At 68.2% G+C, this 57,405-nt stretch carries 51 protein-coding genes and 1 tRNA gene (1 of these 52 cut by a window edge); 23 read left to right on the top strand and 29 right to left on the bottom strand.

The features are described 5' to 3' along the window. A protein-coding gene (gene pabB / locus ACWGE0_RS28930) for an aminodeoxychorismate synthase component I (RefSeq protein ID WP_452264044.1) crosses the window boundary here: on the top strand, positions 1–538 show its final stretch. It extends 1,460 nt beyond the left edge of the window; only the last 538 of its 1,998 coding nucleotides appear in the window; its start codon lies beyond the left edge, outside the window; it ends in the stop codon at positions 536–538. Between the two features lie 123 nt (positions 539–661). On the opposite strand, the gene ACWGE0_RS28925 is transcribed toward pabB, so the two are convergent. Continuing rightward, positions 662–1,003 (bottom strand): histone-like nucleoid-structuring protein Lsr2, encoded by a 342-nt coding sequence (locus tag ACWGE0_RS28925; RefSeq protein WP_452264043.1) that lies wholly within the window; start codon positions 1,001–1,003, stop codon positions 662–664. 324 nt (positions 1,004–1,327) lie between these two features. On the opposite strand from ACWGE0_RS28925, the gene ACWGE0_RS28920 reads away from it, so the two are divergent. From ACWGE0_RS28920 to ACWGE0_RS28885, 8 genes are all read left to right on the top strand, one after another. Further along, on the top strand, positions 1,328–1,609 hold the full coding sequence (locus ACWGE0_RS28920) for a metal-sensitive transcriptional regulator (protein WP_045314461.1): 282 nt from the start codon (positions 1,328–1,330) through the stop codon (positions 1,607–1,609). 51 nt (positions 1,610–1,660) lie between these two features. Next, positions 1,661–1,734 (top strand) — tRNA-Leu (locus tag ACWGE0_RS28915). 541 nt (positions 1,735–2,275) lie between these two features. Continuing rightward, positions 2,276–3,082, top strand: a complete 807-nt coding sequence (locus ACWGE0_RS28910) for a cellulose-binding domain-containing protein (RefSeq protein WP_452264042.1) — start codon at positions 2,276–2,278, stop codon at positions 3,080–3,082. Between the two features lie 75 nt (positions 3,083–3,157). Then, positions 3,158–3,925, top strand: coding sequence for a hypothetical protein (locus tag ACWGE0_RS28905; RefSeq protein ID WP_452264041.1), 768 nt, complete (start codon positions 3,158–3,160; stop codon positions 3,923–3,925). Then, the gene (locus ACWGE0_RS28900) at positions 3,922–4,827 is read left to right on the top strand and encodes a sugar kinase (protein ID WP_452264040.1); all 906 of its coding nucleotides are present in this window, start codon (positions 3,922–3,924) and stop codon (positions 4,825–4,827) included. The genes ACWGE0_RS28905 and ACWGE0_RS28900 overlap by 4 nt, the downstream gene beginning before the upstream one ends. Then, positions 4,824–5,654 carry an SMP-30/gluconolactonase/LRE family protein gene (locus ACWGE0_RS28895; RefSeq protein ID WP_452264039.1) on the top strand — a complete coding sequence of 277 codons (831 nt, stop codon included), beginning with the start codon at positions 4,824–4,826 and terminating at the stop codon, positions 5,652–5,654. Before ACWGE0_RS28900 ends, ACWGE0_RS28895 begins: the two co-directional genes overlap by 4 nt. A 57-nt stretch (positions 5,655–5,711) precedes the next feature. Next, positions 5,712–6,326: a ClpP family protease gene (locus ACWGE0_RS28890; RefSeq protein ID WP_452264038.1), complete on the top strand. Its 615-nt coding sequence runs from the start codon at positions 5,712–5,714 to the stop codon at positions 6,324–6,326. After that, positions 6,323–6,913, top strand: a complete 591-nt coding sequence (locus tag ACWGE0_RS28885) for a ClpP family protease (protein WP_452264037.1) — start codon at positions 6,323–6,325, stop codon at positions 6,911–6,913. The genes ACWGE0_RS28890 and ACWGE0_RS28885 overlap by 4 nt, the downstream gene beginning before the upstream one ends. Here the strand turns inward: ACWGE0_RS28885 and ACWGE0_RS28880 are convergent. Beyond that, entirely contained in the window at positions 6,910–7,269 is a 360-nt protein-coding gene (locus ACWGE0_RS28880) for a helix-turn-helix domain-containing protein (RefSeq protein ID WP_452264036.1), read from the bottom strand. The genes ACWGE0_RS28885 and ACWGE0_RS28880 overlap by 4 nt on opposite strands. Positions 7,270–7,416: 147 nt before the next feature. Here ACWGE0_RS28880 and ACWGE0_RS28875 point away from each other — a divergent pair, with 147 nt between their 5' ends. Beyond that, positions 7,417–8,220 (top strand): calcium-binding protein, encoded by an 804-nt coding sequence (locus ACWGE0_RS28875; protein WP_452264035.1) that lies wholly within the window; start codon positions 7,417–7,419, stop codon positions 8,218–8,220. Between the two features lie 107 nt (positions 8,221–8,327). Next, the gene (locus ACWGE0_RS28870; RefSeq protein WP_452264034.1) at positions 8,328–9,065 is read left to right on the top strand and encodes a hypothetical protein; all 738 of its coding nucleotides are present in this window, start codon (positions 8,328–8,330) and stop codon (positions 9,063–9,065) included. Here ACWGE0_RS28870 and ACWGE0_RS28865 read toward each other — a convergent pair. From ACWGE0_RS28865 to ACWGE0_RS28850, 4 genes are all read right to left on the bottom strand, one after another. After that, on the bottom strand, positions 9,037–11,916 hold the full coding sequence (locus ACWGE0_RS28865) for a BTAD domain-containing putative transcriptional regulator (RefSeq protein WP_452264033.1): 2,880 nt from the start codon (positions 11,914–11,916) through the stop codon (positions 9,037–9,039). The two genes, ACWGE0_RS28870 and ACWGE0_RS28865, sit on opposite strands and share 29 nt — an antisense overlap. 136 nt (positions 11,917–12,052) lie before the next feature. Beyond that, entirely contained in the window at positions 12,053–13,549 is a 1,497-nt protein-coding gene (locus tag ACWGE0_RS28860) for a tripartite tricarboxylate transporter permease (RefSeq protein WP_452264032.1), read from the bottom strand. Continuing rightward, positions 13,542–14,045 (bottom strand): tripartite tricarboxylate transporter TctB family protein, encoded by a 504-nt coding sequence (locus ACWGE0_RS28855; protein WP_452264031.1) that lies wholly within the window; start codon positions 14,043–14,045, stop codon positions 13,542–13,544. Before ACWGE0_RS28855 ends, ACWGE0_RS28860 begins: the two co-directional genes overlap by 8 nt. Next, positions 14,042–15,022 carry a Bug family tripartite tricarboxylate transporter substrate binding protein gene (locus ACWGE0_RS28850; protein WP_452264030.1) on the bottom strand — a complete coding sequence of 327 codons (981 nt, stop codon included), beginning with the start codon at positions 15,020–15,022 and terminating at the stop codon, positions 14,042–14,044. Before ACWGE0_RS28850 ends, ACWGE0_RS28855 begins: the two co-directional genes overlap by 4 nt. 145 nt (positions 15,023–15,167) lie before the next feature. Here ACWGE0_RS28850 and ACWGE0_RS28845 point away from each other — a divergent pair, with 145 nt between their 5' ends. Continuing rightward, positions 15,168–16,739: an ATP-binding protein gene (locus ACWGE0_RS28845; RefSeq protein ID WP_452264029.1), complete on the top strand. Its 1,572-nt coding sequence runs from the start codon at positions 15,168–15,170 to the stop codon at positions 16,737–16,739. Continuing rightward, positions 16,736–17,407 carry a response regulator gene (locus ACWGE0_RS28840; RefSeq protein WP_452264028.1) on the top strand — a complete coding sequence of 224 codons (672 nt, stop codon included), beginning with the start codon at positions 16,736–16,738 and terminating at the stop codon, positions 17,405–17,407. The genes ACWGE0_RS28845 and ACWGE0_RS28840 overlap by 4 nt, the downstream gene beginning before the upstream one ends. Here ACWGE0_RS28840 and ACWGE0_RS28835 read toward each other — a convergent pair. Together ACWGE0_RS28835 and ACWGE0_RS28830 are read right to left on the bottom strand one after the other, a co-directional pair. Beyond that, complete coding sequence (locus ACWGE0_RS28835) at positions 17,392–18,534, bottom strand: FAD-dependent oxidoreductase (RefSeq protein ID WP_452264027.1); 1,143 nt, start codon at positions 18,532–18,534, stop codon at positions 17,392–17,394. The genes ACWGE0_RS28840 and ACWGE0_RS28835 overlap by 16 nt on opposite strands. Next, the gene (locus tag ACWGE0_RS28830; protein ID WP_452264026.1) at positions 18,531–19,121 is read right to left on the bottom strand and encodes a PadR family transcriptional regulator; all 591 of its coding nucleotides are present in this window, start codon (positions 19,119–19,121) and stop codon (positions 18,531–18,533) included. Before ACWGE0_RS28830 ends, ACWGE0_RS28835 begins: the two co-directional genes overlap by 4 nt. A gap of 147 nt (positions 19,122–19,268) precedes the next feature. On the opposite strand from ACWGE0_RS28830, the gene ACWGE0_RS28825 reads away from it, so the two are divergent. Beyond that, the gene (locus ACWGE0_RS28825) at positions 19,269–21,617 is read left to right on the top strand and encodes a chitinase C-terminal domain-containing protein (RefSeq protein WP_452264025.1); all 2,349 of its coding nucleotides are present in this window, start codon (positions 19,269–19,271) and stop codon (positions 21,615–21,617) included. Positions 21,618–21,691: 74 nt separating this feature from the next. Here ACWGE0_RS28825 and ACWGE0_RS28820 read toward each other — a convergent pair whose 3' ends face one another. Beyond that, the gene (locus tag ACWGE0_RS28820; protein ID WP_452264024.1) at positions 21,692–22,225 is read right to left on the bottom strand and encodes a M23 family metallopeptidase; all 534 of its coding nucleotides are present in this window, start codon (positions 22,223–22,225) and stop codon (positions 21,692–21,694) included. Positions 22,226–22,439: 214 nt separating this feature from the next. Here ACWGE0_RS28820 and ACWGE0_RS28815 point away from each other — a divergent pair, with 214 nt between their 5' ends. Together ACWGE0_RS28815 and ACWGE0_RS28810 are read left to right on the top strand one after the other, a co-directional pair. Then, positions 22,440–22,919 carry an N-acetyltransferase family protein gene (locus ACWGE0_RS28815; protein WP_452264023.1) on the top strand — a complete coding sequence of 160 codons (480 nt, stop codon included), beginning with the start codon at positions 22,440–22,442 and terminating at the stop codon, positions 22,917–22,919. Between the two features lie 40 nt (positions 22,920–22,959). Beyond that, a complete protein-coding gene (locus tag ACWGE0_RS28810) occupies positions 22,960–23,571 on the top strand; it encodes a LysE family translocator (protein WP_452264022.1) in 612 nt (203 codons plus the stop codon). 232 nt (positions 23,572–23,803) lie between these two features. On the opposite strand, the gene ACWGE0_RS28805 is transcribed toward ACWGE0_RS28810, so the two are convergent. The 4 genes from ACWGE0_RS28805 to ACWGE0_RS28790 all read right to left on the bottom strand — a co-directional run bounded on the left by ACWGE0_RS28805 (position 23,804) and on the right by ACWGE0_RS28790 (position 30,932). Then, entirely contained in the window at positions 23,804–26,041 is a 2,238-nt protein-coding gene (locus ACWGE0_RS28805; RefSeq protein ID WP_452264021.1) for an ATP-binding protein, read from the bottom strand. 114 nt (positions 26,042–26,155) lie between these two features. Next, a complete protein-coding gene (locus ACWGE0_RS28800) occupies positions 26,156–28,606 on the bottom strand; it encodes a bifunctional lysylphosphatidylglycerol flippase/synthetase MprF (protein WP_452264020.1) in 2,451 nt (816 codons plus the stop codon). Further along, positions 28,603–29,901, bottom strand: a complete 1,299-nt coding sequence (locus tag ACWGE0_RS28795; protein ID WP_452264019.1) for an alpha/beta hydrolase — start codon at positions 29,899–29,901, stop codon at positions 28,603–28,605. The genes ACWGE0_RS28800 and ACWGE0_RS28795 overlap by 4 nt, the downstream gene beginning before the upstream one ends. Before the next feature lie 92 nt (positions 29,902–29,993). After that, a complete protein-coding gene (locus ACWGE0_RS28790; RefSeq protein WP_452264018.1) occupies positions 29,994–30,932 on the bottom strand; it encodes a maleylacetate reductase in 939 nt (312 codons plus the stop codon). A 101-nt stretch (positions 30,933–31,033) separates the two neighbouring features. On the opposite strand from ACWGE0_RS28790, the gene ACWGE0_RS28785 reads away from it, so the two are divergent. Beyond that, the gene (locus ACWGE0_RS28785; protein WP_452264017.1) at positions 31,034–32,884 is read left to right on the top strand and encodes a Xaa-Pro dipeptidyl-peptidase; all 1,851 of its coding nucleotides are present in this window, start codon (positions 31,034–31,036) and stop codon (positions 32,882–32,884) included. Between the two features lie 39 nt (positions 32,885–32,923). Next, a complete protein-coding gene (recQ, locus tag ACWGE0_RS28780) occupies positions 32,924–34,897 on the top strand; it encodes a DNA helicase RecQ (protein WP_452264016.1) in 1,974 nt (657 codons plus the stop codon). A gap of 4 nt (positions 34,898–34,901) precedes the next feature. On the opposite strand, the gene ACWGE0_RS28775 is transcribed toward recQ, so the two are convergent. The 7 genes from ACWGE0_RS28775 to ACWGE0_RS28745 all read right to left on the bottom strand — a co-directional run bounded on the left by ACWGE0_RS28775 (position 34,902) and on the right by ACWGE0_RS28745 (position 42,845). Beyond that, a complete protein-coding gene (locus ACWGE0_RS28775; RefSeq protein WP_452264015.1) occupies positions 34,902–35,588 on the bottom strand; it encodes a hypothetical protein in 687 nt (228 codons plus the stop codon). A gap of 37 nt (positions 35,589–35,625) precedes the next feature. Continuing rightward, positions 35,626–36,327, bottom strand: coding sequence for a hypothetical protein (locus ACWGE0_RS28770; RefSeq protein WP_452264014.1), 702 nt, complete (start codon positions 36,325–36,327; stop codon positions 35,626–35,628). Positions 36,328–36,379: 52 nt separating this feature from the next. After that, positions 36,380–38,395: a hypothetical protein gene (locus ACWGE0_RS28765; RefSeq protein WP_452264013.1), complete on the bottom strand. Its 2,016-nt coding sequence runs from the start codon at positions 38,393–38,395 to the stop codon at positions 36,380–36,382. Between the two features lie 75 nt (positions 38,396–38,470). Beyond that, positions 38,471–39,973 (bottom strand): galactose-binding domain-containing protein, encoded by a 1,503-nt coding sequence (locus ACWGE0_RS28760; RefSeq protein ID WP_452264012.1) that lies wholly within the window; start codon positions 39,971–39,973, stop codon positions 38,471–38,473. Positions 39,974–40,137: 164 nt separating this feature from the next. Next, positions 40,138–40,326: an antitoxin gene (locus ACWGE0_RS28755; RefSeq protein ID WP_452264011.1), complete on the bottom strand. Its 189-nt coding sequence runs from the start codon at positions 40,324–40,326 to the stop codon at positions 40,138–40,140. Between the two features lie 54 nt (positions 40,327–40,380). Further along, complete coding sequence (locus tag ACWGE0_RS28750; protein ID WP_452264010.1) at positions 40,381–42,165, bottom strand: FtsX-like permease family protein; 1,785 nt, start codon at positions 42,163–42,165, stop codon at positions 40,381–40,383. Next, positions 42,162–42,845 carry an ABC transporter ATP-binding protein gene (locus tag ACWGE0_RS28745; RefSeq protein ID WP_452264009.1) on the bottom strand — a complete coding sequence of 228 codons (684 nt, stop codon included), beginning with the start codon at positions 42,843–42,845 and terminating at the stop codon, positions 42,162–42,164. The genes ACWGE0_RS28750 and ACWGE0_RS28745 overlap by 4 nt, the downstream gene beginning before the upstream one ends. A gap of 108 nt (positions 42,846–42,953) precedes the next feature. Here ACWGE0_RS28745 and ACWGE0_RS28740 point away from each other — a divergent pair, with 108 nt between their 5' ends. The 4 genes from ACWGE0_RS28740 to ACWGE0_RS28725 are packed head-to-tail and all read left to right on the top strand — an operon-like array spanning position 42,954 to position 45,810. Then, positions 42,954–44,027: a sensor histidine kinase gene (locus ACWGE0_RS28740; RefSeq protein WP_452264008.1), complete on the top strand. Its 1,074-nt coding sequence runs from the start codon at positions 42,954–42,956 to the stop codon at positions 44,025–44,027. After that, positions 44,024–44,650, top strand: a complete 627-nt coding sequence (locus ACWGE0_RS28735; RefSeq protein WP_452264007.1) for a response regulator — start codon at positions 44,024–44,026, stop codon at positions 44,648–44,650. The genes ACWGE0_RS28740 and ACWGE0_RS28735 overlap by 4 nt, the downstream gene beginning before the upstream one ends. Positions 44,651–44,710: 60 nt before the next feature. After that, positions 44,711–45,043 (top strand): hypothetical protein, encoded by a 333-nt coding sequence (locus ACWGE0_RS28730; protein ID WP_452264006.1) that lies wholly within the window; start codon positions 44,711–44,713, stop codon positions 45,041–45,043. Between the two features lie 50 nt (positions 45,044–45,093). Beyond that, positions 45,094–45,810 (top strand): peptidylprolyl isomerase, encoded by a 717-nt coding sequence (locus tag ACWGE0_RS28725; protein WP_452264005.1) that lies wholly within the window; start codon positions 45,094–45,096, stop codon positions 45,808–45,810. Here the strand turns inward: ACWGE0_RS28725 and ACWGE0_RS28720 are convergent. The 6 genes from ACWGE0_RS28720 to ACWGE0_RS28695 form a co-directional block, all read right to left on the bottom strand. Next, positions 45,807–46,352 (bottom strand): TetR/AcrR family transcriptional regulator, encoded by a 546-nt coding sequence (locus tag ACWGE0_RS28720; protein WP_452264004.1) that lies wholly within the window; start codon positions 46,350–46,352, stop codon positions 45,807–45,809. The two genes, ACWGE0_RS28725 and ACWGE0_RS28720, sit on opposite strands and share 4 nt — an antisense overlap. A gap of 102 nt (positions 46,353–46,454) precedes the next feature. Continuing rightward, the gene (locus ACWGE0_RS28715) at positions 46,455–47,627 is read right to left on the bottom strand and encodes an acyl-CoA dehydrogenase family protein (RefSeq protein WP_452264003.1); all 1,173 of its coding nucleotides are present in this window, start codon (positions 47,625–47,627) and stop codon (positions 46,455–46,457) included. A gap of 1 nt (position 47,628) precedes the next feature. Then, positions 47,629–48,714, bottom strand: a complete 1,086-nt coding sequence (locus ACWGE0_RS28710; protein ID WP_452264002.1) for a CaiB/BaiF CoA transferase family protein — start codon at positions 48,712–48,714, stop codon at positions 47,629–47,631. Next, on the bottom strand, positions 48,711–49,829 hold the full coding sequence (locus ACWGE0_RS28705; RefSeq protein WP_452264001.1) for a Glu/Leu/Phe/Val family dehydrogenase: 1,119 nt from the start codon (positions 49,827–49,829) through the stop codon (positions 48,711–48,713). Before ACWGE0_RS28705 ends, ACWGE0_RS28710 begins: the two co-directional genes overlap by 4 nt. Before the next feature lie 10 nt (positions 49,830–49,839). Next, a complete protein-coding gene (locus ACWGE0_RS28700; protein WP_452264000.1) occupies positions 49,840–51,000 on the bottom strand; it encodes an NAD(P)/FAD-dependent oxidoreductase in 1,161 nt (386 codons plus the stop codon). Further along, a complete protein-coding gene (locus ACWGE0_RS28695) occupies positions 50,981–52,465 on the bottom strand; it encodes an aldehyde dehydrogenase family protein (protein WP_452263999.1) in 1,485 nt (494 codons plus the stop codon). The genes ACWGE0_RS28700 and ACWGE0_RS28695 overlap by 20 nt, the downstream gene beginning before the upstream one ends. Before the next feature lie 81 nt (positions 52,466–52,546). On the opposite strand from ACWGE0_RS28695, the gene ACWGE0_RS28690 reads away from it, so the two are divergent. After that, a complete protein-coding gene (locus ACWGE0_RS28690) occupies positions 52,547–53,464 on the top strand; it encodes a LysR family transcriptional regulator (RefSeq protein ID WP_452263998.1) in 918 nt (305 codons plus the stop codon). Positions 53,465–53,470: 6 nt separating this feature from the next. Here ACWGE0_RS28690 and ACWGE0_RS28685 read toward each other — a convergent pair whose 3' ends face one another. From ACWGE0_RS28685 to ACWGE0_RS28675, 3 genes are read right to left on the bottom strand one after another with little or no spacing between them, the layout of a single operon-like run. After that, positions 53,471–53,956 carry a DinB family protein gene (locus tag ACWGE0_RS28685; protein WP_452263997.1) on the bottom strand — a complete coding sequence of 162 codons (486 nt, stop codon included), beginning with the start codon at positions 53,954–53,956 and terminating at the stop codon, positions 53,471–53,473. A gap of 19 nt (positions 53,957–53,975) precedes the next feature. Continuing rightward, positions 53,976–55,355: a glycosyltransferase family 39 protein gene (locus ACWGE0_RS28680; RefSeq protein ID WP_452263996.1), complete on the bottom strand. Its 1,380-nt coding sequence runs from the start codon at positions 55,353–55,355 to the stop codon at positions 53,976–53,978. Between the two features lie 28 nt (positions 55,356–55,383). Beyond that, positions 55,384–56,970, bottom strand: coding sequence for a thiamine pyrophosphate-binding protein (locus ACWGE0_RS28675; protein ID WP_452263995.1), 1,587 nt, complete (start codon positions 56,968–56,970; stop codon positions 55,384–55,386). Between the last annotated feature and the right edge of the window lie 435 nt (positions 56,971–57,405).

The raw sequence follows: 57,405 nt of genomic DNA, 5'->3' as shown, positions 1-57,405 counted from the left end.
TGTTGATGAGGCCGACGACGAGATGTTGCGCACAACGTTGGCCCGTTCGGTCAAGGACCGAGCGGAGAACCTGATGATCGTGGACCTCGTCCGCAACGATCTCGGCACGTGCGCGGAAGTGGGTTCGGTCGAGGTGACGCGGTTGTTCGACGTCGAGAGCTACGCGACCGTACACCAATTGGTGAGCACTGTGCGGGCGAGACTTCGGGCGGACAGTTCTGCTGTCCGATGTGTTCGAGCCGCGTTTCCCGGTGGTTCGATGACCGGTGCCCCGAAGATCCGGACCATGCAGATCCTTGATGGGTTGGAAGCCGGTCCACGTGGGGTGTACTCGGGAGCGCTCGGTTACTTCTCGCTCAACGGAGCCGCCGACTTCAGCATCGTCATCCGAACGCTCGTCGCGAACGGTGACCAGGTCAGTTTCGGCGTCGGCGGAGCTGTGATCTCGCTGTCTGCGCCTGACGAGGAATTCGAGGAGACCGCGGTGAAGGCGACAGCGGTGTTACGCCTGTTCGGAGCGGACTTTCCGGGTCGTTGATCCCACGTTCCGGGGATAGGTGTGAACGAACCGGTCTGTGTTCCATCCGGATGAGTCGGTACTTGGTTAACACGTCGGCCGGCGGCCCGGCCGACGTGTGGAAACCTCGCGTGTCCGCGCAGGTCAGGAGGCGTGCGCTTCCTGGAACTGCACGACCAGGTTCTGCGGAATGCGACCACGGTCCGAGATCTGGTGCCCCTGCGCGCGGGCCCAGTCACGAATGCGCTGCGCTTCGGCCTTGTCGGTGGCCTTCACCGTCGACTTGCCGGTGCCCTTGCGCTGCTTGCGGCCACCCGCACGACGGGCCTTGACGACGAAGTCCGCCAGCGACTCACGAAGCCGCTCCGCATTTCCCTTCGACAGGTCGATGGCGTACTCGACACCGTCAAGTGCGAAGGTCACGGTCTCGTCGGCTTCTCCGCCGTCGAGGTCGTCGATGAGTTGGACGACGGTCTGCTGTGCCACTGTTCCTCCGTTGGGTACTCACATAGCACGCGGATCCTCGACGTAACCACGTGCTTCGACAACACCATAGTCCAGATGACGAAAAACGGCGAACCTTTCGCCGCTAAAATGTGACCCAACCGCCCGGTCGGGTCATTTACCCGGTGAAACGACGGGGGTGTTATGGGTCCAAAATGTGCTGCTAGTCGTCTCACTTCGACCCGTTGCTGGGCTTGCTGGCCGCTTCACCATTCCCGCTGACGGAGCAGCGCCGGACATAACGCACCCCCATCCGGTGCAGGTATCCTCGACATACCCGCCAGGGGTAGGGAAGGTCAGGAGCCGATGCACGGGTACACCGCGGACAAGGACGCATACCTCAAGCGACTGCGCCGCATCGAGGGACAGATCCGCGGTCTCCAGCGCATGGTCGAGAACGACGAATACTGCATCGACGTCCTCACCCAGATCTCCGCGGCCACGAAGGCGTTGCAGGCGGTGTCGCTCGGCTTGCTCGACGAGCACCTCAAGCATTGTGTGGCGCAGGCAGCGGCGGAGGGCGGGCCGGTGGCCGAAGCGAAGCTGGCAGAGGCGTCGGCGGCCATCGGACGGCTGGTCAAGTCCTAGAGGGCCGGTGCTTAACCTCTTGGCCTGATCCGCTAGAGTTCACGTCGCTACGCCCCCGTAGCCCAATCGGCAGAGGCAGCGGACTCAAAATCCGTCCAGTGTGCGTTCGAGTCGCACCGGGGGCACGACCTTCGGGCGAGGTATGTCTGCGGAAAGCGCAGACCGTACCTCGCCCGTGGTGTTTTCTGGGGGCCGAGCCCCCAGACCCCAGCCGGGGCGCTGCGCCCCCGGACCCCCGCTTCGGGTCGTCGCTTCGCTCGACCCTCGCTTTGGGTCGTCGCTTCGCTCGACCCCTAGTTCGGGACTGGGCGTGATTCCACATTGGAATCGGGGGATTGCGGGTAAAGGTTCTTGAGATGCGTATTTGGTGCGCGCGGGTTCGGCCTGCCCGGAGATTGCGTGGATCGTCTGGAGTGGACGCACCTCGTGGTCCAGTGCGGCGCTGGCACGCCCAGGGTAGTTGATCAAGGCCGAACGGCGGAGTGAGCTGAGGGCTGTGGGGCGATACGGTCGTCAAAGTTTCAACGACCGCGTCGGGAGCCTTTGGTGGTCCGGAAGTCCTTGTCAGTTCTCATGGTTCTGCTCACGTGTGCGTGCACGGCGGAAAGTCCGGCGCCGCCTGCGCTCACGCGTGGGCCGGCGCGGCCGCCTACGTTGATCACCGATGTGCAGGAGAACGTGCCGCGGTTCGTGCGTGAGGTGGTCGACGGGCGCACGGTGCTGCTGGACAGCGGCGAGCGTGTCCGGATCTCGTTGCTCGCGCCGCCGGCGGAGTGCTGGGCGGCCGCGGCGATCGCGTTCGCGACGAAGACCTTGGTGGAGCGGCCGGTTCGGATGACGTCCGTCATTCCCGGCGAGGTCAATCTGTGGCTCGAGGACGGCACCGACTACGCGATGCTCGCCGTGCGCGAGGGTGTGTTGCGGGCGCAGGGTGCGGCGGGGGTGCTGGCCGAGGCGGAAGCTGCTGCGGCGCGCGAGAACCGTGGTCTGTGGGGACTTCCCTGCAACGGGCTGGACGTGGTGGCGACGACGGGCGCCACGTCTCCCAAACGCGTTCAGCCGCCGAAGCCGGTTGCGACGACGACCACCACCGCCGTTGTGGCGCCGCCGGTTGTGGTGACGACGGTGCCGCCACCTCCTCCACCTGCAGCGCCGCCGTGCACTGTCGCGTATCGGGTCAGCGGGCAGTGGCCGGGCGGGTTCCAGGGTGGCGTCACGATCAGGAACACCGGCAGCGCGGCGATCAACGGGTGGACGTTGCAGTGGTCCTTCGGCGACGGTCAGACCGTGAACCAGATGTGGAACGCGTCGTCGTCGCAGCGTGGTGCGAGGGTCAGTGCGACCAACGTGTTCTACACGGCGACGATCGCGCCGGGGCGTGAAGTGTCGATCGGGTTCCTCGGGTCGTACCGCGACAAGAACACCTCTCCCGCGTCGTTCACGCTCAACGGGACGACCTGCGCGAAGAGTTGACTGTTGGTCCTGGCGGTCGACCATGGCAAGATAAATTAGTAATTAACTATTGATTGATCATGTCAGGGACGAACCGTGCAGGTCACAAGGGTTGTGCCGCTGGACGTCGAGGTCGATCACGCCCTCGGCGGACGGTGGACATCGCTGCGCACAGCCCAACGCGAGTGGCTGTGGCGTCGTACTGATCCCGCGCGGTCGGACGTCGGGCCGGGCGATCCGTTCGTGGACGCGGGTGGGCTGGAGGAGTGCGTCCCGACCGTCCGCGGTACTCCTGATCACGGCGATGCCTGGAGCAGGCCGTGGCACGAATCCGGTGTGGACTGCCCGGATTTCAAGCTCCGCCGAAGCGTCGGCTCGCAGGACGGTGCTGTTGTCGCGGACTACGAACTGACGGCAGAGCCCGGCTACCGGTTCGTGTGGGCCGCGCACGCGCTGCTCGACGTCAGCGAAGCCGGTCGGTTGGTCGCACCAGCTGGCACACCGGTGTTGATCACGGATCCGGTGCCGGTGTCGCGCGAGTGGCCAGCGGGTCTGGACCTGCTCGGGCCCGACGACGGGTCGGCGGTCGGGGCGGTGGTGGAACACGGCGAGATCCGTGTGGTCGATGGAGATCATCAGCTCGATCTGCGCGTCGAGTGCGCCGACCAACCCGCCTCCATCGCGTTGTGGCGCAACCTGCGCGGGTGGCCGGAAGACGATCCGTATCGCAGCATCGGCGTGGAACCCATGCTCGGCCGCACTTTCGACCGCGATGACACCACTCGTCCGGTCGCGGTCGTTCCTGCTTCGGGAACTGTGCGGTGGCGCCTGACTCTCACCGCACACGAGGAAGGAACGGTATGACGGACGTGCTTACCCTGGGCGAGACCATGGGTGCGTTCCGCGCCGCCGGACCGTTCCGGCTCGGTGGTACCGCGGAACTGACCATCGCCGGCGCCGAGTCCAACGTGGCCATCGGCGTCGCTCGACTGGGCCACGCCGCGCGCTGGTGCGGTGTGACGGGCGAGGACGAGATCGGCGCGCTCGTCCGGCGCACGCTGCTGGCGGAACAGGTCGACGTCAGCGCCGCGAGGGTCGCGTCGACGAGGACCGGGCTGATCCTCTTCGAACCGCGGACCGCCGACATCACTCGAGTTCTGTACTACCGCAGTGGATCCGCGGGCTCGCTGTTGTCCACGGAGGACGTTCGACGGGCGTTCGACACCGGTGTGCCGCGAGTCGTGCACGTCACCGGCATCACCTGCGCGTTGAGCGACACGGCGCTGGCGGCCGTCACCGAGGCGATCCGGCTCGGCCACGAAGCGGGTAGCACGGTCAGCTTCGACGTCAACTTCCGCGCGAAGCTCTGGTCGCCGGACGAAGCGGCCAGGGCGATCCGGCCGTTGCTGAAGCAGGTGGACGTGCTGATCGCCTCCGATGACGAGCTGCCGATCACCGGTGATGATCACGACATCCCCGAGGTCGTCGTCAAACACGGCGCGAACGGTGCCACCGCCCGTACTTCGGAAGGTGAGTGGAAAGCGCGGGCCCACGAGGTCACGGCCGTCGACACCACGGGCGCGGGTGACGCGTTCGTGGCCGGATACCTCTCGGGCCTGCTGGACGGACTGGCCCCGGCCGAACGTCTGCGGCGCGGCAACGCCGTGGCCGCGTTCGCCGTGGCGACCCCCGGCGACTGGCAGGGACTGCCCACCCGCACCGACCTGGAACTGCTGGACCTGCAATCAGGGAGCACCGTCCGATGACGTTGACGCAGTGGAACTTCGAACAGCTCGAACTCGGCGAAGGCGCCCGCTGGATCAACGGCGAACTCGTCGTGGTCGACCTCCTGGCCGGCCGCGTGCTGGAAACCTCCGGCGATGTTCCCGCCCCGTTCAAGGAGATCGCGAAGCTCCCGGTCCCCGTCGGCGCCGTCGCGCCCGTGCGGGGCAGCGACAGGTTGATGGCCGCGTTCGGCACCGGCGCCGGACTGCTCGGTGGCCCCGCGCAGGAGAACTTCGCCGGCGACGGCATGCGGGTGAACGACGCCGTGGCCGATCCAGAAGGCCGGTTCTGGGTGACGACGATGGCCTACGACACCGAACCCGGCACCGGCGCTCTGCACCTGTTCGGCTCGCCCTCTCCCGTCCTCAAAGGACTGACGATCCCGAACGGGCCGGCGTTCTCCCACGACGGCAGGCTCATGTACCTCGCTGACAGCGCACGCGGCGTGGTCCACCGGTTCGACGTGGGCCTCGACGGCGAACTGGGTGCGCGCCGCGTCTTCCTGCACACCCCGAACCAGACCCCGGACGGCATGACCACCGACGTGGCGGGCAACGTGTGGATCGCCTTCTGGGGCTCGTCGGTCGTTCGCCGCTATGGTCCGGACGGCAGGCTGGACCGGGAGGTTCGTCTTCCCGCCCGGCAGCCCACGAGCGTCTGCCTCGGCGGGCCGGACATGGGCCGGCTGTTCATCACCACCGCCAAACACGGCCTGCGCCGCCCATCGCTGCACGACGGCGCGTTGTTCGCCGTCGACGTCAACATCCCCGGCCGCCCGGCGGACGAGTACCTGCCTGCTGTGGGCTGATCTGCCGACAGCAGAGAAAGAGGCGGGCGGCCCCGTCGAGTCGGCATCGTCAGGGGCATGGCAGACAACGAGAAGCTGTTCAGCGCTGGGCTGAGGGAACGGTTCTTGAGTCAGCGAGTGCTGATTCTCGACGGCGCCCTCGACGACGACAACGGAACGGTGCTGGCGACCCAGATGCTGTCGCTGGCGGGGGAGGATCCGCAGCGGGACATCGCGCTGTGGATCAATTCTCCCGGCGGCTCGGTGCCTTCGATGCTGGCGATCCGGGACGTCATGCGGCTGGTGCCGTGCGACGTGGCGACGCTGGCGCTGGGACTGGCGTGCAGTGCGGGACAGTTCCTGCTGTCCGCGGGAACCCCGGGCAAGCGGTTCGCGTTGCCGCACGCGCGGATCCTCATGCACCAGGGGAGTTCGGGGATCGGTGGCTCGGCCGTCGAGGTCGAGGTGCAGGCGGACGACCTGCGGCACACCAGGGACACCGTGCTCGGGCTGATCGCGGAGGACACCGGGCAGCCGTTCGACCGGATCTTCACCGACTCGCTGCACGACCGTTGGTTCACCACGGATCAGGCGCGTGAGTACGGGTTCATCGACCACGTCGTCAGCAATCTCGGGCAGGTCGTGCCCGTGCGCAACCACAGGCTTGGACTGCACTCGGGAGCTGCCGCATGAGCACTTACACGATTCCCAACGTCATCACGCGGGACGCACGTGGCGAGCGCGTCATGGACGTGTACTCGCACCTGCTGTCCGAGCGGATCGTCTACCTCGGCACCGGGATCGACTCCGGCGTCGCCAACGCGTTGATCGCCCAGCTGCTGCACCTCGAGGCGGACAACCCGGATCTGGAGATCAGCCTCTACATCAACTGCGAGGGTGGCGACCCTGCGGCGATGCTCGCGCTGTACGACACCATGCGCTACATCGAGGCGCCGGTGGCGACGACGTGCGTCGGGCAGGCCGTGGCGGCCGGGGCCGTGCTGCTGGCCGCGGGTGCGGAAGGGCGCAGGGCCGTGCTGCCCCACTCCAGGGTCGTGCTGCACCAGCCCGCGGCGCAGGGGCGCGGCACGATCCCGGACCTGATCCTCGCGGCCGACGAGGTGGTCCGGGTGCGCACGCAGCTGGAGGAGATCCTGGCCCGGCACACCGGCCGGAGCGTGCCGGAACTGCGGCACGACACCGACCGCGACCGGGTGTTCGACGCGCTGGGCGCCGTCGAGTACGGCTTGGCCGACCGAGTGCTCGAACGCCGCGGCTAGGCCACCAGCGAGAAAGCCATGGCGACCGGGCCGGACGGACGGCCGACGGGGCGCGAGGTGTGGAACTGGGTGCGGGCGCGCTGGAAGTGGCGAACCTGGCCGGCGATGCTGATCAACAGGTCGGCCAGGTCCACGCCCAGTGCCCCGGTGACAGCGGCGATCATCTCGCTCGACGGTTCCTTGCGGCCGCGTTCGATCTCGGACAGGTACTGCACCGAGATGCCTGCCCTCTCGGCGACGTCGACCAGGCGGTCGCCGCGCGCCTCTCTGGTCTCGCGCAGCTTCCGGCCCAGGGCCTCGCGCCACAACGGCTCCGGAAGCTCGGGAGTGCGGTTGAAGTCCAGGATCTCGGCCATGTGGTCATGGTGACAGCACCGCGACCACCGCAAAGGGGCGTTCTGCTAGGAGCAGAAAGACGACCCTAAAACGGCCCAAAGGTGGCCGAAAGAGCGCTGAGCAGGCTGTTCCCCGCAAGGCAACGACCACCAAGGGGAGACAACAGCATGAGAATGCTCATCGGTCTGGGTGCCGCCACCCTCGCCGCGATCGCGATGCCCGCGGTTGCGCACGCACAGCCGCACACCACGGCGTACGTGCAGAACCACGTGCTGATCGTCGAGGCCGAGGCCGGCAAGACGAACAACATCACCGTCGGCCTGGACCCGGTGAACCACCGGCTCACCGTCACCGACTCCGGCGACCTGCTGGCCGTCGGCGCGGGCTGCACGCTGGGTGGCGCGAACGCCAACTGCGTCTACGAGTCCGGCGCCACGAAGCTGATCACGTCGATCCAGGTCAAGGCGAACGACCTCAACGACCGCATCAACATCGCGTACGACAACACCAACGCCGACGCGATGCCCGCCCACGTGTACGGCGAGGCGGGCAACGACGTCATCGAGACCCGCGCCAAGGGCACGATCAGCGGCGGCGACGGTGTCGACCACCTGCGGCCGAAGCGCGGTGGCGTCAACGTGTACGGCGGCACCGGCGTGGACCGGGTCGACTACAGCGTCGGCAGCGCGCTGCACCCGAACTCGGGTGTCTCGGTGACCATCGGCTCCGGCACCGACGACGGCTACGACATGCTGGCGCTCAAGGACTACGTCGCGGGAGACGTCGAGAACCTGACCGGCACCAACTTCGTCGACCACCTGGTCGGCAACGGGCTGGCCAACAGCATCGCGGCCCTCAACGGCAACGACCTCATCTGGGGCGCGGCCGGCAACGACACGCTCAACGGCGGTCTCGGGGTCGACACCTGCCTCGACGCTGAGGACGGCGACGTCCTGGTCAGCTGCCCCTGATCAGGGGTCAACAGCGACCTTAAGACCGCTTTAAGCGAGCGCGGCATCCTTCGGGTCCGCGGGCTGAGAGAGCCCGCGGACCCGAAGGGGGATGGAACGTGAAGGTGATGAGCACCGGCCTGCTCGTGCTGAGCTTGACCAGCCCGGCTGTGGCACACGCCGCGACTGGTGAGGTCGTGGCGGTGCAGGCCATCAGCCCGGCGAACTCGGTGGGCAAGACCGTCTCGGTCAGCTGCCCGAGCGGGACGAAGGTCGTCGGCACCGGCGGTTCGGTGACCGGGGAACGGACCACGATCACGCGGATGCGGCCGAGCGCGGACCTCACCAGCGTGGAGGTCACGGCGGTCGAGCACGGCGCGGGGACCGTGCAGCCGTGGCTGGTGAAGGTGCGGGCGAACTGCGCGCCCGGCGACGTCACGCTGGTGTCCAAGAGCGACACGAAGAACGTCGAGGCGACCTGCCCCGCCGGTCAGAAGTCGCTCGGCGTCGCGGGGGAGACCGACGGCGTGCACCTGACCAAGCTCGCGCCCAAGAACAACCTCAAGGGCGCGTTGGTCGAGGCACCTGACGACGCGACCGTGACGGCGCACGCGATCTGCGGTACCCGGCCGGGGCTGGTCCTGCGCGGCGGCAGCCCCTCGGTCGTGATGACCAAGACCGCGTCGAAGTCCGTTGCGTGCCAGGGAGACGAGCAGCCCGTCAGCGCCGGTGGTGCGGTCGCCGGCGCGATCATCGACGACGTCGTCCCGGACGGCCCCGGCGCGACCGTCACCGGTGAGGCGACGGACGCGCAGGGCCAGGCCATCCGGTGGTCGATCACGCCCTACGTCGTGTGCTCGCAGTAAATGGCCGCGGATCCACTTCGATGTCGCGCATCCGCGTGACGTAGGTCTGGTAGCACCTCCGAGCCTCGCCATGGCTCCCTGCGGCGGCGAGGACGCGCACCAGCATCAGGTGCGCCGGCTCGTCGTACGGGTCGCGTTCCAGTACGCGCAGGCAGTACCTGCTCGCCAGCGCGTACTCCCCACCGGACTCGGCCCGTGCGGCGAGCACCGCCACCACCTGCAGGTAGATCAACCGGGCTTCCTCGCGCAGGCGGGCCGCCCAGTCCTCGTACGGATCCTCCTCCAGGAAGTCACCGTGGTACGCGGACTCGGCGGCCGCCAGCAGTGACTGCGCCTCCGACGAATTCCGTTGTGCCGCAGCGAGTCCGGCCCGTGCGTCGGCGAGGAACGCGACCACGTCGACGGGCAGCACGTCCGGGTCGAGCCGGATCGCGTCACCCTCGGCGACGATTCCCGTGCCGGCTCTCAACACGCTGCGGGCCGTCGACAACGCCACCGCCAGCCGGTTCGCGACCTTCTCCGGTTCCTCGTCCGGCCACAGCAGGTTTCCCAGGCCCTCCCGGGTGATCGGCCTGCCGCGCCGGGCGATCAGGATCTTCACCAGGTCCCTGGCCTTGCGCGACTGCCAGGCGGCGGGCGGCAGCGGTTCACCGTCGCGCAGCACCCGGAACCCGCCCAGCGTCTGGATGAACAACGCGGGCCTGCTCGCCTTCCGGCACGTCTCGGCCACCGCTGCGGCCGCCTCGGCGAGCACCCGCGCACCGAGGTCCGCGGCCTGTTGCCGGGCCTCCGCGGCGAGTCGCTCGCCCGCGGCACCACCGATCAGCATCGCCTGCGCCGTGCGCACCCTGATCTCACCGAGCGGGTTGCCGATCTCGCGCCACAACGTCAGCGCCTGGTCGAGCAGCACCGGGTCGCGTTCCAGCACTCCCCGCAACCGCAACGCCCGCGCGAACCCGGCCCGGTCACCTCGCCGGGTCGCGATCTCCATCGCCTCCTGGCACAGGCCCTTGTCGTGGTCGAGCCACCCCAGCACGAGCAACGCCGCCACGCTCTCGCCCAGCTCCAACGCCTTGCGGGCGTGCTCCCGCGCCAGGTCGGGGTCGTCGTCGGAGAACAGCTCGGCCAGCCCGACGTGCGCCAGCACCAGGTGCGGCACGGTGTTCTTGGCCGATGCGAGCCGCAACGCCTCGTGCAGCGCGAATCCCGCCAGCGCGCGGTCGCCCCGCAGTCGGTGCACCTCGCCCAGGTAGACCAGCGGTGCCGCCGCGAGCCAGCTGCCCGCCTGGTCGAACACCTGTTGCGCGGCGTGGAAGTCCGCCGCCGCCTCGTCCAACCGGCCCAGCCCGAGCAACGCCTCGCCGCGGTTGTGCAGCCCGATCGCCCGGTACGTGGCGAAACCGGTGACGTCCGCGAGCGGGAGCATCTCCTCGATCTCCTGCAACGCCGCCCGGTGCTCACCCGCCTCCACGTGGTGCGAAGCCCGGTTCGAGCGGATGCGGATGGCACCGAGCACGTCGCCGGCTTTCTGCGCGTGGTCGAGCGCGATGTCGTAGTGCTCGGTCAGCTCGTCGCGTTTCCCTTGCGCCGCAGCGACCATCGCGAGCACGGTGTGCGCGGTGCCGATCGCGCTGTCGTTCGTCGCGGTCTTCAGGGCTTCGTTCGCCTTGTCAGACGCGGCTTCGAGGTTGCCCAACGCCCAGTGCGCGCTGGCAGCCGTGCTCAGCAGCATCGACTCCGCCGTGGGATCGGAACCGTCCGGAACGTATTCATCGCAGATCTGCAAAGCGTCCTGCGGTCCGCCGCGCAAATGCTGGATCCACGCCATGCGCCACGCCAGTTCCGCCGTGAGCCCGTCCTCAGTGGCCTGGGTGAACCGGTCGGCCGCCTGCAACCACTCACCGCGCAACTGATGTGCGACCCCTTCGAGCTGCCACACCTCAGCCGTGCGTTGTTCCTCCGGAACCAGTGCCGTCGCGGTGAGCACGGCGTCCGCGCCACCCGTCCGCAGCACGTCGTCGAGCAGAGCCGTGACTCCGGGCCAATCCTGCAGCGCGGCAAGGGAATCGACCGCGCGCACGTACTCACCGCGTGACGTGAACCAGCGCGCCGCCTCCGCGTGCACGCCGACAGCGGGTTCGAGGAACTCCCGCGCCAACGGCACCAAAGCGAACCAGCCCGGTTCCGCGCGGACGTGTTCGACGAACAGACCGCGCCGGGCGAGGTCGTGCAGAATCGCCGAGGCCTCGGAATGCCCCAGCCGCACCAGAAGATCGGACGTGAATCGATCGAACGCGGCCGCGGCCCTGAGCAGCTCACGCGTCTGTTCCGGTTCCCTGCCCACCACTTCGTCGACCAGATCGCCGAGTTCCTCCACCGTGCCCGTCTCGGCGACCAAACGCACCGCGATCGGCCACCCGCCGGTGACGTCGTGCACGTCGTGACCAGCGACCACAGTGGTCTCCTCGGCCGTGAACGCCAGCTGGGCCGCGTTGATCTCGGTCAGGTCCCCGTCGACCTTCAGCCGCCGCAAGGAGAACGGCGGCAGCGAACGTCCGGAGAGAACCATCCTGGCACTCGGCGGCAGCTGCAGGCAGAGGGCCTCCAGCAGCCGAACGGCCGGATCTCCCGGTCTGAGCACCTGTATGTCGTCCAGGACGACCAGCACGTCCTCTGGCCAGGCGTCGGCCAGCAGCCCCGCGATGGCGTGCGCCCGCCCTGCTTCGTCCTCACCGGACAGTGCCGGGACACTGGTCCAGTTGGCAGACAAGGCGATGGCCATCGGCTGCAACAGCCGATGGCCTTCCTGGCAGGTGTGCCACACGACCGGACGGTCGGTGTCTGCTTGCATCAACAGCGTCGTTTTGCCGTAACCGGCGGGTGCGACGAGAGTCGTGAGCCTCGTCGTGCAGAGCAGCCCCTCTAGCCGGGGCCGCCGGATCACCGTTGTCCTCCCACGACCCAAGATCGTCGCGCACGCCGTTGCGTTACACCAAAGTTTCGACTTTCTTCCTGCGCAATCGGACTACGACCGCCACGGCCAGCAGCACCACGAGGATGCTGTACGCGATCGCCGCGAACGGACTGGTGACCAACGCGCTCAGAGATCCCTCGCTGATCTGCAACGTGCGCCGGACCTGCTCCTCCGCCATCGGCCCGAGGATCAGCCCGACCACCAGCGGCGCGACCGGATATCCGTGCCGCCGCATGAAGAACCCGGCCACACCGATGATCAGCAGCACGATCAGGTCGTCCACCACGAAGTTCACCGCGTAGGTGCCCAGCGCCGCGAACAGCAGGATGCCGGCGTAGAGGTACGGCCGCGGAATCTGCAGCACCTTCACCCACATCTTCACCAGCGGCAGGTTCAGCACGAGCAGCATCACGTTGCCGATGTACAGCGACGCGATCAGCGCCCACACCATCGCCGAGTTGTTGGTGAACAGCAGTGGTCCCGGCTGGATGCCGTAGCTCTGGAACGCCGCCACGATCACCGCGGCCGTCGCCGACGTCGGCAGGCCCAGCGTCAGCAGCGGCACCAGAACACCCGCCGCGGCAGCGTTGTTGGCCGCCTCGGGACCTGCCACGCCCTCGATCGCGCCGTGCCCGAACTCCTCCGGCTTCTTCGAGAGCTTCTTCTCCGCCGCGTAGGACAGGAACGTCGACACGTCCGCGCCACCCGCGGGGACGGTGCCGATCGGGAACCCGATGAACGTGCCGCGCAGCCACGGTTTCCAGGAGCGTGCCCAGAACTCGCGGGTCATCCACTTGCCGCCGACCGGGATCACCTCGATCGGCCCGTGCCGCAGCCGCGACGCCACGTACAGCGCCTCGCCGACCGCGAACACACCGACCGCCACCACGACCACGTCGATGCCGTCGGCCAGCGTCGACACCCCGAGGGTGAACCGCTGCTGGCCCGACAGTGTGTCCGTGCCGATCAGGCCGATGAACAGGCCGAGCCCCAACGACGCGAGCCCGCGCACCGGAGACGACCCGAGCAGTGCCGCCACGGTCGTGAACGCCACCACCATCAGCGCCACGTAGTCGGCCGGACCGAGCGTCACCGCGATGTCCGCGATGGTCGGCGCCAGCAGCGTCAGCAGCACCGTGGCGATCGTGCCCGCCACGAACGACCCGATCGCCGCCGTCGCCAACGCCGCCGCGCCACGTCCGGCGCGCGCCATTTTGTTGCCCTCTAAGGCAGTCACGATCGACGCGGACTCACCCGGCGTGTTGAGCAGGATCGACGTCGTCGATCCGCCGTACATGCCGCCGTAGTAGATGCCCGCGAAGATGATCAGCGCCGCCGTCGGGTCCAGCGTGTAGGTCAACGGCAGCAGCAACGCCACCGTCATCGCCGGTCCGATGCCCGGCAGCACGCCGACGGCCGTGCCGAGCGTGACGCCCAGCAGCGCGTACAGCAGGTAGGCGGGCTGCGCGGCGGTCGCGAAACCCTCCAGCAGAGCGGTGATGCTATCCATCGAGGAACGGCACCCCTTCGAAGATCCCGGCGGGCAGCGAGAGGCCCAGTCCGTACGCGAACACCACCTGCACGACCAGTGCCAGTGCTACCGCGATCGGCAGCGCACGCCACCAGACCGCGCCGAGCGTCCACGCCGCGCCGAAGAACAGCACGGTCGCCGCGACCGGCCAGCCGACCAGGTCGATCAGCACCAGATGGGCGATGAGCACGGCCACCAGCTTGCCCACGGTGACCCAGTCGGTGCGGCTGTCGACGGCGACGTCCTCGCTCTCCTCCGCCTGGCCGAGCTTGCCGCGGGCCGTGGCGATGATCGCCGCCACGCCCGTCGCGACGAGGAGAACCCCTACGGCGTAAGGGAAAGCACGCGGCCCGACCGCGTTGTCCGCACGCGCGGCGATCGTGGTCGCGTCGAGGAGGGTGAAGACCCCGATCGCCGCGACCAGACCGCCGAACACGTACTCCTCGACTTTTGCCGAGACCTTTCCTGAAATCACTTCACGAGCCCGATGTTCTGCAGCGCCGGGCGGATGCGGCCGACCTCCTTGTTCAGGAACGTGGAGAACTCGCTGCCGCTGAGGAACGTGTCGGTCCAGCCCTTCTTGGACAGCTCTTCCTTCCACTGCGGGCTCGCGTGCATGTCGGTGACGAGCTTGGTCAGCCGGTCCTTGGCCTCCGGCGTGATCCCGCCCGGCGCCACGACCCCGCGCCAGTTCGTGAGCTCGACGCCCAGGTTCAGCTCCTTGAAGGTCGGCACCTTCAGCGTCGGGTCCTGGTTGGGCCCGGACGTGCCGAGCGCGCGCAGCTTGCCCGCCTTGATCTGTTCGCGGTACTCGCCGATGCCGGAGATGCCCGCGTCGACCTTCTTGCCCAGCAACGCGGCCAGCGACTCGCCACCGCCCGAGTAGGGCACGTAGTTCAGCTTGTCCGGGGAGATGTCCTTCGCCTTGAGCAGCAGCCCGGCGAGGATGTGGTCGGTGCCGCCGGCCGAGCCGCCGGTGATCGACACGCCCTTGCCCTTCTCCGCGACGGCCGCCAGCAGGTCGTCGACCGACTTGAGCGGCGAGTCGGCGGGCACCACCAGCACCTCGTCCTCGGCGGTCAGCCGGGCGATCGGGGTGGTGTCCTCCAGCCGGGCCGTGGACGCGTTGGTCTCCACCGCGCCGACCATGACCAGGCCGGTGATCATCAGGTACGAGGTGGACCGCTCGTTCGCGAGCTTCTGCAGCCCGACCGTGCCTCCCGCGCCGCCCACGTTGCTGACCTGCACGGATCCGGCGAGCTTCGCCCCGGACACGGCCGCGGACATGGCGCGCGCCGTCTGGTCCCAGCCGCCGCCGGGGTCGGCCGGCGCCATGATCTCCAGCTTGCCGATGGCGTCACCGCCGCCGGAGCTCTTCGCCGCCTGACCGCATCCCGCGAGCACCAGTCCGACCGCGGTCAACGCGACCGCTCGTCTCCAGCCTGCACCCATCGAGCCCACTCCTCAGCTTCGTTGCCGGACGTTGGGCGGGAACGCTAGGTATGACGGCTGCGTAAACGTGTGCATCGGTCGTAAAAGACGTATTGGTCGTTTAGTTCGTGACGCGGTTCACACTGGTTGCGCAAGAATGCACTCCATGTTTCGCCGGTCCCTCTCGCTGGGCGTGTCGCTCCTGGTGTTGCAGGCGGTCATCGTGCTGATGACGACCTGTGCCGCCGGGCTGCTCGCTGCCAAGTTGCAGAGCGACCGCATCCGCGAGGCGTACAAGGACCGGATGCTGTCCGTGGCGGAGAGCGTCGCCCAGCTGCCGACCGTCGTGCAGGCGTTCGACTCACCACAACCGTCGGTGATCATCCAGCCGCTGGCAGAACTGATCCGCAAGGCCTCGCAGGTCACGTACGTCGTGGTCACCGATCGCAACGGCGTCCGGTACGCCCACCCCGATCCCAAACGCATCGGCGAACGCGTCTCCACCGACCCGAGCACGCCGCTGTCCGGTGAGGTGTTCGTCGGCACCGAGACCGGCACGCTCGGCACGTCTCTTCGGGCGAAGGTGCCGGTGCGCGCGGCCGACGGGCGGATCATCGGGATGGCCTCGGTCGGCATCCTGGAGAGCCAGCTGTCCGACGACCTCGCCGAGGACCTGCCGCAGCTGATCGGATGGCTCGCGGCGGCCGCACTGGTCGGGGTGCTCGGCGCGGCACTGGTCACGGAACTGGTCCGGCGCCGCACGTTCCGGCTCGAGCCGGCCGAGATCGCGCAGCTGCTGGAGACCAGGGACGCGATGCTGCACGGCATCCGCGAGGGCGTGGTGGCCGTGGACGACCGCCAGCGGCTGGCGCTGGTCAACGACGAGGCGATGCGGTTGCTCGGCCTCACCGACGACCCCACCGGCCAGCCGGCGGAGGAAGTCCTCGACGACGGGCTGCTGGACCTGGCGCGGTCGGTGGACGACGTGGCGGACCGGCTCGTGCTGGCCGGGGAACGGGTGCTGGTCGCGAACCGCATGACGGCGAAGACACACGACCGTGCCGTCGGTGTCGTGCTGACGTTGCGCGATCGCACCGAGTTGCACGACGCGTTGCGCGAACTGGACGGCCAACGGACCGTCACCGAGGTGCTGCGCGCGCAGGCCCACGAGTTCTCCAACCACCTGCACGTCATCGGTGGGCTGCTGGATCTGGAGCGGCAGTCCGACGCGGTCGCCTACATCGAACGGGTCGGTGGCGCCGGCTCGCTCACCGCGGACATCATCGACGGTGCGAACGCGGACCCGGCGCTGGCGGCGTTGCTGCTGGCCAAGTCCTCCACCGCGCACGAACGCGGCGTGGAGCTGCGGCTGGATCCGGAGAGCTCGGTGGACATCCGCGCGGGCGACGACGCGTTGACCGTGCTGGGCAACCTGCTCGACAACGCGGTGGACGCGGTGGAGACCGGAGGCGTGGTGCGCGTGCTGGTGCGCTCGTCGGTCACGGGAGTGCGGGTCGTGGTGGACGACGACGGTCCAGGTGTGGCTGAGTCACAACGTGGTCGCATCTTCGACCTGGGCGTGAGTTCGAAGGATGTAATGGGAGCGCACGGCCGGGGGATAGGACTCGCATTGGTGTCGAGGGTGGTCACCCGGCGCAGCGGCCGGGTGGCGATCACCGACTCGGAGCTCGGCGGCGCGTCGTTCGACGTGTGGCTGCCGGAAACGGGGAACCGATGAGCGTGCGGACGCTGGTCGTCGACGACGACTTCGCCGTAGCCGCGATCCACCGGGGCTTCCTGGAGGCGATGCCCGAGTTCGAGGTGGTCGGGGAAGCCCACCGCGGCGGCGAGGCGTTGCGTGCCGTGGAGTCGCTGCGGCCGGACCTGGTGTTGCTGGACATCCACCTGCCCGACATGTCCGGGCTCGAGGTGCTGGCCCGGTTGCGCGCCCGCAACGGGCCGCCGGTCGACGTCATCGCGGTCACGGCCGCGCGCGAACGGGAGACCGTGCGGCAGGCCATGTCCAGGGGCGTCGACAACTACCTGGTGAAGCCGTTCACGCGGACGGCGTTCCTGGACCGGATGCGGGAGTACCTGGCCCAGCGCATCGAGGTGCAACGGCTGGGGCAGGTGCTGGACCAGGACGAGGTCGACCAGCTGATGCACCACCGGCCACGTGCTTTGGTGATGCCCAAGGGATTGTCGGCCGTGACGTTGCGGCTGGTGACGGATGCCTTGCGGGACAGCGAAAGCGATCTGTCCGCGCAGGAGGTGGGCGAGCGGGCCGGGATGTCACGCGTGAGCGCGCGCCGTTATCTGGAGCACCTCGTGACGATCGGAAAGGCCGAGGTGCAACCGCGGTACGGCATGGCGAACCGGCCCGCGCACGGTTACCGGCTGACCTGAGCGTCCCAGTCGATGCGGTAGTTCTGGTCCTTGGTGAACGCCTTGGCCCCGAAGGCCTTCATCACGATCGGCATCAGCAACCGGGTCAGGAAGCCCATCTCCCGCTTGTCGCTGTTCGTCCTGGCTGCCCGTGCCGCGATCCGTTCGACCCGAGGGCGCCGCAACCGTTCGTAGGTCGTGAATGCCTCGGTGATGTCCGGGATGTCCCGCAGGCACTGGGCCAGCTGCACCGCCGACTCGGCCGCCAGCGACGCACCCTGGCCGGAACTGGCGCTCGGCGCGTGGGCGGAGTCGCCGACCAGGACCATCCGGTCGCGGTACCAGTGCGGCACGCTCGGCATGATCTCCAGCGGGCCCACGCCGACCAGTTCCCGGCTGTGCGCGAGGAGTTGCTTCGCGGGCATGTCGTCGCCGTAGGCCTCGCGCAGCCGTGCCAGCCAGGTCTCGGACGGCACCGCGTTCACCTCGGCCGGGGTCATCGGCTTGTCGACCGCGAGGTTGTTGAACCAGGCGATGGTGCCGTCGGGCTGTTCCCAGTAGCCGAGGAACGAGCTGCCGAACACGAAGTACATCGTCTCCTGGTCGCCGTGCACACCGCTGTTCTCGGCGTACGAACCGAACCCGAGCAGGCCGACGTACTCCGGTTCGGGCGCGTCCGGATCGATGATCTTGCGGACCGCCGACCGGATGCCGTCGGCGCCGATCAGCACGTCGCCCGACTCGCTGGTGCCGTCGGAGAACGTTGCGGTGACACCGTCCTCGCGGCTTTCGACGTCCACGAGCCGCTTGCCGTACTCGACCTTGACCTGTTGTGCCACCGTCAGCTCGCGCAACCGTTGGTAGAGCTCGGCGCGCGTCACGACACGGCTCAGCTCACCGGTGATGCGGCCCAGCGTGCGCCCTTTGGCGTCGGACATCACCATGTGCCGCAAGGGTTCGCCGAAGTCGGATGCCAGGCCGACGAGCTTCAGCGCCGCCAGTCCGTTGGGTGCCACGGACAACATGCCGCCGACGCCGTCCGCGGTCGTGTCGTAGGCCTCGAAGACCACCGAGTCGATCCCGGCCTTCTGCAGGGCGAGCGCGGTGACCGGTCCCGCGATGCCGCCCCCGATGACTAACGCTTTCATTTGTCCCTCCCGAAAATCTCGTGCCACCGGCGCTGGTAGTCGGCCTGTGACAGTTCCCCCGTGAGCTTCTCGACCAGCCGCAGTTCGGCCTCCAGCACCGAGAGCCGGTAGTCCTCCTCGACGAGGAAGATCCACTCGACCCCGTCGCCGGTGGCCTTGGCGACCATCGCGCGCGTCTCGTCGATGGTCTTGGTGAGCGCCTCGGCGCGGGTGCGGAGCAGTTCCACGGTCTCCGCCGGGTCCAGCACCGAGATCAGTGACAGCGCCACACCGAACTGCGGGTACTCGTGGACCGGGTCGCGGACGAGTTCGCGCATCCAGTCGTACAGCTCGTCACGCCCGGTGTCGGTCAACGCGTAGACCGTGCGTTCAGGCCGTTGGGTGTCCTTGACGGTCTCCTGCTCGGTGACGAAACCGGCCTTCAACAGCTGCTCGAAGACCATGTAGAGCGACCCGCGGTTGTACTTGATGTCGCGGTCCTTGCCCGTCTCCTTGAGCTGTTTGCCCAGCTCATAGGGATGCTGCGGGCCCATCACGAGAAACGCCAGCACAGCCAGGGCCAGCGGGTTCGACACCTTGCGGCGCACTGCGACCTCCTTGGTCGGTATCAACTATCCGATGCTGACTAGTTGATGTCAACTATTTGATTGATTGGTCTATACCTCGTATTGACCGGGATCTGTCCCGGTTCCAGACTTGGTGGTACAGGCCGCCTCCCTGCAAGGAGGTTCGGCATGCGCAGAACCCTCTCCGGAAAGATCTTTCCCCAGCTGGCGGCCCTGGTCACTCTCGCGGGTCTCGTGGTCGTCTCGCTGGTCAGCCCGAACGCGTCCCTGGCCGCAGGTCACGAGGACTGCCGGCCCGACGGCCTGTACCGCACGCCCGGCGTCGACACCCCGTACTGCACCGTCTACGACACCGCCGGTCGCGAGAAGATGGGCGACAAGACCCGCCGCGTGATCGGGTACTTCACCAACTGGCGCACGGGTAAGAACGGCGCGCCCGCGTACCTGGCGAGCAACATCCCGTGGACCAAGGTCACCCACGTCAACTACGCGTTCGCGGGCATCGGCACGGACAACCGGATCTCGGTGGGCCCCGCGGGTGCGAACAACGCCTCGACCGGCATGGAGTGGCCGGGAGTTCCTGGTGCGGAAATGGACCCGGCGTTGTCCTACAAGGGGCACTTCAACCTGCTGACCAAGTACAAGAAGCAATACCCGAACGTCAAAACGCTGATCTCGATCGGCGGCTGGGCCGAGTCGGGCGGGATCTTGAACCCGGACGGCACCCGCACCGCCACGGGTGGCTTCTACAAGCTCGCGCAGTCGCAGGCGTCGATCAACACGTTCGCCGACTCGGTCGTGGCTTTCCTGCGGCAGTACGGGTTCAACGGCGCGGACATCGACTACGAGTACGCGACCTCGAACAACTACGCGGGCAACCCGGACGACTTCTGGATCTCCAACGCCAACCGCGGCACGTTGTGGGCGGGCTACGAGAACCTGATGAAGACGTTGCGCGACAAGCTGGACCGGGCGGGTGCGGCGGACGGCAGGCACTACCTGCTCACGGCCGCGGTGCCGGCCAGCGGCTGGTTGTTGCGCGGCCAGGAGGTCTACGGCGTCACGCGGTACCTCGACTACCTCAACATCATGAGCTACGACCTGCACGGCGCGTGGAACCACTTCGTGGGCCCGAACGCGGCGTTGTACGACAACGGTCAGGACGCCGAACTCGCGCACTGGCAGGTTTACACGACACCGCAGTACGACGGTCAGGGTTATCTCAACACCGACTGGGCCTATCACTACTTCCGCGGCGCGATGCAGGCCGGCCGGATCAACATCGGCGTGGGCTTCTACACCCGCGGCTGGAGAGGCGTCACCGGTGGCACGAACGGCATGTGGGGCCGTGCGGCCCTGCCCAACCAGGCGCAGTGCCCGCCGGGCACCGGTGGCACCGTGGGGTCGACCGTTCCCTGCGGCAACGGGGCGATCGGCATCGACAACCTGTGGCACGACGACCTCAACGGCATGGAGGTGCCGTCGGGCGTGAACCCCATGTGGCACGCCATGAACCTGCAGAACGGCATCACGCCGGACTACCTCACCAAGTACGGCCTCGACCCGGTCAACGACCCCGACGACCGCGTCACCGGCACATACTCGCGCAACTACAACAGCACGATGGTGACCCCGTGGCTGTGGAACAGTTCCAAGGGCGTGTTCCTGTCCACTGAGGACGACGTGTCGATCGCGGCCAAGGCGAGTTACGTCGCGGGCAAAGGCATCGGTGGCGTCATGATCTGGGAACTGGCCGGCGACTACGCCTTCGACAGCACCAAGAACCAGTACTACATCGGCGACACGCTGATCTCGAAGCTCAACGACGGGTTGCGCGGCGCCGCTCCGTACGGCGCGTCCAAGGCCGGCCGCACGATGCCTTCCTCGGTGCTCAACGTCAACGTGAGCGTGTCAGGGTTCGCGTTGGGCGACGCCAACTACCCGATCAACCCGACGATGCGGATCACCAACAACTCCACCACGACGATCCCCGGCGGCACCCGCGTCGAGTTCGACTACGGCACCAGCGCGCCGGGCAGCATGACCGACCAGTCCGGCTTCGGGCTGTCCGTGGCGACCCGTGGCCACAGCGGCCCCAACGCCGGCGGCCTGCGCGGCGATTTCCAGCACGTCGTCGTGACGCTGCCGAGCTGGCAGACCATCGCGCCCAACGCGTCGGTCGACGTCCGGCTGAACTACTACATGCCGATCGCGTCGCCGTCGAACTTCACGTTCACCTTTGGTGGCACCAGTTACGCCATCGCCGCGGATCTGCCGCGCGGTAGTGGCAACCCGCCGACGACCACCTCGACCACGACGTCCACCACCACTTCCACAACGACGACGACCACCACAACCACGACCAACCCAGGCGGAAGTGCCTGGGCTCCCAACACCTTCTACGCCACCGGCGCCCAGGTGACCTACGGCGGTGCGACTTATCGCTGCCGTCAGGCGCACACCTCGCTCACCGGTTGGGAACCGCCGAACGTTCCGGCGCTGTGGGAACGTGTCTGAGGTCGTAGCCCGTCGCAGGGAGCGCCCCCTTGCCGCTGACGCGGGCAAGGGGGCGTCTGTGACCTCGCAAGGGATCAGCAGTTGGCGCTCTTCGTGGAGATGTCGCCGTAGTACTTCACGGCCTTGCCGTGCAGGACCGCCTTGACGTCGTTGCCGTTGAGGCGCTGTTCGTAGTGCAGGTGGGTGTATTTCTGACCACCGCTCTTGCCCACCGTGCCGACCCGCGCGCCGCGGGCGACCTTCTGTCCGTCCTTCACCGCGACCGAACCCAGGTGGGCGTAGTAGGTGGTCCAGCCGCCGCCGTGGTTGATCACGACGTAGTTGCCGTAGCCAGAGGCCGCGTAGCGCACGTCGACGGTGCCGCCGGCGCTGGCGATCACCGGTTTGCCCTTGTCGGAGTCGCCACTGCCCATGTTGAAGTCGATGGCGTACAACGGGTCGTGGTTGGACCGCGTGCCGGCGCGCCAGATCTGGCCGCACCCGAACGGCATCTCGAACGCCGGCCGGGCCATGGCGTCCACAGTGGACTCTTGGGCGGTGGCGGTGGTCGTGAACGCGAGCGGTGCCAGCAGCGCGAGCGCTGCGACGGCCAGGCGACTGATCCTCATGATTGCCCCTCTCCAGGCGAAGATCCCGATGCCTGAAGGCTGGCAGCGGGGCTGGACCGGAACCAGAGAGGGAAATCCCTCACCTGTGGCATGATCGGCCGCATGAGACCTGGGGGCAGGATTCTTGAACCAACGCGGCGATGGGCCCGCGCGTGATGTCCGTCGAGGGGTTCGACGACCCGTCGCTGGTCGGCGTCCGCGCCTGGTACCGGTAGTGGAACTGCGGCGCGCGACGCCAGAGGACGCTCCGGCGGTCGCCAGGATCTGGTACCCCGGCTGGTGCGACGCGCACCTCGGCAACGTGCCGCAGCGGCTCGTCGACCTGCGGCGTGAAGGGACGTTCGAACCGCGGGCGCTGGAGCACGTCGAGCACACCACGGTGGCGACGGTGGACGGTGAAGTCGCCGGGTTCGTGATGGTCGTCGGGGACGAGGTCGAACAGGTCTACGTCTCGGCCGTCCACCGTGGATCCGGTGTCGCGTCAGCACTTCTGGCCGCCGCGGAACAACGGGTGGCGGCGAACGGTCATTCCGTCGCGTGGCTGGCCGTCGTCGCCGGGAACGTGCGGGCGCGCCGGTTCTACGAGCGGCAGGGCTGGACCGACGAGGGCCTGTTCGATCACCGGGCACCGCACCCGGACGGTCCCGTCCCGGTCTCGGCCCACCGCTACACCAAGCCGTGTCGGGTGTGTTAAATCTTGTGGTAGCGCGGTGTTTCCGTGTTTTCATGACGGCATGTCGACCACCGCGCTCCTGAGCTTCACGTTCGTCGCGCTGCTGACCGTGATCACGCCGGGCCTGGAAACCCTGCTGGTGCTCAGGACCGCGCTGCTGGTCGGCCGGCGCGCCGCGATGGGTGTCGTGGTGGGCAGCACGCTGGGGTGCCTGGTGTGGGCGACCGCCGGACTGGCCGGTCTGACGGCGTTGCTGCAGGCGTCCGAACTGGCCTACGACATCGTGCGCTGGCTCGGTGCCGCCTACTTGATCTACTTGGGTGCCAAGGCGCTCTGGAACTCCCGGCGTCCGGCCGAGATCGACGAACCCGCGCCCGTGCCGTCGGTGCGCGCGGCTGTCCGCGTCGGACTGCTGACGAACCTGCTCAACCCGAAGCCGGGCATCTTCTACATCTCGCTGCTGCCGCAGTTCCTGCCCGTCGGACAGCCCGCGTGGGGCGGCGTGCTGGTGGCCATCCACCTCGGCATCGGGCTGCTGTGGTTCCCGATCCTGATCACCGTGGCCGGTCGGGCCCGTGCTTTCCTTTTGCGCCAAAGGACTCTGCTGGACCGCCTGACCGCATCCCTGTTCGTCGCGCTGGGACTGAAGCTGGCGTTCGAAGGGCGTCAGTAGTCCGGTCGGGTGAACATCGGCTACCCCGATCAGAATGCGCAATTTTGCCGATGCGTCCGCATCAGGGCGTGGGTGAGATTGATGGTCCGGCGTCGAGCTCAGCGTCGGACGGGCACCCCCGGTGGGTTGGGTCGGCCACGGTGATGACCGTGATCATCCGGGGGGAATTGATCGCGGGGCGTTGGCTCAGCACACCGGGTGCCCGTGCAGTACGAGTGTTCGACCCGCTGTTTCAGCGTTCGCCGGTGGCGGTGCGGTGCCAGGCCGCGAGCGCCACCCGGTTCGGCAGCCCCAGCTTCGCGCGGATGTTGACCACGTGCCGGTCCGCCGTCCGCGGCGAGATGAACAGCCGGGCCCCGATCTGCTTCGACGTGAGCCCGTCCGCGACCAGCCCGGCGATCGTGAACTCCTGCCTGGTCAGGCCACCCGGCAGTGCTGGTTTGGTCGGCCGCCGCTCGGAGTCCGGCACCGGTTCGAGCGCGAACTCCATCGCCTGTTCCTGGCGCAGGTCGGCACCCAGCGTCGTGATCACCAGATAGTCGTCGCCGAGGGCGCGGCGGACGGTCCGGTCGGCCCGGTCCAGCAGCTTGTGGAACGGGCTCATGCTGCCGAACGAGATCCGCGAGATCCTCTCCTGCGAGCGCAACGCACCGAGCAGACGCGCCGCACGGTCGAAAGCACCCAGGTCGGCACACGTGCAGGCGAGCAACCACAGGCTGTACGAGGGACCCCACGCGTCGCCGAGCTCCAGCTGGATCCGCAAGGCCTCCACCGCCAGCGGATGCACCTGCGCCGGGTCGCCGTGCAGCAGCTCGTAGACGCCGCGGAGCCACAGCACCCAGGCGTGTGACCAGTCCGCGCTGCTGCTTTCCGACAGCCTGTGCAGCCCGGTGATGGCCTTGTCCGCCGCCTCGGCGTCCATCAGGAAGACCGCCGCCATCGTGTGCAGCAGGTCGGTGATGAAGGTGTCGCCCGGCGACGCGAACTGGCGGGACAGCTCGACCACGTGCGCGTACAACGGCACGGAGTCCGCCGAGCCCTCCACGTAGAACAGGTGCGTGGCCTCGACGAACACCAGGTGCACGTCGGACATCGGCAGCCGCGGCAGCGCGCGGGCCTCGTTCATCAGCGGAATCGCCGCCGACATGTCGCCCTGCTGCTGAGCGAGGTAGGCGCAGTGCGCCAGCAGCGACGTCCGCAGTGGAGGTTCCGAGATGACCTTGCCCGCCACCGCGAGCAGGTCGCGGGCCTGGCCGAGCATGCCGGCGAACGAGGTGAACCGGGTCCGCTGCACGTTCATCGCCATGACCGTGCCGATCTCGGCCAGGTCCGGGCTCTCCAGCGCGTACCCGATCGCGGCGCGGATGTTCGGCCACTCCTCGCGCAGCCGCCCCATCCACAGCGCCTCGTCCGGCGAGAACCACGAGCGAGCTGCCTCGTCCACGAACTCGCTGTAGTGCAGCACGTGCCGCCGCAACGGTTCTTCGGGGCTCGCGAGCAGACGCGCGCCGAACTGCGCCACTGTGTACAGCAACCGGTAGCGGGTGCGCCGGGTGACGGGGCTCGTCGTCGCGACCACGATCGACTTGCGGACCAGCGCGGACAACGGCTCCAGCACGCCCGCGCCCACCACCGCCTCGGCCGCGGCCCGGTCGAAGTCCGCGGGGAACACCGACAGCGTCCCCCACAGCTGCCGTTCCTCGTCCGTGCAGTGCCGCGCAGACCACTCGAACGCCCGCTCCAGCGTGGCGTGATGGGCCGGTCCGTGCGTGTCGCCGATCAGCAGCTCGAACCGGCGGTCGAGCTGGTCGAGCACGTCGGTCAGCGACATCTCGGCCAGCCGTGCGGCCGCGAGCTCGATCGCGAGCGGCAGCCCGTCCAACGCCCGGCAGAGCGCCGTGACTTCCGGCAGGTCGGTGGCGGTCAGCATCGCGCCCGCCGCGTCCGCCCGCTCCAGGAACAGCTCCACGGCGTCGTCGTCCACGGCGAGCGGCGGCACCCGCAGCAGGTGCTCGCCGTAGACACCGAGCTGTTCCCTCGAGGTCGTGAGGATCGTCAGTCCCTCACAGTCCCGCAGCAGGTGGTGCGCGAGGTGCCGCACCGCCTCCAGCAGGTGCTCGCAGTTGTCCAGCACGAGCAGCAAGTGCTTGTCGTGCAACGACTCCACCAGCCGGCCGAGCCCGGCGTCCGGCGAGTTGTCGATGATCCGCAGTTCGGCGGCGACCGTGCGCGCGAGCAACGCGGGATCCTTCAGATCCGCGAGCCGCACCTCCCAGACCCCGTGCTGGAACGCCCCGGCGCGGGTCATCGCGCGCCCGGTCTCCACGGCGATGCGTGTCTTGCCCACTCCACCGGCACCGACCAGGGTGACCAGCCGGGCCTTGCCGAGGAGAGCCTCGGTCTCGGCGAGCACGGCCCGGCGGCCGATGAACGTCGTGGTCTGAGCAGGCAGATTGCCCCGCACGGTCATCGGCGCATCTTCGCTCAGTGACGCTCTGGTGTGACGATGAGGATCACCTCACCACCCTTTCGGACTAGCGGCGTCACTCGAAACGTTGCCGCAGGAACGTTTCGAGCCGCGCCATCAGCCGGTTCGACCGTGCGTGGTCGCGCGGTCACGAGTCCTGATGATCATCTTGGTCGCCAGCCGCAGTCCCTGGCGCGCGTTGAGGTGCGGCAGGTACGCGCGGCTCACCGCGTTCGCGATGCGGGGCAGTGCCGCCGAGTCCGGGTACGCCATGAACATCGGCTTGTACGCGGGCTGGAACTTCGCCTTGAACGCGAACAGCGAGCGGAACCCGTACACCGGCTCCAGCACCTGCCCGGTGAAGTCCAGGACCCGCTGCAGCGCCCGCGGCCGTTCGCCGCGGTCCAACCGGGCCAGTGGTGCTCCCGACAGGCTCAGGAACCGTGCTCCCTCGGCCTGAAGTTGTTGTGCCGCAGAGGCGATCAGGAACTCCATGGAGCCGCGGAAGCCGTGCGTCCTGCGGCGCATGAAGTCGAGCGTCCACCCGACGATCTCGCCGTCGGCGTACACCGGCAGCCAGCTCGTGATGCCGTGCACGGTGCGATCGGCGTCGATCGCGAGCAGGCACCGCACGCCTTCGCCGGTCAGCTCCTCCAGTCCGCCCAGCGTGAAACCCATCTCCGGCAGGCCCTTGTCCGCCACCCACTCCGCCGAGATCGACCGGATCTGGTCGGTGATCGCGTACGGCGCGTCGGCGTACGTGCACCACTCGGCGGTGATGCCCGCCTTGCCGGCCTTGTTCAGCGCCGTGCGCACGTCCTGCCACTTCTTGCCGGTGAAGCTCAGCGTGTCCAGCTCGATCACGGTGTCCTCGGCGACCTGCACCGCCGACCACCCGATGCTCTCCACCGCGTCCCTGGTCTCGCCGTCCACGCTGTAGAGACACGGTGTCCAGCCGTTCTGCGCGCAGAACTCCGCGAATCCGCGCACGGCGTCCACCCGCGCGGGACCGATCGGATCACCGACGGTCAGTGCGATCGTCGCCACCACCCGGTACGCGATGGCCGTCTCGCCGTCCGGCGTGAACCAGTACTGGTTGCCGCGCCACGTCGTCATGTACGACAGCGACGAACCGCCGTAGCGCCGCATCAGCTCACGAGCTTGCGCCGCCTCCTTCTCACACGACGTCGGCCACGTGCGCCACGACGCCATCAGCAGACCCGCCAGCACGATCAGCCAGAACACCACGCCCGTGTACTCGAACAACAGCGTGCCGATGAACCCCTTCGCGGAGAACTGCAGCGGCACCAGGTCGAGGTAGCCCGGCGGCAGGAACCGCGTCGGCAGGTCGGCGAGCAGCTCCGCGAAACCCGGCTCCGGCGTGAACTGGTCGCGGACCAGGTACCCGCCGAAGACGTACAGCGTGGACAGCAACGCGACACTGCCCGCCGTGAACCGCCAGAACTTCATGACGGCACGCCGAGGCAGACGCACAGCGAAGTGCTTGCGCGTCAACAACAGCACGACCGTGATCGCGAGCGGCGCCAGCATCGGGACGCCGAACGAGACCGCGAGCTCCAGCGCACTGCCGTCCGGAAAACGCGCGACGTAGACGATGTACGAGCCGATGAACGCCGCGAACGCCACGTTGAACACCAGTGCCGCCCGCCACGCGAACCGACGGCCGCGCCGCAGCCCTTCCGCCAGCACGAGCAGCAGCAACGCCGGCAGCACCGACATCACGAGCGCGGGGAACCGGCCGTACGACAGCTGAACGGCCATCGTCCGGCACAGCTCGACCATGTCCGAGCCGCACACCGCGTCGACGTCCTCCTGCGACGGTTGCGCGACCGCCACGACGTCCGCGAACCACCACAGCGGGCCGTTCGGGTACGGCGACATCATCGACACCACCGGCCCGAGCGCCGACGCCGCGAGCAGCAGCGCCACCAGCACGCGCGTTTCCTGGAACGAGCGAGGCTTGTGCTCGGCCCCGCCCTTCAGGAACAAAGCCCCGATCAGCAACCCGGCCACGCCACCGGACAGTCGGAGCAGGTCTTCAAGCCAACCCGAGTACAGCGTAAGCACCAGCACCGACAAGATCATCAACAGCCGGACGCGACGCCTCCACAGCGGCGGCATCCGGAACGTCAGCGCGAGCGCCAGCCCGACCCCGCCGATCGACGGCCCCGCCGCGACCTCGCCCACCAGCGACTCGAGCCATCCCCAGTGCACGTCCCGCCCGATCAGCACCACGCCGAGCCCCAGGAACGAGCCGATCACGTGCGAGGACAGGAAGATCGCCGCCGTGCGCAGCGCGCCGAACGAGCGCTCCGCCAGCGGCCCGACGACGAGCAGCAGCACGGTGGTCGCCACGTAGCCCAGCAGGTCCATCGACCACAGCGCAGAGCTGAACACCGTCCACGGCGGGCTCTCGGTGCCGAACCCGACGTGGTCGAGCAACCCCTCGCTCGACACCCCGATCGCGCCGGTCAGCGCCCCGACGGTCCAGAACGCGATGAGGAACGCGCAGGTCAGGGGAGCGGTGCGGAACAGTCTCGCGATCATCTGCCCAGCCCCGTCCGCTGTGCGAGCCACGGCAGCGAGTCGTAGAAGCCCGGCCGCCACACGTGCCAGTCGTGCGCTCCGGGAAGTTCCTTCCACAGCACGTCCATTCCGGCCCTGCGACAGGCCTCGAGCACTTCGAGCGCGGCCGGGTGGTAGGTCGCGTCGTTCTTGCCCGCGACGATCACGCCCGCCGTCTTGGGGAACTTCTCGCGGGCGAGGACGTCCAGCGGGTTCACTCGCTTGAACGCCGCCTCGTCGCCGTCGAACGCAGCCTTGACCGTGTCCGCTCGCGTGCCCAGCGTGGGTTCGCGCTGTCCGCTGAGGTCGATGAAGTTGCCGTACACGTCCGGCGCGCGCACAGCGAGTTGCAGAGCGCACGTGCCGCCTTGGGAGAGACCCGCGATGGTCCAGGATTCGCGGCGTTCGTCGACCGTCAGGCGGTGCTTGATCCACGCGGGAACGTCGCGCCCGAGGTAGGTCTCGGACTTGCCCAGCTTGGAGTCGAGGCACAGCGGGTTCGCGGTCATCGAACCGAGCTGGTCGACCACCACGACGATCGGCGCGAGGCCGTCGTGCTGGCGCGCGAACGCGTCCATGTTCTCGGTCAGCCGGCCGCCGTCGAACCAGTCGCGCGGCAGGCTGGGCTGCCCTGCCATCAGCACGATGACGGGGAGCTTCGGACGAGGCTTCGCGGTGTAGGCCGGCGGCAGGTAGATCCACGCCGGTCGCGCCGTCATCGCACCGGGGATCTCCGCCTCCGAGACCGTGCCCCTGTCCGGCAGGTCCGAGGGTTTGCGCCACACGTCGACCAGCTTCTGGCCGGACGGCACCTCGATCACGTCAGACGACGGCTTGGCCACCTCGTCGAGGTTGACCCGGTCATTCCTGAAGACGTCGAGCACGGCGCGTGCGGTGGGGTAGAGGCCGAAGTACGCGTTCGTCGCGGTGATCGCGGAGGTCACCACCCCCAGCGCCAGGAGCACGCCGAACACCCGGCCGATCCACCGGCCCGAACGCAGCCGCACGGCCGCCAGGGTCAGCGCGACCAGGGCCGCGCCCAGCCACACCATCAGAACGACCGGCAGTGGCTCCGGCCAGGGGTTCCACACCTCGTTGATCAGCAACGTCAGCCCGGTCACGAACAGTGCGCACGCCAGCACGACGATCGGCAGCACGCGGACCCACCAGGTCCGGTTCGTCCGGATGGCCAGGTACGTGAGGGCGAGTGCGGCCGCGACCGTGGCGGCCGTCGGGATCGGCCCACGTATCAGGGACAGATCCAACGGGCTGAGCATGGCTCGTATTCTTCAGCAGCTCTTCAGGTATCCACATCGGAGGTTCGTCTGAGTTCAGAGCTGTGAACATCAGCCTTAAGAATGACAACCCGTCAGTCGGTCGACGCGTCCCGCCACGCGTTCGTGAGCACCCGCACCGCGTCAGGGTGCTCGGCGATCTCCGCAGCACGGGACAAATCGGACTCCGCCATCCCGAGTTCCCGCAACGAAGTGGCCGCACCGAAGCGTACGGCCGTGTCGTGGACCTGTTTGGCCAGGTCGGTGGGTGCCGTGTGGGAAAGGAGTGCCGTGTGTGTGGCGGCGTGCGGTAGTCCGAACGAACCGCCCAAAACGTGCGCGAGCTTGTGGTGCAGTCCCATGGGGACGGACGCGAGGCAGGTCCCGGCGAGCCACGCCGAGGACAGCAGTGCGGTCCGCGCCTCCACAGTGGACGGATTTCCGCCCAAAGCAGGCAAAATGCCGTCGATCGCCTTGGTCGCGATGGCGTCGATCAGCGGGTTCTCGCTGCCTCGCGCGGCGACGGCGTGCGCGAGGGCGTTCAGCGCGCTGGTCACCGTCACGTCGATCGGCAGGTCCAGCGTGAGATCGACGTCGTAGATCACCGTGTCCGGCTGGATCGCCGGGTCACGCCGTGTCTTCTTCAGTCCCGAAGCCGTCTCCCCGAGCACTGGAGTGACCTCGGAGCCCGCGTAAGTCGTCGGAATGATGATCTGAGGCACGCCGGCGCGCACCGAGAGCGCCTTGGACAACCCCGTGCTCGATCCGCCGCCCACTGACACCACGCAGTCCGCGCTGTGTTCTCGCAACAGCGCCAGCGCGCGCTCCGTGACCTCGACCGGCGTGTGCATCGCCGCGCCGGTGAACCGTGCCGCGAGCAACGGGCCGAGTTCGGCGGCCACCTTGTCCCCGCCGTGCCGGGCGATCAGCAGGACCCGTGCCGCGCCCAGCCGTTCGGCCTCGGCGCGCACGGTGGCAGCGGTGCCGCGGCCGAAGACGACGCGGGTGCGCGCGGGTTCGAAGGTGAAGCTCACGAAGGTCGAATATTCGCCACCGGACGTAGCGGGCGCAACCGCTGAGGATCAAGCCTTTCGGCTCTGACGAGTGATCTCGTCACTCCATAGCGTGAATCTTCATGAAGCGTGTTCGTGTTGTAGTGGCGTTAGCGGGGGCCCTGACCCTGCTGCCACTCCCTGCCACAGCGGCGACACCGGCATTCACCCTGTCCGGCGGCGTGTCCGCACCGATCCACTCGATGGCCGACGCGGTCCGCGAGACCGTCTACGTCGACTCGGGTCTCGATCTCGACGGCGACGGCACCCGCGACCGGGTGGCCGCCGACATCATCAGGCCGTCCACGACCGGGCGCGTGCCCGTGATCATGGACGCCAGCCCCTACTACCAGAGCGCGGGCCGCGGCAACGAGAGCGAGGTCAAGACCTACGACTCCGCCGGCGTCCCGGTGAAGTTCCCGCTCTTCTACGACAACTACTTCGTGCCGCGCGGCTACGCCGTCGTGCTGGTCGACTTCCTCGGCACGAACCGGTCGCGTGGCTGCGTCGACGTCGGTGGTCAGTCGGAGATCGCGTCCGGCACCGCCGTGATCGACTGGCTGAACGGCCGGCGCACCGGCTACAGCTCCCTGACCGGCACCGCGACCAAGACGGCCTCGTGGTCGACGGGTGCCGTGGGCATGATCGGCAAGTCGTGGGACGGCTCGATCGCGAACGGCGTCGCGTCGACCGGGATCGACGGGCTGAAGACCATCGTGCCGATCGCGGCCATCAGCTCCTGGTACGACTGGTTCCGCTCGGACGGCGTCTCGTTCACCGGCTACGGCACGCCGACCAGCCTGGGGTCGAACTTCGAGAACACCAACGCGCGCTCACGGTGTGGTGCCGTGCGCACGCAGATGACGAACGGCGCACCTTCCAACGGCGACTACACAGCGATGTGGCAGGCACGTGACTTCGTGCGCAACGCCTCGCGCGTGAAGGCGTCCATCTTCGCGATTCACGGACTGAACGACCTGAACGTGAAGACGCTGCAGTACGGCCAGTTCTGGGACGCGGTGCCGGCATCGGTGCCGAAGAAGCTGTGGTTCTCGCAGACCGCGCACGTCGACCCGTTCGACTTCCGGCGGGCTGAGTGGGTCTCGACGCTGCACCGGTGGTTCGACCGCTGGCTGCTGAACGTGCCCAACGGGATCGAGAACGAACCGCAGGTGTCCTCGGAACGCGCGCCGAACCAGTGGGCGGATGACCCGACGTGGCCTCCGGCAGGCACCGTCAGCACCGTGCTGCGTCCTTCTTCTTCGGGCCTCGGCACGGCAGCGGGCACAGGCACGGCGGCGTTCACCGACAACGGCAGCGGCACGCCGACGAACTGGCTCTCCGGTTCGAACACCGGCAGGGCGATCTACTCGACCGCACCGCTGACCTCGGACCTGCGCGTCGCGGGCACGTCGTCGATCACGGTGGGCGTCTCGTCGTCGACGCCGACCGCGCACCTCACGGCGTACCTCGTCGACTACGGCCCGGCTCAGGTGCGGACCGGCGAGGGCATCCGGACCCTGACCACGGAGTCGTGCTGGGGAGAGAACCGCACGGGCGATGACGCCTGTTACCGCAACACGGAGGCAACGACGGGCAACGTCGACGCGCAGATCATCGCGCGCGGGTGGGCAGACCTCGCGAACTACGCGTCGCTGTCGGCTCCGCGCACGATCACGCCGGGAACCAAGTACCGCATGACGTTCCGACTGTCCACAACGGACCACGTCATCCCGGCGGGACACCGGCTGGGCCTGCTGATCGCCGGTACCGACTCGAGCGCGACAGCGCGCCCGAGCCAGCTGCCCAGGCTGACCTACGACCTGGCGGACACGTCGGTGCGCGTCCCGTTGCGGGGCTCGGTGCCGTCGGCATCGGCGGTCCCGCTGGTCGCCAACAGCGTTTCCGCTGGTACGAAGAGCGATTTGGGCTAGTCGCGAAGACTGTCGGTGCCGCTCGCTAGCATCGGCGGCATGGGTTCAACAGACCACGGGGACGCGCTGCAGGTCCTGCAGCGCGTCTTCGGGTATCCCGAGTTCCGCGGCGACCAGGCCGACATCGTCGAGCACGTGATCGCGGGTGGCGACGCGCTCGTGCTGATGCCGACCGGTGGCGGCAAGTCGCTGTGCTACCAGGTGCCCGCCCTGGTCCGCAAGGGCACCGGTGTGGTGATCTCCCCGCTCATCGCGCTGATGCAGGACCAGGTGGACGCGCTGCGGGCGCTGGGCGTGCGCGCGGGCTTCCTGAACTCGTCGCTGTCGTGGGACGAACGCAAGATGGTCGAGGCCGAGTTCGTCAACGGTGAGCTCGACCTGCTCTACCTGGCGCCGGAACGCCTGACGTCCGACGCGACCCTGCGCCTGCTCGACCAGGGTGAGATCGCCCTGTTCGCGATCGACGAGGCGCACTGCGTCTCCCAGTGGGGCCACGACTTCCGGCCCGACTACCTCATGCTGGCGCACCTGCACGAACGCTGGCCGAAGGTGCCGCGCATCGCGTTGACGGCCACCGCGACGGACGCGACGCGCAAGGAGATCCTGACGCGGCTCGAACTGGGCGACGGCCGCCAGTTCGTGTCGAGCTTCGACCGCCCGAACATCCAGTACCGCATCGTCGCGAAGAAGGAACCCAAGAAGCAGCTGCTCGACCTGCTGCGCGGTGAGCACGACGGCGAGGCGGGCATCGTCTACTGCCTCTCCCGCGCGTCGGTCGAGAAGACCGCGGAGTTCCTGGTGGCCAACGGGATCAAGGCGCTGCCGTACCACGCGGGGCTCGACGGGTCGGTCCGCCAGCGCAACCAGGCCCGGTTCCTGCGCGAGGACGGCCTGGTCATGGTCGCCACCATCGCGTTCGGCATGGGCATCGACAAGCCGGACGTCCGCTTCGTGGCCCACCTCGACCTCCCGAAGTCGGTCGAGGGCTACTACCAGGAGACGGGGCGCGCCGGCCGCGACGGATTGCCGTCCACCGCCTGGCTCGCGTACGGCCTGCAGGACGTGGTGCAGCAGCGCAAGATGATCGAGTCGTCCGAAGGTGATCTGGCCTTCCGCCGCCGCTCGCAGGCGCACCTCGACGCGATGCTGGCTCTGTGCGAGACCATCACGTGCCGCCGCACGATGCTCCTCGACTACTTCGGGCAGACCGGCGTGCCCTGCAACAACTGCGACACCTGCCTGACGCCGCCGGAGTCCTGGGACGGCACGGTCGCCGCGCAGAAGGTCCTCTCCACGGTCTGGCGCCTGCGCAACGAGCGCGGTCAGAAGTTCGGTGCGGGCCAGGCGATCGACATCCTGCTGGGCCGCAAGACCGCCAAGGTCATCCAGTTCGACCACGACCGCCTCAGCACCTTCGGCCTCGGCGAGGACCTGAACGAGAGCGAGTGGCGCGGTGTCGTCCGCCAGCTGCTCGCCCAGGGCCTGCTGGCGGTGGAGGGCGAGTACTCCACCCTGGTGCTCACCGAGGCCAGCTCCGACGTGCTGGGCCGCAAGCGCGAAGTCCTGCTGCGCAAGGACCCGGTTCCTGTCCGCTCGTCCACCCGCACCGCCTCCGTGAGCGCTCCCAAGGCGAAGGTGGAGCTTCCGGCGGCCGCGGGCCCGCTCTACGAGTCGCTGCGCGAGTGGCGCGCTCAGCAGGCCCGCGAACAGGGCATGCCCGCCTACGTGATCTTCCACGACGCCACCCTGAAGTCCATCGCCGCTTCCCGCCCCGCGACGCTGGCCGAGCTGGGCAACGTGAGCGGTGTGGGTCAGGCGAAGCTCACTAAGTACGGCGAGCAGATCCTGGAGGTGGTGGCCGGCGGTGGTCCCGCGCCGGCAGCTCAGGCCCCGCCCGCCGCCAAAGCGAAGCCCAGGACGACGAGCACGGGTGGAGCTGCGTGGGGTTCGGGCGGCTCGGCGGCGGACGAGTGGCCGGAACCGGAGGAGCCCGACGAGCCGATGGACTGGTAGCGGGTCAGACCGCCGCGAGAGCCTGGGTGACCAGCGGCATCATTCGCTGCACCTGCGCCAGCGCCGTGGCCTTGGCATCGGCCGGGTCCTCCGACACGACGTTGCTGCCGAAGCTGACGAGCAGGTCACCACGAGCCAGGAACGCCTGGCAGTTGAGCTGTCCCGGCTTGATGTCAGGGGCGGTCTCGCAGAAGGCGTAGAACCCGTCGAAGCCGGTCGGCGGTGCCACGGCGACGTCAGGTGTCACCGCTCGCTCGGGCTTGCCCGCGGTGCGGGCGTAAGTGGCGCAACTCCGCACCTTCGCCCCGATCTGTTCGACCAGCGTCGCGGCCTTGTCCGCCGACAACGCGTGCACGTCCTGCCACACGACGGTGTACTCGCCGCGCCACAGCCTGTTCCGCGACACCTTGAACCCAGAGCTGATCCTGAGGCCACCGCACACCGTGGACACCTCTTGGGTCTTGTCCTCGTAACCACCGGGTGTGGCCGGATAGTCCCTGTTCCACGGCGCGTCCGGGAGGAACGCGTCCTTGGACACGTAGGTCTTCTCGGCCCGAGCGACCAGTTGGTTCCACTGGTCCGGCACGGACACGGAAGACGAGGTCGGCGGTGGGGACGACGGCGGAGGTGCGGCCTCCTGCGCGGTGCAGCCCGCCAGCAGGACAGCCAAGATCAGGAAACGTCGGAACATGCTCTTACCCCCAGGTCGAGGGGGGAGCATACGTTCCTCAGGTCACCTTCTCGATCTGAGCGCGCTTGATCACGCTCTTCCCCGACTCGCCGACCGAGTTGAACGCCGCGCTGTTCAACACCACGCACCCGGTCCCGACCCCGATGATCTTCACGGTCGTCTGCCGTCCGTTGTCGAGATTGGTCACCCGGACCGACGTCCCGACCGGCAGCTGCGACGAAAACGCCCCGGCCGCCCCACCGACCGGTGACAACCCGATGGTCGCGCCGTCGCACACGACCTGACCGACCACCCCGGAAGCACGAATCCGTGATGTGGAAGACCGGGAGGGCGTCGGCGTCGGCGCCGGCGCATTCCCCACGATCTCCACCCGGACCCGCCGGAGAACGCTTTCCGCGCCGCCCTGCCCCGAATCCGCCGAACGCAGTGAATCGAAAGCCGCGGTGTTCAGCAATGCGCATCCGGTCGACACACCGGTGACCGAAACGGTGATTGCCCGCCCGTTGGCGAGATTGGTGACCCGCAAAGCCGTCCCGACCGGGAACTGGTCCGACAGCGCGCCGGCGGTCCCGCCTGACTCCACCGAACGCACCTGCTGCCCCGAGCAGACCTCCTTGCCCGCCACCCCCGACTGCGACGTGGGGGCGCCGGAACCGGCTAGGGCGAAGGCCGTACCCCCGATGGCGGCAGCGACCGAGAACACCCCGGCGCCCGCGATCCAGCCCTTCGACCAGCGCATGTGCAACACCCGACCTTTCTGCCAAGCCGTACGGCCCGCAGATCGGGAAGGTTCAACGGCGCGTGGCCCGGACCAGCGCTGTTGGGTCACACGACGCCAGATGGTCGCGCAGGGCGACGTGCACGAACCGGTACTCGCCATCGACTCGGGTGAGCAGCAGGCGGTCCTGGGCGACGTGCAGCAAAGCCTTGCGGCGAAACGACAACTCGCCGAGCGACAAGGGTCGCGTGACACCTTCGGCGGCGACTTCGGCGAGCGCGTCGAACGGCCAGACGTAGTCGCGGGCGGCGGTCGGCGTCACCAGCAACCCCAGTGCGACGCCGAGCGCCGTTCCCCACGATCCCATCGCCCCGAGCCCGCCCAGCAGACCGACGGCGCCGAGCACCGGGACGGCGGGCTGAACCCACCACGGGCGCCCGACGCGCATCCGTTGCTGTTGCACCGTGCGCACCGTGCGCCACACACGTCCCACCGCTGCTGCGAACACGCCGCCCGCCACGCCCGCGGAGAAGCCGATCCCCATGCCTGCCAACACCACGTAGGGGCCGGTCCAGATCATTGAGACACCGGGCGCGGCGGCGATCAGCACGGACCATGCCACAGGTGCTTTGCCCGGTACGAAACCCAACGCCAAGAAGAATGACGTCACCACCACGAACACATACGCGACGAGGTACGGCCACGGCGTGCCAATGCCGCCAAGCCACAAACCGGCGAGCCCGACCAACAATCCGGCGAACGCGCCTGCCAGAAAACCAAGCGCGGCAGTCAGAATGCCGTGCGCGCGTCCAGGCGGGTGGAAGACGTACGGCAGTTTGTGCACGAGCGCGAACATCAAAGAAGCTGCGACCACGAAAACCAAAGCGGGCCACAATCCGAGTTGCACGCCCGTCATGAACGTCACGGCACACACACCACCGGCATATGCGGCAGGTACCGCGCGTACGAACAGCAACCACAACGGACGCGTCGGCAGCAGCGGAAGCCACGCACGGCGGTGAGGCATGTGCACAGGCGCACCGAGGTCTGGTCTGTCCAACCGTGCGAGGAACTTCAACGCACGGATTGTGGGGCCCGCAGCGCGTTGGCCGGAAAGCCGCTCCACCACGAAGGACCCCACGAAGTCGTCGCCGATCGTGTCGACCTGCTTGTCCAAGTGCGTCAGTGCCAACAGGTTCAGCGCCAGCGGTGAGTCGAGTCGCTGCCAGATCTCGGGCGTCAGCGCCGACTCCAAGCTGTCCAGACGAGGGCTGACCGACGCGATGTACTCGAGCACCTGACCGCGTGACAACGGTTCGACGATCACCGCGGGCAGGTTCTCGATCGGTTCGGTCGAGCACACGACCGAGGCGAACGGCGCGAGTTCGGACTCACAGTGCGCGCGGTCGATGCGCGGCACCTCGTCCAGGCCGTCGATGAGCACGGCCACCCGCCGGCGGCGCAGCCAGATCGTGCCCGCCGAGCGGCTGATGCCGTACCGGCGGTTCATCTCGCGCAAGAGCCACGCGGTGAACTCGGTCGGCTTGCGCGTGCCGTACGCGCGCCACGTCGCCAAGTCCACGACAACCGGAATCGGCGCCTCGGGGTCGTTTCGCGCGCGTTCGACCAACACCAGGCAAAGTTCGCGCAACAACGTCGAACGCCCGCTGCCGACCGGGCCGACCAGCACCATGGTGTGGCCGAGGCGGTCGTACACGGCCTCCAGGTCCGAAGAGGAGACTTCCTCACCTTCTGCCCGCACGGACAGCTTCGGCTGCCGGAGCACGCCCAGCTTGATCTGCGTCTGCGCGGCCAGTGAGGAGGCGAGCAACGCCTTCACCCGCGTTTCGACGCGTCCGAGCGCGGCGGTGCGGCTGCTCGTCTCGTGACCGCGCCCGCGTTCCCAGAGCGCGAGACCGACCGCGACCAGCACCATCGCGCCGACCAGCGGCCACAGCCACCGCCCGAACTGGCCGAGGAACTCCGGCGTGGCTCCTCCGGTGCTCACGCTGATGGCCGCCGGAAGCAGCAAAACGACGGTGACCAGGCACAACGCGGCCAACGCGGTCAGCCGTGCCGCTCTTGTCACCCCGCTCGGATCCACCTTCACCTCCGCGATCCCGGCGAACGACGGTAACCGGGCCGCCGGGATCGCGGAAGTGAGTCAGAGGCGCTGCCAGAGGGATGCCGCGTTCGGCGGTTCCCACGTCGTGATCGATGTGTGCCCCTGCAGGCACTGATAGTCCAATCCGGCGTAACTCACACGCGAACCAGCCGCATAAGCAGCCCCAGACGCCCACGCTGGGTATGCCCCGCCGCCAGGAGGTTGCGTCGTTGTGGTGGTTGGCTGTGATCCACACGCCCCGAAGACCTCGAACTCCCAGAACGAGAACCCGTAGACAGTTCCTCGGTTCATGCCGTTGAACCTCACATATCGCGCGCTACCGGAAATTCCGATGTCCTCCACGCCACCGGCGCCGGTGGCTGTCGTGTACGCGTCCCGCCACGAACTGCCGTTGTCGGACAGCTGAATCGAGTACGCGCGCCCGTACGCGGCCTCCCAGTTGATCCGCACGCGCGACAGAGCACGTGAAGACCCGAGGTCGACCTGCCACCAGTGCGGTTCGCTGTGCGCGGACGACCAGCGCGTCGACGTCGAACCGTCCACCGCGAACGCCGCCGCCTGGTTTCCGCTCTCCACACTGGACGCCGACGCCGGCCGGTTCCGCGACAGCAGCGGCCCGCACGTCGGCGGGGGAGTGGTCGTGGTCGTGGGTCCGCCGCCGGAGCCCCGCGTCCACACACCCACGTAGTCCACGACCATCGGAACACCCGGGACGATCCCCGGACCCGGCGTGCGCGTGCCGGAGTAGTTGTCGGGGAACTCGCCGCCGATCGCGACGTTCAGGATGATGAAGTACCCGGCGTGCGAGGTCATCTGGTTCCAGGTGTCCGCGGGCAGCTGGTTCTGGTTGACCTGGTGGAACAACTCGCCGTCCACGTACCACCGCAGCTGCTGCGGCGACGTCGAGGCGTCCCACTCGAACCGGTAGGCGTGGAAGCCGCCCTGGCACGAGGCGCCGGGGCACGGCCGGCTGTTCGCGATGCCGTTCTTCTCGTTGCACGGCCCGCCAGGCGAGACACCGCAGTGCAGCACGCCCCACACGCGGTTGACGCCGTTGACGTTCTCCATGATGTCGAACTCGCCGACACCGGGCCAGTTCCACCAGTTCCCGCGATACGGCGAACCCAGCGCCCAGAACGCGGGCCAGTACCCCAGCGCCGCGGCGCCGGAGACGTTCGGCATCTGGATCCGCGCTTCCATCCGCAGCACGCCACCGGTGGGCGCCTTGAAGTTCTGCGCGTTCGTCTCGATGCGCGCGGACGTCCAGTTGCCCGCGCCGTCACGACGCGGCGTGATGCGCAGGTTGCCGCCGCCGTCGAGCGACACGTTCGCGGGGTTGTTGGTGTGCGCGGCGATCTCGCCGGTGCCCCAGTTCCCCGGTCCGCCCGGATAGCCGTGACCGAGCGAGAACCGCCAGTTTCCCCCGTTGGGCAACGAGTTCGCCGGTCCGGTGAAGTCGTCGCCGAACACCTGCGTCCACCCGGCGGGGGGAGGTGGAAGCGCGGCTTTGGTGTCGTGAGCGACAGCGACCAGCGCGCTCACCGTGAGCACGCTGGCCGCTGCCAGTGCGATGGATGTTCGTTGTCGAGTGAGCCTCATTGCCAACCCTCCGAACGAGCGCGTGAGAGCGCTCCCACGGATGATGGTGGCAGGCCTGTCAACGGTGAGGGGACATCACTTTCGCCGGTACCGGTTCCGTGCGATCACTACTGCTTGTCGCCGAAATTCCGGAGGCCTTCCTTGAGCTTGTCCTCACCCTTGTCGATGTGCTCGCTGTGCTTCCCGCCGGTCTTGTCGTCGGCGAACTGCCCTGCGCGCTCCACACCGTCGTCGACCTTGTCACCGTGCTGGCCGATCAGGTCCTTCGCCTTGTTCTTCAGGTCATCGAGTCCCATAGCTGTATTACCTCCCTATGGAACCTGGGTACCCCGTCTTGGATTCGATACACGTCACTGGATGGAGTGAAGTGCGGCCACCGGGCTCACTCGCGCCGCACGGCGGGCAGGCAGGAGCCCCGCACCTGCTGTGAGTGCGGCCAGGGCGAGCACCACCACGCCTACGGCGACCACGGGCACCTGCAACGGCCATTCGATGCCGAGCGAGATGATCGCGAGCCACGCGTAAGGAATGCCGATGGCGAGTCCGATCAGTGCGCCGACGATCCCGTACAGGCCGGCCTCGGTCGTGACCAGACGGCCGAGTTCCTTGCGGGTCAACCCGATCGCGCGCAACAGCCCGGACTCCCGAGTCCGTTCGAGCACCGACAACGCCGTGGTCGAACCTACTCCCACCACGGCGATCAACATGGTGAGGAACAGCAGTCCGACCGCGATCGCCACCAATGTGGTGAACCAGTTCTCCTGGGCGAGCCTGCGGTCGGTGAGCGACTCGACCTCCAGCCCGGCGGGCACGCGTTCCCTGGCACCGTTGGCGAGCACGCCGACCGGCTCACCGTCCACATCGGATGCGTGGAGCAGCGCGCTGCCGAGCGGAACGCCGCCGAACACGGTGGCCGCCACCGTCATCGGCACGCCGTTGACGTCGGCCTGCGATCCGGCGGCCAGTCCGAGCCTGCTCGCGGTGTAGGTGGACAGGATGATCTTGCGCGGACCCATGTCGCGGAGGGTTCCGGTGTCGACCTGGAAGTCCGAGAGGTCGCGGAGTTTCAGCATGTCGAGATCGGTGCCGTTCATGATGAGCTGCCCGTTCGCGGAGATCACGGTGACCTCGGCGCGCCGGTACGGGAGCACGTCGGTGAGCCCGGCCGCGCGCAACGCCGTCACGTCGACGGGCCCGGTGATCTCCAGATCCGCCGGATAAGCACTGGCCATCTCGGCCTTTCCGAGTCCCTGCAAGGTGTTCGCGCCCGTCAGCGTCGCGATGATCAGGCTGACGCCCAGCGCCACCACCGCGGTGACCGACGCCGCCCGGCGTGGCGCACCGCCGACCCCGCTCACCGCCAGCGCCCCGATCGTGCTGCGCCGCAACGGAACGCTGATCAGCCGGAGCACCGGCGTGATCAGCGCGGGCCCGAGCGTGATCAGCGTGCCGAACGCCAGCGCGCCGCTGATCGTGGTGCGCAGCAACAGGTCCTCGGTCATCCCGGCCGGTCGCCGCTTGCTCGCGAGCCCCTCGACCGCGACGTTCACCAGCAGCACGGCGGCGGCTGAGCCCATCAGGATCCCGGACACCCAGCGCAGCCCGCCGATCCGGCTCTTGGCGTCCTGGACGGCAGAGGTGCGCAGCGCCTCCAGTGGCGAGACCTTGGCCGCGGACCACGCGGGCGCCAGCACGGCGAGCGTCGTCAGCACGAACGACCCGAGGACCACGATCAACGCAGGCGTGAGGGGAAAGCCCGGCGCCACCAGGCCGGCCAGCGGCACGAGCTGCCCCGCGCCCACCGCCAGCGCGACCCCGGCGATCGACGCCAGCAGCCCGGTGAGCGCGCCTTCGACGATCAGCCCCCGCGCCAGTCGTGCCCGCGAAGCACCGACAGCTCGCAACAACGCGAGCTCGCGCATCCGTTGCGCGAACACGATCCGGAACGTCGAGGTGGAGACCAGCGCGGCCACGATCATGGCCACCGTGACGAACGCGCCGAGCAACGCGAACACCTCGACCAGCTTCGCGGCCTTGACCGCGAGCGACCGTTCGGTGATGTCCTTGGCGAGCACCGTCGAGTAGGCGAAGAACGCGGCGATCGAGATCGACAGAACGGGCAGGAACCTCCTCACGCGGCCACCGCCTGAACGACGCGTCCGTCGGCCATCCGCACCACGGCGTCGGCGTAGGAGGCCGCCCGGTCGTCGTGCGTGACCATCACGATCGTCTGGCCGAAATCTCGCACGGCCTGCCGCAACAGGTTCAGCACGTCCGCGGAGGCCCGCGAGTCCAGGTTTCCCGTCGGTTCGTCGGCGAAGATCACCTCGGGCCGCGTGACCAGCGCACGCGCCAGCGCCACCCGCTGCTGTTGCCCGCCGGACATCTCCGACGGCCGGTGCGACAGCCGTGACGACAGCCCCAGCACCTCCACGAGCTGCGTGAACCAGGCGCGATCGGGCTTGCGTCCTGCCAGGTTGAGCGGCAGCAGGACGTTCTGCTCGGCGGTCAGCGTCGGCAGCAGGTTGAACGCCTGGAAGACGAACCCGATCCGATCGCGCCGCACCTTGGTCAGCGCGTTGTCGGAGAGCCGGGTGAGGTCCTTGCCGCCCAGCAGCGCGGCTCCGGACGTGGCCGTGTCGAGCCCGGCCAGGCAGTGCATGAGGGTCGACTTGCCGGAACCGGACGGTCCCATGATCGCGCTGAAGGCGGCGGGCCGGAACCCGACGGTCACCCCGTCGAGTGCTCGAACCGCGGTGTCGCCGGAGCCGTACACCTTCACGAGGTCGACCGCGGCGGAAGCGTAGTTGTTCACATGACGAGCCAAAGGCAGAAAGCGACGGAAAACCTCCGTCCCGAGCACGGCTCGCCTCTGTCTTTCGGCCGATCTGCGGAACACGGGCAACTGCATAAGGTCATGGCCATGCTCTGGAGGTACGGCGCGATCGCCGCACTGATCGCCGCCGCGTTCGTGGACTGGTACTACGGCCTGTTCAAGTCGCCCGGTCTCCACCCTTGGACCGGCTGGGCCGCGTTGGCGTGCATCCTGCTGCCCGCGTTCGCCTGGCTGCGGCCCCACCGCGTGCTGGCCGCCGTCGCCGCCACCGCGTGTTTCACGTACACGCTGGTCAACCCGCTGGAGAAGGAGTTCGGGCTCGCCGAGGGCCTGGCGCTCACCGGGGTGCTGGCGGTCACCACCTACCGCGCGAAGTCCTGGCGGGACGCGCCGCTGATCGGCTGGATCGTCATCGCGCTGGTCACCCAGCCGGTGCGGTACCCGCTCGGCAGCACCGAGCTGACCCTGGCGATGGGTCTGCTCGTCGTCGCGATCGGCGTGCTCGCGCTCGTCGGCTACCTCCGCCTGCTGGGCAACGCCAGGGAGAAGCAGGTCGCGGCCGTCAAAGCCGAGCAGAAGGCCGAGTTCGCGAGGGACCTGCACGACTTCGTCGGCCACCACATCACCGCCATGGTCGTGCTGGCCCAGGGCGCGAGCCGGATCGTCGAACGCAACCCGGCGCAGGCGAAGCAGGCGCTCGAACGCATCGAGGAAGCCGGCGGCGAGGCGATGACCGCGATGCGCCGCATGATCGGCATGCTCCGTGACGACGCCCCCGTGGCACCGGTCGCGGGCATCGTGGACATCGAGCCGCTGATCGAGGCCGAACCACGGGCGACCCTCGCGATCGACGGTGACACCGGGAACCTGCCGCTGGAAGTCGCCAGCTCGGTCCACCGGGTCGTCATGGAGTCGTTGACCAACATCAGGAAACACGCCCAGGAAGCGACCAAAGTGGACGTCCAGATCCACACCACGCCGGACTGGGTCACCGTCAAGGTCTCCAACGACGGCAGGCCCGCGAGACAGGGCAACGGCTTCGGCCTCATCGGGCTCACCGAGCGCGTGCAGGCGCTCGGCGGCAGGATCAAGGCGGGTCCCGGTATCGACGGCGGCTGGGTCGTCGACGCCGCACTCCCCACAGGAAAGGCCACTGCGTGATCAGGGTTCTCGTCGCGGACGACCAGGCGATGGTGCGCACGGGGTTCGGCATGATTCTGGGTGCTGAGCCGGACATCGAGGTCGTGGCGGAGGCACAGGACGGCGTCGAGGCCGTTGCCGAAGCACGGCGTACCAAGCCGGATGTCGCGTTGATGGACATCCGCATGCCGCGCATGGACGGACTCGAAGCGCTCAAACAGATCGCGAACGACGTCCACGTGGTGGTGTGCACGACGTTCGACCACGATGAGTACGTACACACAGCGTTGAAGAACGGCGCGTGCGGGTTCCTTCTGAAGGACGCCGGCCCGAACCTGCTCATCGAAGCCGTCCGTGCGGCCGTCACGGGCGATGCGCTCATCAGCCCGTCGATCACCGTCCGGCTGTTGCAGCACATGAACGCACCGGCGTCACAACAGCCGCACAACCTCTCCGCGCGCGAGCTCGACGTCGTGAAGCTCGCCGCGGTGGGCAGGACGAATGCCGAGATCGCGCAGGAACTGTTCATCTCCATCGGCACGGTGAAGACGCACCTGGCGAGCGTTCAGGCCAAATTGGACGCGCGCAACCGCGTCGAGATCGCCGCCTGGGCGTGGGAAACCAGGGTGGTCGGCCAAAAGTAGGACCCAGAACCGGTCTGCGGACAGAAGTCCCGTTCCCCGAACATCACCAGAATTCGAGCCATGAAGAAACTCCTCCTGCTGATTCCCGTGCTGGCGCTCGCGGCTTGTGGCCAGAAGAGCTACACCTACGAGGCTTTCTACGACGTGGAAGGCACGGGCAAGGCCGAGATGACGCTGGTCGTCCCCGGCGGCGCCACCGAGACGCAGACCGTCGACCTGCCGTTCAAGGACCGCGCGATGCTCGCCAACGACCTCGGCAAGATCACGCTCACGGTCAAGCCGCAGAACGGCCAGGCCACCTGCAAGTTGCGGGTGGAGAAGGAAAAGGAGATCACGAACGCGGGCAGCCCCGCGACGTGCGAGTACGACATCACCGAGGACACCGACAACTGAGTGATCCGTTAAACCTTGCCGGTCATCGTCAATTCCACTAGGAATCGCGCATGAGGCGAATCGCAGCTGGCCTGGCAGTGGCGGCACTGGCCGTTGGACTCATCACCACCGGGACCGCGTCCGCGCAACCATCTGCGGAGCCGTCCGGGCAGTCCGGAGCACGGCCTGACTGCGGTTACACCGTGACGCCGGACGAACCTCCCGCTCGTCCGGTGTCCGTTCCCCACAACCCGTGGTTCACCAAGGGCAAGGTCCTGGTGAAGGTCAAGACGAACCAGGGCGACATCCCGCTGGTGCTCGACCGCTCCAAGGCGGCCTGCACCGCGCACAGCTTCATCCACCTGGCCCATCGCGGCTTCTACAACCAGACCGAGTGCCACCGCCTCACCGCGTACCCGACGCTGAAGGTGCTGCAGTGCGGCGACCCGTCCAACACGGGCGAGGGCGGCCCCGGCTACAAGTACAAGGACGAGCTGCCGACGGACCTGCAGCCCGCGCCGAACGACCCGACGGGCCTGCGCCGCATCTACCCGCGCGGCACGCTCGCGATGGCCAACGCCGGCCCGGACACGAACGGCTCGCAGTTCTTCCTCGTGCAGAGCGACAGCATCCTGCGCCCGAACTACACGGTGTTCGGCCAGATCCTGCCCGAAGGCCTGAAGACGCTCGACAAGATCGCGGCGGGCGGCATCGCGGGCGAGAACCCGCTGGACGGCCGCCCGAACATCAAGTCCGAGCTCAAGTGGGTGCTCCCGCTCGGCCTCTAGCCGCTGACGGCCCAGCCCGTCAGCGCTCCGTAGAACGCGTCCGAGAGCCGCCGGACCACCTGATCATCAGGTAGTCCGGCGGCTTTCGTCAGATCGATGATCTCGCGCGGGTCGAACAGCGCGTTGTGCAGAAACCGTGCCACGGACAGCAAAGCGTCCGGCAGCGCCAGATCGATCAGCACTCCGCGCAACGCCCGGTCCCACGCGCTGCACGACAACGACGTCATCGCGTCGGCGGAATGCAGCCGTTCCAGGAAGCCGTGCTGCGACCAGAACCGCACGATCACAGGGCCGTGCACGTTCTGCATCTTCACCCAGCGTGCGGCCTGATGTTCGAACAACTCCTTGCCGGTCTTGCGGGATCGTTCACCGTGCTCGATCAACGACGCGATGACGTCCTCGTGGTAGGCGGTCACAAGTGCTTCCACGGACGGAAAGTGGCGGTACGCCGTCGCTTGGGAAAGCGCCGCCTTGCGCGCGATGGACTGCATCGTCGCCGTTGCTGGTTCAGCTCGCAGGACGTGCGTAGCCGCATCCAGCAATCGCTTGCGGTTGCGGCGCGCGTCACTGCGGCTGCTTGTCTCCTCCGGCAGAGCGTCCTCCCACCCGCGAACCCCGTTGGGAGTGCAGGATAAGGGGAACGATCAACGGAATGAGGCGATTCCGGTCAACGCGTGGCCGATGGATAGCAAATGGATGTCCGAGGTGCCCTCATAAGTCAGCACGGATTCCAGGTTGTTCGCGTGGCGCAACGGCGAGTACTCCAACGAGATGCCGTTGGCGCCGAGGATGGTCCGGCTTTCCCTGGCGATCGCGATGGCCGACTCGACGTTGTTGTACTTGCCCATGCTGATCTGCTCCGGCTTCAACGTGCCGGCCTCCTTGAGCCCCGCGAGGTGCAACGCCAGCAACATCGCGGTGCTGACCTGCACGGACATGCTCGCGAGCTTCCGTTGCGTCAGCTGGAACGCGGCGATCGGCTTGTCGAACTGGATGCGCGTGCCGGCGTAGTTCAGCGCCGCCTGCAACGAATCCCGCGCGGCACCGACCGCACCGAACACGATCCCGAAGCGGGCTTCGTTGAGACACGAAAGGGGAGCGCGCAAGGAAGTCGCGAGCGGCAGCCGAGCGCTTTCCGGCAGTCGCACGTCCTCCAGGATCAACTCGGAGGTGACGGATGCTCGCATTGACAGCTTGTTCTTGATGTCCCTGGTCGAGAATCCAGGAGTGCCGCGGGGAACGAGGAATCCTCGAATTCCCTCCTCGGTCTGCGCCCACACGGTGGCGACGTCCGCCAGACCGCCGTTGGTGATCCACATCTTGGTGCCGTTGAGCACCCAGTCCGATCCGTCCCGCACGGCCCGCGTGCGCATCCCGGACGGGTTGGAGCCGAAGTCCGGCTCGGTCAGCCCGAAGCACCCGATCGCCTCACCCGCGGCCAGCCGCGGCAGCCACTCCTGCTTCTGCTCCTCCGAGCCGTACTTCCAGATCGAGTACATCGACAGCGAACCCTGCACCGACACGAAGCTGCGGATCCCGCTGTCCACGGCCTCCAGCTCCAGGCACGCGAGGCCGTACGCCAACGCCGACGTGCCCGCGCACCCGTAACCCTCGAGGTGCATGCCCAGCACGCCGAGCTTGCCGAGCTCCTGCGCCAGTTCGCGCGGCAGGACGCCCTGCTCGAACCAGGAACCGATGTGCGGCCGGACGTGATCGGACAGGTACGCCGCGACGGTGGCCTGGATGTCGCGCTCCTCGTCGCTCAGCAACGACGGGATGTCCAGCAACTGCAACGGGTCCTGCACTGGGTCCGGCACTTCACTGCTCCAGCTTCGGCGGGCGCAGCCGGTAGGTGACCGGCGTGCGCGACAGGCGGATGGGGTTCGCGACGAGCGTCATGTCGTCGATCGTCGCGGTGGGGTTGAGGTCCAGCGACTCGGCCAGCGCGAACGCGCGCGCCACGTCGTTCACCGGACCGCACGGAACACCAAGGGGTGTCAGCGTTTCGAACCAGTGCTGCGCCGGGCGCGCCTTGAGCCGGGCCGAGAGGATCTCGAACAGCTCGTCGACGTGCTCGACCCTGTCCGAGTTCGTCACGAACCGCGGATCCGTGGCCAGCTCCGGCACGTCCAGCACCGAACACAGGCGGCGGAACTGCCTGTCGTTGCCCACCGCGAGGACGATCTGCTGGTCGACGGTGGGGAACACCTCGTACGGCGCGATCGACGGATGCCGGTTGCCCATCGGCTTCGGGATCGCCCCGGCCAGCGTGAAGCCCGCGCTCTGGTTCACCATGCTGGACAGCAGCACCGTCAGCAGGTCCAGCTCCACGAGCTGCCCCTGCCCGGTCGCCTCCCGGTGCCGCAGCGCCGCCAGGATGCCCACACAGGCGTGCAACCCCGTGAGGACGTCGACCAGCGCCACGCCGGTCTTCACCGGCTCGTACGGACCGGGCCCGGTCACGCTCATCAACCCGCCCACGGCCTGCACGAGCAGGTCGTAGCCGGGCATGTCCGCGCCCTTGCCCGAACCGAACCCCGAGATCGAGCAGTAGACGAGGTCGTCACGCTTCAACGACTCGTAGTCCAGCCCGAACTTCTTCATGGTGCCCGGTTTGAAGTTCTCCACCACCACGTCCGCACGCGCGATCAGCTCGCGCGCCTGCTCCCGGCCCGCCTTGGTCGACAGGTCGATCTGCACGGACGTCTTGTTCCTGTTGACCGACAGGAAGTACGTCGCCTCGTCCTCGTGGTGCGGCGGACCCCACGTGCGGGTCTCGTCGCCCCGGCCCGGTTGCTCGACCTTGATCACCTCGGCACCGAGGTCGCCGAGCATCATCGTCGCGTACGGCGCCGCCAGCACCCGGCTGAAGTCCGCGATCACCACGCCTTCGAGCGAGCTCATGCGACCCGCCCCCGCAGCTTCATCGCGGCCAGCACGCGGTCCTGCGCCAGCTCGCGCGCGGCCACATGTGTTGTGGTGCCCCGGTTTCTCGCCTCGACGATGACGTTCGCCGCGTTCGCCCTCAGCTTCGAGGACACGGCCTCCAGCACCGTCGCGGGGTTCACCGGGAACGGCGAGTACCGCGCGTCCATCCCGAACGCCGCCGCGACCACGCCACCGGCGTTCGCGATGAAGTCCGGCACGACCGTGATCCCGCGTTGCGCGAGAACCTCCTGCGCCGCAACGGAAGTCGGCAGGTTCGCGCCCTCGACCACCAGGGTGGTGTCGAGCTCGCCCGCGAGTTCCGCGTCGATCACGTCCTGCATCGCGGCCGGCACCAGCACGTCGCACGGCACCCGGAGTTCGGCACCGAGCTCGCGGACGTCGCCGTACTCCTTGACCGCGAGGTCGCCGATCTCCGCTCGCAGCTTCAGCAGTTGTGCGACGTCCAGCCCGTTGGAATCCACCAACGCGCCGTGCACCGACGACACGGCAACGACGACAGCGCCCAGTTCGGTGAAACGCTTCGCCGCCGCGGCACCGACCGCGCCGAACCCTTGCACGGCCACGCGTTTGCCGCGCAGCACCATCAGTTCGTCCGCCACCTCGGCCACGCCGTACCCGGTGACGCCCAGCTCGTCGTACGGAAGACCGCCGAGTTGAGCCGGTGCGCCCATCATAGCGCCGCGGTCCGACAGTTCGTCCTGGACGATCGCCGCGTCCCGTTCGGTGAGGCCCATGTCGAGCCCGAGCACGTACTCGCGCGGCACCTCGTTGGAGAGCTTGCGCGCAAAAGCCCGCAGCGCTGCTTCCTTGCCGGGAGAGGAAGGATCGAACACGATCCCCGCCTTGGCGCCGCCGAAGAACAGGTCGACCCCCGCCCACTTCCACGTCATCACGCGCGCGAGACGGGCTATCTCCGCGACGGTCACGTGCGGGCTCATCCGCGTGCCGCCCTTACCCATGCCCCGCGCGGTGTTGTCGATGACCAGCACACCCTTCATCCCGGTGCGCCGGTCGGACACGCAGACGACCTTCTCGGGTCCCCACTCGTCCATGAGCTGGAGAACGTCCATCAGCATTCCCTCACACGCAGTTGAGTTCCGGGCGCGCCTGGTCGGCGGCGAACCTGGAGGCGTCCAAACTGGACACGTCGACGAACGGCTCGCGGTCGAGCACGAGGTCGCGCACGACCTCCCCGACCGCGGGGCCCTGGAGGAAACCGTGGCCGGAGAAACCCGTGGCGTAGAAGAACCGGCCGGCCGAGCCGATCAGCGCGTTGTGGTCCGGCGTCACCTCGTACAGCCCCGCCCACCCGTTGCGCACGCCCACGTCCAACAACCTCGGTGCGCGCGCTCGGATCGCTTCGGTGAGCCGCGGCAGCCACGCGTCGGACATGTCCAGCTTGAAGCCCGGCGTCTCGTCCGGGTCGGACATGCCGAACAGCAGCCCGCGGCCCTCGCGGTGGAAGTAGAAGGTGCTGCCGAAGTCGATGGTGAAGGGCACCACCCGATCGTGTAGTTCGGGCATGGGCTCGGTGAACATGATCTGCCGCCGCAACGGGGAAACCGGCAGGTCAACGCCCACCATCTCGCCGATCGACCGCGACCAGGCACCGGCCGCGCAGACCAAAGTCCCGGCCGAAACCTCTCCGCGGTCGGTCTGGACGCGAAAAGTGTCAGACCCCGTCCCTACGATCGATCTCACGGTGGTTCTGGTGTGGAAGCGGACACCGAACCGGCGGGCCGCGGTGGCATAACCGAGGACCACGGACTCTGGCGTGCAGTGTCCGGCGTCCGGAGAGAAGGTCGCCGCGAGCAGGCCGTCCGTTTCGATCAACGGCGACATCCGTCGTGCTTCCTCGGCAGTCAGCATCTGGCTGCGCACGCCGAGGGAGTTCTGGAGGTCGACGTTGCGCTCGAACGCCGTGACGTGTTCCCGAGAGGAAAGGAGGAACAGATAGCCGACCTGGTGGAGATCGATCTCCTGCCCGGGTCGCTGCGGAAAGCGCTGGAACAGTTCGATGGATCGAGCTCCGAGCCTGATGTTCAGCTCGTCGGAGAACTGGGCGCGCACCCCACCCGCTGCTTTGCAGGTGGAGCCGGAGCCCAGCTCGTCCTTCTCCACGACCACGACATCCCGGATGCCTGCCTCGGCGAGGTGAAAGGCGATGGACGTCCCCATCACCCCGCCGCCGATGACGACGACCTCGGCCTGACTTGGCAGCTCAGGCCAGCCGGTAGTCAAGGTTCGCCTCGATCGCGAGAGTGTCCATCTGCGCCTTCTGCAGCTTCCCCGAGTAGTCCCAGTTCATGGACTGCCAGCGGGTGAACTGATCGAGCACCCACACGCCCGACTGCCGGGAGCCGTTGCCGCTCTTGCCGTTGCCGCCAAACGGCAGGTGCGCTTCGGCCCCGGACGTCGAGTTGTTGACGCTGACCATGCCGGCGGAGATGCCGGCGCGGAACCGGAAGGCCTTGTTCGGGTCCGTGGTGTAGATCGAGCACGACAGGCCGTAGCCCGGCTTGTTGCCGAGCTCGATCGCCTCGTCCAGGTCCGAGTACTTCATGACGCCGACGATCGGGCCGAACGTCTCCTGGAGGAACAGCTCGTCGTCGGCACGCACACCGGAAACGATTGCGGGGTGGTAGAAGAAGCCGTTCTCCCCAGTGAAACCGTTGCGGGAGCTGGCAGCCGTGATGCGGCCGGTCGGGCCGTGCACCGTGTGGTGCTCGCCGATCCAGCCGAGGTACTTCTCGTACGCCAGTGCGAACTTCTCGTCCAGCAACGGTCCATAGAGGACATCGCCTGCCGGGTCGCCCACGGTGGCGCCGGCGACGGCCTCGACGAACCGGGACAGGAACTCGTCGTACACCGACTCGTGCACGATCGCCGTGCCGAGCGAGGTGCAGCGCTGGCCCGCGGAGCCGAAGCCGGCGAACAGCGCGCCCTGCACGGCCAGGTCCAGGTCGGCGTCCTCGGTGACGACCATCGGGTTCTTGCCGCCCAGCTCCAGGCACGGCGTCTGGAGGTGGCGGCCGCACAGTTCGCCGATGCGCACACCGACCTCGCTGGACCCGGTGAAGCCGACCTTGTCGACCAGACCCTGCTGCAGCGCCTGCTCCAGGCCGTTGAACGTCTCCGACCCCTCGGCGAAGACGATCTCGAACACGCCGGCCGGAATGCCGGCGGCCTGGAACACGTCGTAGAAGGCCTGGGCCGACGCGGCGGAGTACTCGGCGGGCTTCCACACGACCGAGTTGCCGCACAGCAGCGCCGGGATGATGTACCAGGACGGCACGGCGACCGGGAAGTTGCCGGCGGTGATGATCGCCGCCACGCCGACCGGGTTGCGGAACGTGAAGAGCTGCTTGTCGGCCATCTCGGACGGGACGGTCTGCCCGTAGAGGCGCCTGCCCTCGCCGACGAAGAAGTTGGCGGTGTCGACGATCTCCTGGACCTCGCCGCGGGCCTCGGCGATCGGCTTGCCGATCTCGCGGGTCACCAGCTGGGCGAGCGGCTCGAAGTTCGCCTCGACGAGCCGGCCGATGTTGCCGATGACCTGTCCACGCACGGGCGCGGGCACGCGGGCCCACGCGCGCTGTGCCGCCTTCGCCCGCTGTGCTGCGTCGACGAAGGTGCGGCTGGTCCCGAGCTCGATCTCGGTGACCACGTCGGAGGTGTTCGACGGGTTCGTGGAGACATAGGGCATGCATCCACCCTGGTAGTTGCCCGATGGATTCGCCAGGGGTTGCAGAATGAAACCTCGCGAAGTCGAGCATAAGCTGACCTGGTGCTCAACCCGGTCCATCTCCGCACGCTCGTCGAGGTCGTGAAAACGGGCTCGTTCGCCGAGGCCGCGCGCCGCCTCGGCTACACGTCGTCGGCCGTCTCGCAGCAGATCTCGGCGTTCGAACGCGCCGTCGGCGTGACGCTCTTCGAACGTGAGGCGCACTCGATCAGGCCGGCCAGCGCCGCGCTGCTGATCGCCGACCGCGGTGGCGAGTTGCTGGCCGCGTTCGACGGCTTCGAGCACGAGGTGAAGGCGATGGTGCAGGGTCTGCGGGGGCGCCTGCGGATCGGCACGTTCCCCACGGCCAGCTCGCGGGTCGTGCCCAAGGCGGTGGCGAAGCTGTCGGCCGACCTGCCGGACGCCGAGATCCGTCTCGACGAGGCCGAGCCGGACGACGTGCTGCCGCTCGTGCTGACCGGCGAGCTCGACCTCGCGCTGGTCTACGCCTACGACCTGGTGCCGCAGACGTGGCCGGAAGAGCTGACGGTGTTGCCGTTGCTGGACGAGTCTCTGCTGGTCATGGTGCCGGCCGAGCACCCGGCCGCGAAGAACAACCTCAAACTCGAAGATCTCAAGGACGAACGCTGGATCGCGTCACGTGACGGCACCTCTGGAGCCACGTGTCTCACGCGCTTGTGCGCCGCGTCGGGGTTCGCTCCCAAGATCGCCTTCCGGAGCAACGACTACGAGGTCGTGCAGTCGCTCGTGGCAGCAGGTGTCGGCGTCGCACTGGTGCCCGCGCTCGGTTACAAGGGGCTGCCCGGTACGCACGCGATGCCGTTGCGCAGCAAGCCGTTGCGCAGGCACGTGCATGTCGTCCACCGCACCGCGAACACCAACCCGTTGCTTCGTGACGCGGTGAACGCTCTTCAGGAAGTGTGCGAAAACGCCGTGGGCGGCTACATCTCCCAACCGTGACCGCGGCTACTCGCCGGTCTGGCCGTCGGCGAGCTCGCGGAGCAGATCCAGATGCCCGACGTGCCGTGCGGTCTCCTGCGTCACGTGGGCCAGGATCCACCGCACGGTGAACGTCTCGTGCGCCGCGTTGTCGTCGGGACCGCGCTGCTTCAACGCCTCGGCGTTGGCCCACTCCTCGCGATAGGCCTGGATCAACGACTCGGGTGTGTCGTCGTCGACGAGGTCCCACGACGGATCCGGATCGCCCTTCCACAACGACGGCAGATCCAGTCCCGCGCCCGCGATGCACAGCCAATACCGTTCCACCGCAACAAGATGCTTGAGCACGCCGAGCGCGGTCAGCTTCGGCGACGTGGCGATCGGGGCCGCCGCGGCCTGGTCGCGGGTCAGCCCGTCGACCTTCAGCACGGCGGTCTTGCGGAGGAAGTCCAGGAACTCCCAGGCGAGCACGCCTTCGTCCGTGGCGAGGTTCGCGGGCCAGCTTCGCGTCATCCGGTGAGTTTGTCAGCGGTCAGTAGTAGCGGCGCAGCTGGGGCCAGATGACGTCCCATGATTCCGTTGGGGCCGTGCACATCCAGAGTTCTGTGCCGTCCTCTTCGTTCTCGATGACGTTGTGGTGCTGTGCGACGCGCTTGCACCCGGTGAACGGCGGTGTGTTGAAGCCGACGAGCAGCACGTTCTTGTTCAACGTGACAGGAGGTCCCCAGTCGTAGAACGACATGTGGCCGGAATGGACCTGGATCGCCGTGAAGGCCTCGATCGCACCGGCCTGGCCGTAGTTGCGAGTGATCACGACGGGCCGGTCGTTCGACCAGTACGCCTTTTCGACGGTGTTGGCGAACTCGTGCCAGCCGACCTGCTCGCCGGGCTCCTGGTTGATCGCCAGGATCGGGCCGATCGCCTCCTTCGGCAGCACCGGCAGCGAGATCACCGCCGCGGGTACCACACTGGCGACCACCAGCACCGCGCCGATCGCCTTGCGGCGCAACAACCATTCCTGGGCCTGCCGCGAGCCCGCCGCCAGCAGCACGAGCAACAACGACACCGCGTAGTACGGCTTGCCGCCCGTGATCAGCGTCATCGCGCACAGCACCGGGTAGGCGAGTGCGATGGAGCGCAACGTCCTGTCGCGCCACAGGTTCCGGAACCCGATCACCCACACCGGTACCAGGAGCGGTGACAGCAGAAGGATCTGCATCGGCACGAACATGACGCGGTTCTCGAAGCCGCCGTCCTCGCTGATGCCCTGCGCGACCGTGAGCAACGGGAAGTCGTGCAACGCCTGCCACGCCACCACCGGAGCTGCGATCACCATGCCCACCGCGATGCCCGCGGGCAGCCACCACGTGCGGAACACACCGCGCGGCCCGGTGATGAGCAACGAGATCGCCAACGCCGCGACCAACAGCAGGAGCAACCACTTGTTCGCGAGCCCGACCCCGATCGCCGCGCCGATCGCGAGCCACCACCGGCCGTCCCCCGACTTGAGCAGCCTGATCGTGAAGTACCCGATCAGCGTCCAGATCAGCAGGTCGAGCGTCGCGGTCGACAGCATGTGGTCCACCGCGAGCACGTACGACCCCGTGGCCGAGGCAGCGGCGGCGAACACCGCGCCGCCACCGAGTTCCTTGGCGATGAGCGCGACCACGATCGTTGTCGCGAGTGCCATCAACGTCGCCACGACCCGAAGTCCCGTGGGCGTCTTGCCGAACAACTCCGTCGAGACGTCGGCGAGGAACGGCGTCATCGGCGGCTGGTCCACATATCCCCACGCGCGCCGGTCGCCGGCCGCCATGAAGTAGAGCTCGTCCCGGTGGAACCCGTACCGGCCGGACACCGCGGTCAGCACCACCGCCTGCACAGCGAGCACGATCCCCAGCCCACGCCTCATGGGCGGACGGTACCCAGCGGGTATCTGATCAGGTGGCGTTTTTGCGGTACCAGCGGGGCGAGGTGTTGATCGGGGGCTTGAGGCTCGCGTTGACCACGATCATGGTGGGGCCGGTCGCGCCGGACAGGGCTTCGCGGAGCTCGTCGAAGCCGTCGAGCGTGACCGCGGGGATCCCGAAGCTCTCCGCCAGCTTCGCGAAGTCGGGCCTCGTGAGGTCCACCCCGCTGATGGCGTGGTTCGCGACCTGCTGGTCGTACCGGAGCATCCCGTACCCGCCGTCGTCGACGAGCACGATCGTCAGCGGCAGGTTCTCCTGCCTGAGCGTCGCGAGGTCCCCGCACGCGAACAGGAACCCGCCGTCGCCCACCACCGCGATCGCCGGGCCGTCGATTGCCGCCCCGAGCGCAGCAGGGAACCCGAACCCGAGCGTTCCCCACCCGACCGGGTATGCCAGCCCGCGCGGCTTGGTGACGTGGTGGAAGCCGCCGATCCAGTAGCCGGGGATGCACATGTCGGCGACGATCGTGGCGTCGGTGCCCTCGAGCGCCTTCAACAACGTCACGGCTTCGGGAGAGTCGGCTTCTGCCAGCGCCCGCACTTCGGCGTTGACCGCTGCGACGTCCACGACGGCCTCTTTGCCGCTCACCCTCGCCGCGAGTGCCGCCGTGACGATGGCCGCATCGCCTTCGATCGTGACGTCCGCGGGGTAGTTCTTGTTCGCTTCCGCTTTGTCGATGTTGACGGCCACCAGCTTGCGCGGCTTCGGCTGCAACCAGTTCTGCGTCATCATGCCGTCGAAGTCCGTGCCGATCGCGATGACGAGATCGGCCTCGTCCCACAACTTGCCCACGGGCGGTGCGTGCACCGGCCCTCGCACGACATGAGGGCTGTCAACGAGACCGCGAGCCCCGTAGGTGGTGACGATCGGCGCCTGCAACCTGGCCGCCAGCGCCCCGACCGCCGCTCCTGCTCCCGACCGCGCCGCGCCACCGCCGGCCCAGATCAGCGGCCTCTCCGCCGCGGCGATCAGCCTCTCGGCCTCGGCGAGGTCCGGGAACAGGTAGGTCTGCCCCACCTTCGCCACCGCGTGGTGCGACACCTCGGCGGACAGGAAATCCGTTGGCACACCGAGATAAACCGGTCCGTGCGGGCTGAGCACCGCCTGCTGCACCGCCTTGTCGGCGCACGCCCCCAGCTCCTGCGCGGCGGGCACGTCGAACGCCGCCTTGGTGACCGGCCCGAACATGGCCTTCTGATCCCGGGTTTCGTGCAGCACGCCCCGGTAGACCCCCGGCCGCCTGAGCGTGGACGGGATGTCCGTGGCGATCACCAGCACCGGGCTGCCCGACGCCCACGCCTCACCGGTGGCGCCCAGCGTGTTCGCCGCGCCCGGCCCGGTGGTCACGACCGCCACGCCGAGCTTGCCGGTGGTCCTTGCGTAGCCGTCCGCCGCGTAGACCGCCGTCTGCTCGTGGCGTACCCCGACCATGCGGATGCCGGGGTGCTTCCGCAACGCCTCCCAGATGGCGAGGTTGTGCACGCCGGGCAGGCCGAACACGACCTCGACGTCGTGCGCGGCCAGCACTTCCAGGAGAACCTCGGCGCCTCTGGGCATGATCCGACGCTAAGGCCTGCTTACGACCTCGACAACGGGTCAGCAGGAGGTCTGGTGCTCAGGCTCACGTGCACCACGGCTCGTGCGGACGTTCCGATACTCGGCGTGAGAACGACTTGGCGGAAAGTGTCCGTTGTTCGATCGGTGGTTGCGGAATCGAGGAAGCCGAATCCGGATCGATGCCGTGGTGTGTGAGGAATTCGACGTCGCTGTTGCACCATTTCACCCTCTGGGGTGAATTGGTTGCGCGGGTCGGCCCAGGGCGGCGGACCTGTTCGGCAGAGCGGGCGAACCGCGGCCCGACGCCGGTCCGTGCCCTGTGGTTAGGTGAATTCCACCTGGCGCAGCACTCCGACCGGCCGGGACGTCGTGCGCAGCGCCTTTTCCGCAATGGCCGAATTGAATAGGAGCGTCGAGGTGGCGTGGACACTCCCG

It is taken from the genome of Lentzea sp. NPDC054927 (assembly GCF_053610285.1).
The sequence above is the reverse complement of the archived record's forward strand: the minus strand, read 5'-3'. Positions and strand labels throughout refer to the sequence as shown.

Bases quoted from the DNA above. Each gene is read 5' to 3' on its own strand.
- ACWGE0_RS28920 (WP_045314461.1), top strand. From the start codon at position 1,328: ATGCACGGGTACACCGCGGACAAGGACGCATACCTCAAGCGACTGCGC.
- ACWGE0_RS28900 (WP_452264040.1), top strand. From the start codon at position 3,922: ATGACGGACGTGCTTACCCTGGGCGAGACCATGGGTGCGTTCCGCGCC.
- ACWGE0_RS28895 (WP_452264039.1), top strand. From the start codon at position 4,824: ATGACGTTGACGCAGTGGAACTTCGAACAGCTCGAACTCGGCGAAGGC.
- ACWGE0_RS28890 (WP_452264038.1), top strand. From the start codon at position 5,712: ATGGCAGACAACGAGAAGCTGTTCAGCGCTGGGCTGAGGGAACGGTTC.
- ACWGE0_RS28885 (WP_452264037.1), top strand. From the start codon at position 6,323: ATGAGCACTTACACGATTCCCAACGTCATCACGCGGGACGCACGTGGC.
- ACWGE0_RS28880 (WP_452264036.1), bottom strand. From the start codon at position 7,269: ATGGCCGAGATCCTGGACTTCAACCGCACTCCCGAGCTTCCGGAGCCG.
- ACWGE0_RS28875 (WP_452264035.1), top strand. From the start codon at position 7,417: ATGAGAATGCTCATCGGTCTGGGTGCCGCCACCCTCGCCGCGATCGCG.
- ACWGE0_RS28870 (WP_452264034.1), top strand. From the start codon at position 8,328: ATGAGCACCGGCCTGCTCGTGCTGAGCTTGACCAGCCCGGCTGTGGCA.
- ACWGE0_RS28865 (WP_452264033.1), bottom strand. From the start codon at position 11,916: ATGCAAGCAGACACCGACCGTCCGGTCGTGTGGCACACCTGCCAGGAA.
- ACWGE0_RS28860 (WP_452264032.1), bottom strand. From the start codon at position 13,549: ATGGATAGCATCACCGCTCTGCTGGAGGGTTTCGCGACCGCCGCGCAG.
- ACWGE0_RS28850 (WP_452264030.1), bottom strand. From the start codon at position 15,022: ATGGGTGCAGGCTGGAGACGAGCGGTCGCGTTGACCGCGGTCGGACTG.
- ACWGE0_RS28845 (WP_452264029.1), top strand. From the start codon at position 15,168: ATGTTTCGCCGGTCCCTCTCGCTGGGCGTGTCGCTCCTGGTGTTGCAG.
- ACWGE0_RS28840 (WP_452264028.1), top strand. From the start codon at position 16,736: ATGAGCGTGCGGACGCTGGTCGTCGACGACGACTTCGCCGTAGCCGCG.
- ACWGE0_RS28835 (WP_452264027.1), bottom strand. From the start codon at position 18,534: ATGAAAGCGTTAGTCATCGGGGGCGGCATCGCGGGACCGGTCACCGCG.
- ACWGE0_RS28825 (WP_452264025.1), top strand. From the start codon at position 19,269: ATGCGCAGAACCCTCTCCGGAAAGATCTTTCCCCAGCTGGCGGCCCTG.
- ACWGE0_RS28820 (WP_452264024.1), bottom strand. From the start codon at position 22,225: ATGAGGATCAGTCGCCTGGCCGTCGCAGCGCTCGCGCTGCTGGCACCG.
- ACWGE0_RS28810 (WP_452264022.1), top strand. From the start codon at position 22,960: ATGTCGACCACCGCGCTCCTGAGCTTCACGTTCGTCGCGCTGCTGACC.
- ACWGE0_RS28805 (WP_452264021.1), bottom strand. From the start codon at position 26,041: ATGACCGTGCGGGGCAATCTGCCTGCTCAGACCACGACGTTCATCGGC.
- ACWGE0_RS28800 (WP_452264020.1), bottom strand. From the start codon at position 28,606: ATGATCGCGAGACTGTTCCGCACCGCTCCCCTGACCTGCGCGTTCCTC.
- ACWGE0_RS28795 (WP_452264019.1), bottom strand. From the start codon at position 29,901: ATGCTCAGCCCGTTGGATCTGTCCCTGATACGTGGGCCGATCCCGACG.
- ACWGE0_RS28785 (WP_452264017.1), top strand. From the start codon at position 31,034: ATGAAGCGTGTTCGTGTTGTAGTGGCGTTAGCGGGGGCCCTGACCCTG.
- recQ (WP_452264016.1), top strand. From the start codon at position 32,924: ATGGGTTCAACAGACCACGGGGACGCGCTGCAGGTCCTGCAGCGCGTC.
- ACWGE0_RS28775 (WP_452264015.1), bottom strand. From the start codon at position 35,588: ATGTTCCGACGTTTCCTGATCTTGGCTGTCCTGCTGGCGGGCTGCACC.
- ACWGE0_RS28770 (WP_452264014.1), bottom strand. From the start codon at position 36,327: ATGCGCTGGTCGAAGGGCTGGATCGCGGGCGCCGGGGTGTTCTCGGTC.
- ACWGE0_RS28755 (WP_452264011.1), bottom strand. From the start codon at position 40,326: ATGGGACTCGATGACCTGAAGAACAAGGCGAAGGACCTGATCGGCCAG.
- ACWGE0_RS28740 (WP_452264008.1), top strand. From the start codon at position 42,954: ATGCTCTGGAGGTACGGCGCGATCGCCGCACTGATCGCCGCCGCGTTC.
- ACWGE0_RS28730 (WP_452264006.1), top strand. From the start codon at position 44,711: ATGAAGAAACTCCTCCTGCTGATTCCCGTGCTGGCGCTCGCGGCTTGT.
- ACWGE0_RS28725 (WP_452264005.1), top strand. From the start codon at position 45,094: ATGAGGCGAATCGCAGCTGGCCTGGCAGTGGCGGCACTGGCCGTTGGA.
- ACWGE0_RS28710 (WP_452264002.1), bottom strand. From the start codon at position 48,714: ATGAGCTCGCTCGAAGGCGTGGTGATCGCGGACTTCAGCCGGGTGCTG.
- ACWGE0_RS28705 (WP_452264001.1), bottom strand. From the start codon at position 49,829: ATGGACGTTCTCCAGCTCATGGACGAGTGGGGACCCGAGAAGGTCGTC.
- ACWGE0_RS28695 (WP_452263999.1), bottom strand. From the start codon at position 52,465: ATGCCCTATGTCTCCACGAACCCGTCGAACACCTCCGACGTGGTCACC.
- ACWGE0_RS28685 (WP_452263997.1), bottom strand. From the start codon at position 53,956: ATGACGCGAAGCTGGCCCGCGAACCTCGCCACGGACGAAGGCGTGCTC.
- ACWGE0_RS28680 (WP_452263996.1), bottom strand. From the start codon at position 55,355: ATGAGGCGTGGGCTGGGGATCGTGCTCGCTGTGCAGGCGGTGGTGCTG.
- ACWGE0_RS28675 (WP_452263995.1), bottom strand. From the start codon at position 56,970: ATGCCCAGAGGCGCCGAGGTTCTCCTGGAAGTGCTGGCCGCGCACGAC.